The organism is Oxalicibacterium faecigallinarum (genome assembly GCF_014635705.1).
Classification (GTDB): Bacteria; Pseudomonadota; Gammaproteobacteria; order Burkholderiales; family Burkholderiaceae_D; genus Oxalicibacterium; species Oxalicibacterium faecigallinarum.
The window spans coordinates 346,030-401,450 of record NZ_BMDI01000001.1 but is presented as its reverse complement, the minus strand read 5'-3'; the positions used below and the strand labels follow the sequence as shown (position 1 = coordinate 401,450).

General features: G+C 55.3%; 63 protein-coding genes and 1 tRNA gene (2 of these 64 only partly in view). 45 read left to right on the top strand and 19 right to left on the bottom strand.

The window, feature by feature from the left end:
- Nucleotides 1-279, bottom strand: the 5' portion of a protein-coding gene (locus tag IEV29_RS01960; RefSeq protein ID WP_229726164.1) for a hypothetical protein. It extends 9 nt beyond the left edge of the window; only the first 279 of its 288 coding nucleotides appear in the window; it begins with the start codon at nucleotides 277-279; its stop codon lies beyond the left edge, outside the window.
- A gap of 22 nt (nucleotides 280-301) precedes the next feature.
- Between IEV29_RS01960 and IEV29_RS01955 the strand changes: the two genes are divergently transcribed.
- The 9 genes from IEV29_RS01955 (at nucleotide 302) to IEV29_RS01915 (ending at nucleotide 3,828) form a co-directional block, all read left to right on the top strand.
- On the top strand, nucleotides 302-712 hold the full coding sequence (locus IEV29_RS01955) for a helix-turn-helix domain-containing protein (protein ID WP_188379588.1): 411 nt from the start codon (nucleotides 302-304) through the stop codon (nucleotides 710-712).
- 279 nt (nucleotides 713-991) lie between these two features.
- Nucleotides 992-1,363 carry a hypothetical protein gene (locus IEV29_RS01950; RefSeq protein WP_188379587.1) on the top strand — a complete coding sequence of 124 codons (372 nt, stop codon included), beginning with the start codon at nucleotides 992-994 and terminating at the stop codon, nucleotides 1,361-1,363.
- A gap of 155 nt (nucleotides 1,364-1,518) precedes the next feature.
- Entirely contained in the window at nucleotides 1,519-1,848 is a 330-nt protein-coding gene (locus tag IEV29_RS01945) for a hypothetical protein (protein ID WP_188379586.1), read from the top strand.
- Nucleotides 1,848-1,997 (top strand): hypothetical protein, encoded by a 150-nt coding sequence (locus tag IEV29_RS01940; protein WP_188379585.1) that lies wholly within the window; start codon nucleotides 1,848-1,850, stop codon nucleotides 1,995-1,997. Before IEV29_RS01945 ends, IEV29_RS01940 begins: the two co-directional genes overlap by 1 nt.
- Nucleotides 1,994-2,152, top strand: a complete 159-nt coding sequence (locus IEV29_RS01935; RefSeq protein WP_188379584.1) for a hypothetical protein — start codon at nucleotides 1,994-1,996, stop codon at nucleotides 2,150-2,152. The genes IEV29_RS01940 and IEV29_RS01935 overlap by 4 nt, the downstream gene beginning before the upstream one ends.
- A 169-nt stretch (nucleotides 2,153-2,321) precedes the next feature.
- Nucleotides 2,322-2,759, top strand: a complete 438-nt coding sequence (locus IEV29_RS01930) for a hypothetical protein (RefSeq protein ID WP_188379583.1) — start codon at nucleotides 2,322-2,324, stop codon at nucleotides 2,757-2,759.
- Nucleotides 2,756-3,055 carry a hypothetical protein gene (locus IEV29_RS01925; RefSeq protein WP_188379582.1) on the top strand — a complete coding sequence of 100 codons (300 nt, stop codon included), beginning with the start codon at nucleotides 2,756-2,758 and terminating at the stop codon, nucleotides 3,053-3,055. Before IEV29_RS01930 ends, IEV29_RS01925 begins: the two co-directional genes overlap by 4 nt.
- Nucleotides 3,049-3,330, top strand: coding sequence for a hypothetical protein (locus IEV29_RS01920; protein WP_188379581.1), 282 nt, complete (start codon nucleotides 3,049-3,051; stop codon nucleotides 3,328-3,330). Before IEV29_RS01925 ends, IEV29_RS01920 begins: the two co-directional genes overlap by 7 nt.
- A 9-nt stretch (nucleotides 3,331-3,339) precedes the next feature.
- Nucleotides 3,340-3,828, top strand: coding sequence for a hypothetical protein (locus tag IEV29_RS01915; RefSeq protein ID WP_188379580.1), 489 nt, complete (start codon nucleotides 3,340-3,342; stop codon nucleotides 3,826-3,828).
- Here the strand turns inward: IEV29_RS01915 and IEV29_RS01910 are convergent.
- Nucleotides 3,804-4,454 carry a hypothetical protein gene (locus IEV29_RS01910; RefSeq protein WP_188379579.1) on the bottom strand — a complete coding sequence of 217 codons (651 nt, stop codon included), beginning with the start codon at nucleotides 4,452-4,454 and terminating at the stop codon, nucleotides 3,804-3,806. The genes IEV29_RS01915 and IEV29_RS01910 overlap by 25 nt on opposite strands.
- Nucleotides 4,455-4,492: 38 nt before the next feature.
- Here IEV29_RS01910 and IEV29_RS01905 point away from each other — a divergent pair, with 38 nt between their 5' ends.
- Nucleotides 4,493-6,391: a ParB/RepB/Spo0J family partition protein gene (locus tag IEV29_RS01905; RefSeq protein ID WP_188379578.1), complete on the top strand. Its 1,899-nt coding sequence runs from the start codon at nucleotides 4,493-4,495 to the stop codon at nucleotides 6,389-6,391.
- 220 nt (nucleotides 6,392-6,611) lie between these two features.
- Nucleotides 6,612-7,790, top strand: a complete 1,179-nt coding sequence (locus IEV29_RS01900) for a tyrosine-type recombinase/integrase (protein ID WP_188379577.1) — start codon at nucleotides 6,612-6,614, stop codon at nucleotides 7,788-7,790.
- Between the two features lie 39 nt (nucleotides 7,791-7,829).
- Here the strand turns inward: IEV29_RS01900 and IEV29_RS01895 are convergent.
- Nucleotides 7,830-7,906: transfer RNA gene (locus IEV29_RS01895), tRNA-Arg, on the bottom strand.
- Nucleotides 7,907-8,060: 154 nt separating this feature from the next.
- Between IEV29_RS01895 and IEV29_RS01890 the strand changes: the two genes are divergently transcribed.
- From IEV29_RS01890 to IEV29_RS01840, 11 genes are all read left to right on the top strand, one after another.
- Complete coding sequence (locus IEV29_RS01890) at nucleotides 8,061-9,557, top strand: PAS domain-containing sensor histidine kinase (RefSeq protein WP_188379576.1); 1,497 nt, start codon at nucleotides 8,061-8,063, stop codon at nucleotides 9,555-9,557.
- Between the two features lie 120 nt (nucleotides 9,558-9,677).
- Nucleotides 9,678-10,325: a response regulator gene (locus IEV29_RS01885; protein ID WP_188379575.1), complete on the top strand. Its 648-nt coding sequence runs from the start codon at nucleotides 9,678-9,680 to the stop codon at nucleotides 10,323-10,325.
- A gap of 157 nt (nucleotides 10,326-10,482) precedes the next feature.
- The gene (locus tag IEV29_RS01880) at nucleotides 10,483-12,042 is read left to right on the top strand and encodes a GGDEF domain-containing protein (RefSeq protein ID WP_188379574.1); all 1,560 of its coding nucleotides are present in this window, start codon (nucleotides 10,483-10,485) and stop codon (nucleotides 12,040-12,042) included.
- A gap of 505 nt (nucleotides 12,043-12,547) precedes the next feature.
- Nucleotides 12,548-13,735: a flagellin gene (locus IEV29_RS01875; protein ID WP_188379573.1), complete on the top strand. Its 1,188-nt coding sequence runs from the start codon at nucleotides 12,548-12,550 to the stop codon at nucleotides 13,733-13,735.
- 78 nt (nucleotides 13,736-13,813) lie between these two features.
- A complete protein-coding gene (locus IEV29_RS01870; protein WP_188379572.1) occupies nucleotides 13,814-14,188 on the top strand; it encodes a flagellar protein FlaG in 375 nt (124 codons plus the stop codon).
- Nucleotides 14,189-14,287: 99 nt separating this feature from the next.
- On the top strand, nucleotides 14,288-16,306 hold the full coding sequence (fliD, locus tag IEV29_RS01865; RefSeq protein WP_229726160.1) for a flagellar filament capping protein FliD: 2,019 nt from the start codon (nucleotides 14,288-14,290) through the stop codon (nucleotides 16,304-16,306).
- 25 nt (nucleotides 16,307-16,331) lie between these two features.
- The gene (gene fliS / locus IEV29_RS01860; RefSeq protein WP_188379571.1) at nucleotides 16,332-16,820 is read left to right on the top strand and encodes a flagellar export chaperone FliS; all 489 of its coding nucleotides are present in this window, start codon (nucleotides 16,332-16,334) and stop codon (nucleotides 16,818-16,820) included.
- A 3-nt stretch (nucleotides 16,821-16,823) separates the two neighbouring features.
- Nucleotides 16,824-17,162 (top strand): flagellar protein FliT, encoded by a 339-nt coding sequence (locus tag IEV29_RS01855; RefSeq protein ID WP_373464210.1) that lies wholly within the window; start codon nucleotides 16,824-16,826, stop codon nucleotides 17,160-17,162.
- Nucleotides 17,163-17,167: 5 nt separating this feature from the next.
- Entirely contained in the window at nucleotides 17,168-18,340 is a 1,173-nt protein-coding gene (gene fliK, locus IEV29_RS01850; RefSeq protein WP_188379570.1) for a flagellar hook-length control protein FliK, read from the top strand.
- A 2-nt stretch (nucleotides 18,341-18,342) separates the two neighbouring features.
- A complete protein-coding gene (locus IEV29_RS01845) occupies nucleotides 18,343-18,627 on the top strand; it encodes an EscU/YscU/HrcU family type III secretion system export apparatus switch protein (protein ID WP_188379569.1) in 285 nt (94 codons plus the stop codon).
- A gap of 51 nt (nucleotides 18,628-18,678) precedes the next feature.
- Nucleotides 18,679-19,434 (top strand): flagellar brake protein, encoded by a 756-nt coding sequence (locus IEV29_RS01840; protein ID WP_188379568.1) that lies wholly within the window; start codon nucleotides 18,679-18,681, stop codon nucleotides 19,432-19,434.
- A gap of 80 nt (nucleotides 19,435-19,514) precedes the next feature.
- Here the strand turns inward: IEV29_RS01840 and fliE are convergent, their stop codons facing one another.
- On the bottom strand, nucleotides 19,515-19,874 hold the full coding sequence (gene fliE / locus IEV29_RS01835; RefSeq protein WP_188379567.1) for a flagellar hook-basal body complex protein FliE: 360 nt from the start codon (nucleotides 19,872-19,874) through the stop codon (nucleotides 19,515-19,517).
- Between the two features lie 287 nt (nucleotides 19,875-20,161).
- Between fliE and fliF the strand changes: the two genes are divergently transcribed.
- From fliF to fliR, 13 genes are all read left to right on the top strand, one after another.
- A complete protein-coding gene (gene fliF, locus IEV29_RS01830; protein ID WP_188379566.1) occupies nucleotides 20,162-21,940 on the top strand; it encodes a flagellar basal-body MS-ring/collar protein FliF in 1,779 nt (592 codons plus the stop codon).
- Nucleotides 21,933-22,925: a flagellar motor switch protein FliG gene (fliG, locus tag IEV29_RS01825; RefSeq protein WP_188379565.1), complete on the top strand. Its 993-nt coding sequence runs from the start codon at nucleotides 21,933-21,935 to the stop codon at nucleotides 22,923-22,925. The genes fliF and fliG overlap by 8 nt, the downstream gene beginning before the upstream one ends.
- The gene (locus IEV29_RS01820) at nucleotides 22,918-23,607 is read left to right on the top strand and encodes a flagellar assembly protein FliH (protein WP_188379564.1); all 690 of its coding nucleotides are present in this window, start codon (nucleotides 22,918-22,920) and stop codon (nucleotides 23,605-23,607) included. The genes fliG and IEV29_RS01820 overlap by 8 nt, the downstream gene beginning before the upstream one ends.
- Complete coding sequence (fliI, locus tag IEV29_RS01815; protein ID WP_188379563.1) at nucleotides 23,604-25,034, top strand: flagellar protein export ATPase FliI; 1,431 nt, start codon at nucleotides 23,604-23,606, stop codon at nucleotides 25,032-25,034. The genes IEV29_RS01820 and fliI overlap by 4 nt, the downstream gene beginning before the upstream one ends.
- Before the next feature lie 34 nt (nucleotides 25,035-25,068).
- Nucleotides 25,069-25,509, top strand: coding sequence for a flagellar export protein FliJ (fliJ, locus tag IEV29_RS01810; protein WP_188379562.1), 441 nt, complete (start codon nucleotides 25,069-25,071; stop codon nucleotides 25,507-25,509).
- A gap of 19 nt (nucleotides 25,510-25,528) precedes the next feature.
- On the top strand, nucleotides 25,529-26,707 hold the full coding sequence (locus IEV29_RS01805; RefSeq protein WP_188379561.1) for a flagellar hook-length control protein FliK: 1,179 nt from the start codon (nucleotides 25,529-25,531) through the stop codon (nucleotides 26,705-26,707).
- 345 nt (nucleotides 26,708-27,052) lie between these two features.
- Nucleotides 27,053-27,559 (top strand): flagellar basal body-associated protein FliL, encoded by a 507-nt coding sequence (fliL, locus tag IEV29_RS01800; RefSeq protein ID WP_188379560.1) that lies wholly within the window; start codon nucleotides 27,053-27,055, stop codon nucleotides 27,557-27,559.
- A 7-nt stretch (nucleotides 27,560-27,566) separates the two neighbouring features.
- Nucleotides 27,567-28,568, top strand: a complete 1,002-nt coding sequence (fliM, locus tag IEV29_RS01795) for a flagellar motor switch protein FliM (RefSeq protein WP_188379559.1) — start codon at nucleotides 27,567-27,569, stop codon at nucleotides 28,566-28,568.
- Nucleotides 28,558-28,971 (top strand): flagellar motor switch protein FliN, encoded by a 414-nt coding sequence (gene fliN, locus IEV29_RS01790; protein WP_188379558.1) that lies wholly within the window; start codon nucleotides 28,558-28,560, stop codon nucleotides 28,969-28,971. Before fliM ends, fliN begins: the two co-directional genes overlap by 11 nt.
- Nucleotides 28,971-29,411 carry a flagellar biosynthetic protein FliO gene (gene fliO / locus IEV29_RS01785; protein ID WP_188379557.1) on the top strand — a complete coding sequence of 147 codons (441 nt, stop codon included), beginning with the start codon at nucleotides 28,971-28,973 and terminating at the stop codon, nucleotides 29,409-29,411. The genes fliN and fliO overlap by 1 nt, the downstream gene beginning before the upstream one ends.
- The gene (fliP, locus tag IEV29_RS01780) at nucleotides 29,404-30,153 is read left to right on the top strand and encodes a flagellar type III secretion system pore protein FliP (protein ID WP_188379556.1); all 750 of its coding nucleotides are present in this window, start codon (nucleotides 29,404-29,406) and stop codon (nucleotides 30,151-30,153) included. The genes fliO and fliP overlap by 8 nt, the downstream gene beginning before the upstream one ends.
- 10 nt (nucleotides 30,154-30,163) lie before the next feature.
- On the top strand, nucleotides 30,164-30,433 hold the full coding sequence (fliQ, locus tag IEV29_RS01775) for a flagellar biosynthesis protein FliQ (RefSeq protein ID WP_188379555.1): 270 nt from the start codon (nucleotides 30,164-30,166) through the stop codon (nucleotides 30,431-30,433).
- Between the two features lie 31 nt (nucleotides 30,434-30,464).
- Entirely contained in the window at nucleotides 30,465-31,256 is a 792-nt protein-coding gene (fliR, locus tag IEV29_RS01770) for a flagellar biosynthetic protein FliR (protein ID WP_188379554.1), read from the top strand.
- A gap of 77 nt (nucleotides 31,257-31,333) precedes the next feature.
- On the opposite strand, the gene flgL is transcribed toward fliR, so the two are convergent.
- The 11 genes from flgL to flgB form a co-directional block, all read right to left on the bottom strand.
- On the bottom strand, nucleotides 31,334-32,545 hold the full coding sequence (gene flgL, locus IEV29_RS01765) for a flagellar hook-associated protein FlgL (RefSeq protein ID WP_188379553.1): 1,212 nt from the start codon (nucleotides 32,543-32,545) through the stop codon (nucleotides 31,334-31,336).
- Between the two features lie 12 nt (nucleotides 32,546-32,557).
- Nucleotides 32,558-34,495, bottom strand: coding sequence for a flagellar hook-associated protein FlgK (gene flgK / locus IEV29_RS01760; RefSeq protein ID WP_188379552.1), 1,938 nt, complete (start codon nucleotides 34,493-34,495; stop codon nucleotides 32,558-32,560).
- Nucleotides 34,496-34,565: 70 nt separating this feature from the next.
- Nucleotides 34,566-35,492, bottom strand: a complete 927-nt coding sequence (gene flgJ, locus IEV29_RS01755) for a flagellar assembly peptidoglycan hydrolase FlgJ (protein WP_188379551.1) — start codon at nucleotides 35,490-35,492, stop codon at nucleotides 34,566-34,568.
- Between the two features lie 19 nt (nucleotides 35,493-35,511).
- Complete coding sequence (locus IEV29_RS01750) at nucleotides 35,512-36,642, bottom strand: flagellar basal body P-ring protein FlgI (RefSeq protein ID WP_229726157.1); 1,131 nt, start codon at nucleotides 36,640-36,642, stop codon at nucleotides 35,512-35,514.
- A gap of 25 nt (nucleotides 36,643-36,667) precedes the next feature.
- Nucleotides 36,668-37,339, bottom strand: coding sequence for a flagellar basal body L-ring protein FlgH (locus IEV29_RS01745; RefSeq protein WP_188379550.1), 672 nt, complete (start codon nucleotides 37,337-37,339; stop codon nucleotides 36,668-36,670).
- A 27-nt stretch (nucleotides 37,340-37,366) separates the two neighbouring features.
- Nucleotides 37,367-38,149 carry a flagellar basal-body rod protein FlgG gene (flgG, locus tag IEV29_RS01740; RefSeq protein WP_188379549.1) on the bottom strand — a complete coding sequence of 261 codons (783 nt, stop codon included), beginning with the start codon at nucleotides 38,147-38,149 and terminating at the stop codon, nucleotides 37,367-37,369.
- Nucleotides 38,150-38,215: 66 nt separating this feature from the next.
- Nucleotides 38,216-38,956 carry a flagellar basal-body rod protein FlgF gene (flgF, locus tag IEV29_RS01735; RefSeq protein ID WP_188379548.1) on the bottom strand — a complete coding sequence of 247 codons (741 nt, stop codon included), beginning with the start codon at nucleotides 38,954-38,956 and terminating at the stop codon, nucleotides 38,216-38,218.
- Nucleotides 38,957-39,036: 80 nt separating this feature from the next.
- On the bottom strand, nucleotides 39,037-40,266 hold the full coding sequence (flgE, locus tag IEV29_RS01730; protein WP_188379547.1) for a flagellar hook protein FlgE: 1,230 nt from the start codon (nucleotides 40,264-40,266) through the stop codon (nucleotides 39,037-39,039).
- Nucleotides 40,267-40,294: 28 nt separating this feature from the next.
- On the bottom strand, nucleotides 40,295-40,966 hold the full coding sequence (locus IEV29_RS01725; protein WP_188379546.1) for a flagellar hook assembly protein FlgD: 672 nt from the start codon (nucleotides 40,964-40,966) through the stop codon (nucleotides 40,295-40,297).
- 14 nt (nucleotides 40,967-40,980) lie between these two features.
- Entirely contained in the window at nucleotides 40,981-41,385 is a 405-nt protein-coding gene (gene flgC, locus IEV29_RS01720; protein WP_188379545.1) for a flagellar basal body rod protein FlgC, read from the bottom strand.
- Nucleotides 41,386-41,387: 2 nt separating this feature from the next.
- Nucleotides 41,388-41,852, bottom strand: a complete 465-nt coding sequence (flgB, locus tag IEV29_RS01715) for a flagellar basal body rod protein FlgB (RefSeq protein ID WP_188379544.1) — start codon at nucleotides 41,850-41,852, stop codon at nucleotides 41,388-41,390.
- Nucleotides 41,853-42,030: 178 nt separating this feature from the next.
- Here flgB and flgA point away from each other — a divergent pair, with 178 nt between their 5' ends.
- From flgA to IEV29_RS01700, 3 genes are all read left to right on the top strand, one after another.
- Complete coding sequence (gene flgA / locus IEV29_RS01710; RefSeq protein WP_188379543.1) at nucleotides 42,031-42,732, top strand: flagellar basal body P-ring formation chaperone FlgA; 702 nt, start codon at nucleotides 42,031-42,033, stop codon at nucleotides 42,730-42,732.
- Between the two features lie 118 nt (nucleotides 42,733-42,850).
- On the top strand, nucleotides 42,851-43,150 hold the full coding sequence (gene flgM, locus IEV29_RS01705) for a flagellar biosynthesis anti-sigma factor FlgM (RefSeq protein ID WP_188379542.1): 300 nt from the start codon (nucleotides 42,851-42,853) through the stop codon (nucleotides 43,148-43,150).
- Between the two features lie 2 nt (nucleotides 43,151-43,152).
- On the top strand, nucleotides 43,153-43,629 hold the full coding sequence (locus IEV29_RS01700; protein ID WP_188379541.1) for a flagella synthesis protein FlgN: 477 nt from the start codon (nucleotides 43,153-43,155) through the stop codon (nucleotides 43,627-43,629).
- Between the two features lie 101 nt (nucleotides 43,630-43,730).
- Here the strand turns inward: IEV29_RS01700 and IEV29_RS01695 are convergent, their stop codons facing one another.
- A complete protein-coding gene (locus IEV29_RS01695; RefSeq protein WP_229726155.1) occupies nucleotides 43,731-44,021 on the bottom strand; it encodes an OmpH/Skp family outer membrane protein in 291 nt (96 codons plus the stop codon).
- A gap of 164 nt (nucleotides 44,022-44,185) precedes the next feature.
- On the opposite strand from IEV29_RS01695, the gene ompR reads away from it, so the two are divergent.
- Both ompR and IEV29_RS01685 read left to right on the top strand, forming a co-directional pair.
- Entirely contained in the window at nucleotides 44,186-44,953 is a 768-nt protein-coding gene (gene ompR / locus IEV29_RS01690) for an osmolarity response regulator transcription factor OmpR (protein ID WP_229726153.1), read from the top strand.
- Between the two features lie 35 nt (nucleotides 44,954-44,988).
- Nucleotides 44,989-46,338, top strand: coding sequence for a sensor histidine kinase family protein (locus tag IEV29_RS01685; protein WP_188379539.1), 1,350 nt, complete (start codon nucleotides 44,989-44,991; stop codon nucleotides 46,336-46,338).
- A gap of 65 nt (nucleotides 46,339-46,403) precedes the next feature.
- On the opposite strand, the gene IEV29_RS01680 is transcribed toward IEV29_RS01685, so the two are convergent.
- The 3 genes from IEV29_RS01680 to ispD form a co-directional block, all read right to left on the bottom strand.
- Complete coding sequence (locus IEV29_RS01680; RefSeq protein WP_188379538.1) at nucleotides 46,404-46,715, bottom strand: hypothetical protein; 312 nt, start codon at nucleotides 46,713-46,715, stop codon at nucleotides 46,404-46,406.
- Nucleotides 46,716-46,973: 258 nt separating this feature from the next.
- Complete coding sequence (gene ispF, locus IEV29_RS01675) at nucleotides 46,974-47,471, bottom strand: 2-C-methyl-D-erythritol 2,4-cyclodiphosphate synthase (RefSeq protein ID WP_188379537.1); 498 nt, start codon at nucleotides 47,469-47,471, stop codon at nucleotides 46,974-46,976.
- Complete coding sequence (gene ispD, locus IEV29_RS01670; protein WP_188379536.1) at nucleotides 47,468-48,169, bottom strand: 2-C-methyl-D-erythritol 4-phosphate cytidylyltransferase; 702 nt, start codon at nucleotides 48,167-48,169, stop codon at nucleotides 47,468-47,470. Before ispD ends, ispF begins: the two co-directional genes overlap by 4 nt.
- Before the next feature lie 238 nt (nucleotides 48,170-48,407).
- Here ispD and mfd point away from each other — a divergent pair, with 238 nt between their 5' ends.
- From mfd to IEV29_RS01645, 5 genes are all read left to right on the top strand, one after another.
- Nucleotides 48,408-51,854: a transcription-repair coupling factor gene (mfd, locus tag IEV29_RS01665; RefSeq protein ID WP_188379535.1), complete on the top strand. Its 3,447-nt coding sequence runs from the start codon at nucleotides 48,408-48,410 to the stop codon at nucleotides 51,852-51,854.
- Between the two features lie 25 nt (nucleotides 51,855-51,879).
- The gene (serB, locus tag IEV29_RS01660) at nucleotides 51,880-52,725 is read left to right on the top strand and encodes a phosphoserine phosphatase SerB (RefSeq protein WP_188379534.1); all 846 of its coding nucleotides are present in this window, start codon (nucleotides 51,880-51,882) and stop codon (nucleotides 52,723-52,725) included.
- A 270-nt stretch (nucleotides 52,726-52,995) separates the two neighbouring features.
- Nucleotides 52,996-53,754, top strand: a complete 759-nt coding sequence (locus tag IEV29_RS01655) for a hypothetical protein (RefSeq protein ID WP_188379533.1) — start codon at nucleotides 52,996-52,998, stop codon at nucleotides 53,752-53,754.
- 87 nt (nucleotides 53,755-53,841) lie between these two features.
- Nucleotides 53,842-54,201: a DUF4870 family protein gene (locus IEV29_RS01650; RefSeq protein WP_188379532.1), complete on the top strand. Its 360-nt coding sequence runs from the start codon at nucleotides 53,842-53,844 to the stop codon at nucleotides 54,199-54,201.
- Nucleotides 54,202-54,488: 287 nt separating this feature from the next.
- Nucleotides 54,489-55,421, top strand: the 5' portion of a protein-coding gene (locus IEV29_RS01645; RefSeq protein ID WP_188379531.1) for a hydantoinase/oxoprolinase family protein. 744 nt of this gene lie beyond the right edge of the window; the window shows 933 of its 1,677 coding nt (coding positions 1-933); it begins with the start codon at nucleotides 54,489-54,491; the stop codon falls past the right edge of the window.

The window sequence follows — 55,421 nt, the reverse complement described above, 5'->3', positions numbered from 1 at the left end:
CGCATCGTCTGTCTGAGAATGGTCATCGTCGGGAGCTTCGCCAGACGGCTGCTCGATGCCGAGCAAACTCGGCGACAAATGCTGGCGAGCAATCGCCGCCTGGACGCGATCAGTCAATCGACGATTCAGCACATCCGGCCATTGCGAATAAGCCTGCGGCCTGATTCCGATTGCTTCGGCTGCTGCTGTTGGCGTGCCACCGAGAAGAGAAGTTGCGACTGTTTTTTTCATGCCTCGGATTAAAGCATGCTTTAAATCAATAATCAACCATACTTTCATTGAATGTAAGTATTCTTTAATCATGGATACGCAATTCAGCACCCGCCTTGAGCAAGCTCTCAAGCACAGCGGTAAAGAACGACAAGAACTAGCCGCGGCTCTAGGTATCAGCGTGCAGGCTTTAAGCCATGTTTTCATTGGAAAGACGAAGGCACTTACTGCCGAGAACACAGCGAAAGCAGGACGCTTTCTTGGCGTGGATTTGTATTGGCTAGCCACAGGTGAAGGCAAACCAGATGGCAGTCAGCCTGTACCGCAAGTTAGCCAACGAACTGAGCCGTACAACGCGACAGCGACTACCGATGAGATCATCGAACTGATTGCCTTGTACCAGCAGGCCTCAGAACGTGGCCGCTCCAACATCCTTGACTTAGCCCGTAGCGCCGTCAAGCAGAACACGCTGCGCTGGCGCAGGGTTGCTAACGAGAGTTAGATGCACCCTCCGCGGCGTGTTCGACTTCGCTCGCAAGGCGGCGAACTCCAGCAGAATCATGCGATCCTCTGGATGCATACGTCTAAAAAGACCTACCAACTCCTCTTCTTGTCGCTGATGCATACAACTCCCCTTTGTTTAAACAAAGGGCGCGACCGGGCTGCTGACCGACGGTACTAAGGAGGAAGAAAGCGAGCGATCCCATGTATATGGGATGTTGAGTACAAGGTAGCCCTGATACAGTCCGAACCACTTATCAAACAAGGAATGTAAAACATCGTGAAACGCCGCGCGCTCATAGCCATCGTTGCAATCTCGCTACTTACCGGATGCACAGTTCCCGCCATGAACAAGGCAAAACTCAAGGAAGAACCCACATCCAGTTTTGTCAAAGACCGTAATTACAAAGTCCTCGCCAAGTATTGGGACGACAACGCCACCAAACAAACGATTGATTTCAAAGGCGCTAGCTTCATGACGATTTGGGAAAGTGATCAGATTGCTGAAATCACCATTGGAAATGGGCCTTACTACGGCATGATCGAATTGCGAGCCTTATCAGACACAAGCACGAAAGTGACGACATTCGAACGCGGCACACTTTCATCACGCATTCAGGAATGGGCCGACCTGATCAAGAACGCCCCATAAAACCAATCATATTCAAGAAAAAACCGCCCTCTGTGGCGGTTTTTTGTTGCCTGTTCGCACAATTTTAATTAAAGCATACTTGATTATATGGATTAAAGTATGCTTTAATCCGCTCCATCGCCAGCCCGATCTGGCTTAAACGATGGGAGCAGAACATGCCAACACCAGCAGAAAACTACGCCGACAAGCCGGTCGTGATCTACGGGCCAGCGGGTTGCGGTAAGACCACCCACAGTCGCGCCATTGCCGAAACGCTGGGCAAAGCCGGCATCATCGAAGATTGGAAGCGCGGCGATCGCCTGCACAACAACGCCATCCATCTGACCAGCGATGAGCGTTTGGCGCACACCGTCAGCCTGTACGAACTGGGCACCCATGTCCTGACCGCCCGCGTTTTCAAATTCCACGAGGCAATCCGTCTTGTGCAGACGTCTGCACTGGCAAAAGACACCCTGCCCGCCATCCTGAAGTACCAGGCGCACTGATGTTTGCCTTTACCGTCACCGTGCTAACGACGCAAGGCACATACCACTACGACGCGATCGCGCCAACCAGCTTCGACGCATGGGGCAACGCGTTTGATGTACACGAGCAGGTGCAAGGCATCCGCGTAACGACGCGAGGTGCTGCATGAGGCTTACTCCGCCGGTACTGCTCGCCCTCATGGGCGCCTGCGTCATTCCCGCGATCTTGCTTCTCTTGATCGTATTCCCCGAAACAACCATCAGCCGCGTCATCCTGACGCTGTGGCTTGTTCTGGCTGATGACATTCCAGGAGCAACGCAATGACTCGCTGTGATGATCAGCTTAAAAACAAGCGGCTACTGCACGACTTCGATGACGATGCTGTTTGCACTCGTTGTGGCTTTGATGGCGCTGAGTGGCACTACTGGAAGCACCATACATACGAAGGCAAAGCAAGTACGGAGCGCCAACCAGAATGCACGAGAGGTGCCAAATGAACGCAGCACTCAACTGGTTGCGTTGCCTGCTCACCGGCCACCGCTACGACAACCCAGTCATAGGCTGCCAGCATTCACGCTCGTACTGCGACTGCTGCGGCCGCGAACTCTTCAACCGCGCACCTTTGCCAGCCGAAATCGCGCCTACCCCTTCGGATAGTCATTTTACTGGGGGGGAGGGGCAAGCCAAGGAGGGGTGGGAGGGCGAAAACCAACAGCCGATGGACGCGGCTGACGCCGCGCACATCGTAAAGGCAATCAACAGTGGTCGCATGGCGACCACTACAAGCGCCGCTATCGCGTCGCAACGCAACAGCCTTGATTGTGCAGACGCATGTGGCCAGTACACCTTTGTCACTGGCTCCAAGGACTTTCTATCGAAGGACGTCGGCGATCGCCGCTTCTGGATTGTTCCCAAAGGAGCCGGCGCATGAGACACCACGTCCAACATATCCCATCAAAGCTGGCCATCCACGAATTGTCCGCGCTGGTCTGCCGGCAGAACCTGATGGCCGTCGACCCTGCGCACCGTGTGCCGGACCTGCTTCCGGACACCACAGAGGATCTGGCAGCAACGCTGCAAGAGATGCGCAACAACGGCTACATCGTTGGCGAAGTGATGCGTCACACACCATCGCGCAAGATCTCGCATATCGAATGGCACGTGCCAGTGGCCAAAGGTGGCTGGTCCGGCGTACTGGCCTTTTTCGTCGAGGTGCAAGCATGCTGAAGCGCCGCACCGTCACCGTAAATCTGTCCATCGTCACCTTGCGTGATCGACTGCTGCAGATCCTGATCGCCATCACCGGCGCCCTGGCCATCATGCTCATCACCAGCCCGCATGCCGACGTCGTACGTGTTGGCTTCATCATCGGCCTGCTTGGCCAGCCCTGCTGGCTCTACTGCACGTTCAAGGCTCGCCAGTGGGGCATGTTCGGCCTGACGCTGGTCTTTACCTATTCCTACCTGCGCGGGCTGTTCCCTGCCCTGCCTGGTCTTTTCTGAAAGCACATCATGGCATCCAAGAAACGAACCAAACGCTATACGCCACGCCGCGCGCACACGACTGGCAATGCCAACCGTATCTTCCAGCTGCTCGGCCGCGTTGAGGATCAGAAGCTGCTCGATCCGATGGACATGACAGATCTTGGCATCGCGTACTGGGCAGCGTTCCACCAGATGCTGCACGGCCAGGCGCGTGAGGAGGACTGGACGATGGTCACGGTCGCACTCAACACCGCCTTGATTCTGTGCGAGCAAGGCTTTGGCGCTGACTGGGTAGACACGATCAACGTGGCGCTCGAAGGCGCGTGGCGCTCGAAACTACGCGCCGACGGACTGGGTGTGTGGCGCTACGACGGCAACGCGATCTGCGCCATCCGTGAAGCGCTGGAGATGCACGATCTACAGGTCGAGCATGCCAACAAAGGCGAGATCCGCGCAGCGTTTGATGAAGTCAGACGCCGTGCGGTTGCTGGTCATGTGTTTGCGGAGGCAGCGTGATCATCCTCCAAAAAAACATATTTCTCCATCGCATCATCGAAAGATTGTTTGATATCCGCCAGGTCTTTGGCGCACGTCAACAACCATTCTTGATCCTCTCTAAGCGAATCACGAATGGTCCCAGTATCTTCCGTATTCTTGACGCGCTGAGAATGTATTTCCAATTCTCTAGCGAAACTGCGAACGCCGCTATAAAACCGAATGATCTGCACGCGGATTTCATCGTTGGGAATCGACAATACCACCTCATGAACGGCGTCAAAGACGTACACATTATGGTGCTCGTTATAGACCGTCAGCTTGTTACTTGCATATTGGCTTGCAATGTCCGCTGCAATGTTTTTCACACCTTCAAAAGCCAACGTCATTTCAGAACGCAAGCCTTTCAGTACTCGATCTTGGTGAATTCTAATTTCATCAATGCGCTGTTGACGCAAATCCTTGCGTTGCTTATCAGCAATAAAAATCGCAACTCCAATCGCAGCTATCGAGCCAAGCGCCTGCACCCATGCGGGCGCTTCCGCTCTGGTAACGCCAAACGCAAGACCAAGCATGTAGATGATCCAGAGAATGCAAAGCGAACCAACGATCCATCGCATCGCAAGAGTAAAGCTGTCGTTTCTCATTCTGTTTTATCCCCCATTTTTCGCGAAGGAATCCTAGCATGAACGCTATTGTAGAACCCGCATTCGGCGTTGTTGACCTGTCACTCGTCCGAGAGTCCCATACCAACCCCCGGCAACGTTTTGACCCTATCAAGCTGCAGGAGCTGTCAGACAGCATCAAGACAAAAGGACTCTGCCAGCCGATCCTGGTGCGCCCACATCCAGATCCAGAAAACCATCCGCAGTGCGTCGAGATCATCTCCGGCGCTCGACGCTACCGAGCATCGCAGATGGCTGGCCTGCAGTCGATCTATGTGATGGTCAAAGACATGGGCGACGAGGACGTGATCGAGCTGCAGCTGATCGAGAACATCCAGCGCGAGGACGTGCATCCGATCGAGGAGGCCGAAGGCTATGACCGCCTGATGAAGCAGTTCCACCACACTGCCGACCAGATCGCCAAGAGCGTCAGCAAGAGCCGCACGTACATCTACAACACAATCAAGCTGCTCGCGCTGCCACAGGCGGCACGTGAAGCCTGTCTCGATGGCAAGCTGGATGTATCGACTGCACAGCTGATCGCCCGCATGCCGATCGCGGCACTGCAGATCCAGGCAATGGAAGAGATCATGGACGGTGACGATGGAAAGCCGATGTCGTACCGTGAAGCCAAATCATGGCTCAAGAATCGCTACACGCTGGACTTGAGCGGTGTCGTTTTTCCTTTGATGGATGCCACCTTGGTACCAAGCGCAGGTAGCTGCTCGGAGTGTGTTAAGTGCACGTCTAATCAACCAGAACTGTACGCCGACATGGCCGGTGCAGACATCTGCACAGATCCGGACTGCCTTGATTCAAAAACGCGGACTTATCATCTTCGCACCTTGGAGGAGGCTGAAGAGAAAGGCCTGCCGGTGATGGAACCACGCGAACTGGACAAGGAACAGTTTGCAACGCGCAATACACCTTTCCAGAACTTTTCACGCAGTAACGGCAAATGGGGACCGATTGGTGAGCAGATCGCAGCAGAGAATCTGCCCGAACCTGTAGGCTACCTGCGCGTGGACGATCGCGCAGTGCCTTACTACGAGAAAACAGCCGTCCAACTGGCGCTTGAGAAAGCCGGCCTGTGCGACTCCATCGAGAAACACAACGCGCAGATCCAGGACAAACTTAAGAATCCAGTGCGACCACCAACCGAATCTCAACTTAGAGGTGCTAAGCAGAGCGAACTGAAGGAAGCTGCAGCTAATCTGGAATCGAGAATCCGCGTTGCTGCATATCGCAAGGTACGCGAAGAATGCATCCAGGAAGAAGGCCTTTCGATATCGATGCTGCGTGCGCTAGTAAAGCACATGCATCGCGGTGACTACTACCTACCAACAAGCGATCTGCCTGATGTGTATCCGTTTGCCGATAAATTCGGCACCAGCTTTCTGGAGGCATTCGAAAGCTTTGTAGATGAAGCCTCTGCAGCAGAGATTGAAGCGATCCTAATGGACATGCTCGTAGACGCCAGTAACTATCTGGTCGTCATACCAGAAGACATTAACAACGATCTTGAACTAATGGCTGAAGATGAAGACTGCAAGAATGCAGCCTTATTCAATGAACTGATCAGTGCCGCACGCGTCGATGTCAATCAGATCCGCGCCGACTTTACCGAGCCGGACGTCCAAGAAGATTCCGAACCACCTGCGGCAGATTCTGCTCCACCAGGTGAAGTCGAGCCATCAGCACCACAGACCGCCACAACCGGCAAAGCCACTTATCACCACCCAGACGACACCACCCTCACCTGGTCAGGCAAAGGCCGTCAACCGAAGTGGCTGAAAGTGTTTCTCGACAGCGGCAAAACGATCGAGGATCTGGTCAAGGTGGAATCTGCCGTCGCCACAGCAGATACGACCAAACTGAAACCAGTGCCTGGCTGGCCATTCCCAAGAGCCAAGGATTGAGTATGGTCACGCCCCGCTGCTACAACACTGCCGAGGCCTTGCAGTACCTCGGCGTCAAACGCCGGTTCTTTGAAACACAGCTGCAGCCGCGACTGAGCGGCAAAGGCATCAAGTGTGGCACCAGTATTGTTTATGAAATCAAGGATCTCGACGCCGCATGGGAATCGTATAAGATTGCCGCTGGTGGCGAACGTCCTGAAGTAGAAGAAGGAGCAAGTTCATGGGACGAACCAAAACGGCCGGCATCCAAAGCACGGAAACCGGCTATGACGTTGACAAGATCCACAAAACTGTACGACTTCGCCAGCGCGGCTTCGAAAGTTTTGAAGCAGCCGAAAGCTGGCTAGTCAATGAAATGGATCGGATCAATCGAGAGAAGACGATTGGTCAACGTATCAGACGCACATTTGAAGAGGCGGCGGTGCACTACCTGCAGAAGTTTGCAGGCAAGGCATCGTTAGCGTCCGAGGTGTACCACCTCAAGGCAGTGATTCCGTATATCGGTGATCTGTTTATTGATCAGGTACACAACGAAACGCTTGAGCCATTCATCAAGGCGCGGCAGAAAGCTGGTCGCAAGAACAAGACCATCAATCTCTCACTGAGCATTGTTCGTCGGATATTGAATTTGGCCGCACGTGACTGGCGCGACAGCAACGGCTATACCTGGCTGACGACTGCCCCGCTGATCACCATGCTGCCATTGACCGATGCACGTCCACCAAGGCCGATCATGTGGCCGGAGCAGCGCAGGCTGTTGCCCGCCCTGCCCGATCATCTGGCCGAGATGGCGTTATTCGATCTCAATACCGGCGCGCGTGATGAGGTGATCTGCAATCTGCAATGGGACTGGGAGGTTCCGATAGCAGAACTCGGCATATCAGTCTTTGTGGTGCCGAGAAAGCACGTAAAAGGCGAGGAAGGTAAGAAGACCGATCGCGTCCTGGTCTGCAATACCGTGGCGCAATCGATTGTTGAGCGGCAACGTGGCAAGCACAAGACCCATGTCTTTGTGTACCGCAGGGAACGCACCAAGAATCACCATCAGCAACCGGCCATGCCGTATCGGCCGATCGAGGCAATGAATAACACTGCCTGGCAGAACGGTCGGACAAAGGCTGGCCTAGGTGATTTGCACGTGCATGACCTGCGTCACACGGTGGGATTGCGCTTGCGAGAAGCAGGCGTGGCCGAATCGACGATCTCTTCCATCTTTTGGCATAGCAACAAGACGGTGACGGCGCATTACAGCATGGCCCAAATCGTCGAAATCTTCGAGGCATTAGAGAAGATCAAGGATGAAACAAACCGCTGGAACATCAGTCTGGCCAGCTTGATCAGCCAGGCAGCGGAAAAACGAGTCACCCAAAAGTCACCCACACAAAGAAAAACGGGTTAGCACTTGTGGCGCTAACCCGTTGATCTTACTACTATGTTTTGGTGCGGCTGGCAGGAATCGAACCCACGACCCCTTGGTTCGTAGCCAAGTACTCTATCCAGCTGAGCTACAGCCGCGAAAAACAAAATTATAGCACCAGAGAAAATGATTTGGGAAGCCTATTTCCATTCTTTTTATCAATTAACTTAAAAATATCCCTATGACACTCAACATTCGTTTCACCAAGAGGCTTGGGAGGCAAAAGGCACTGTGCTAAAGTCAAAGCCATCGATGACGCACAGCCAGCGGCAATCATTAAGTTACACGGAAGGACGCATCATTAATCAGATACATGCCGAATGGCTGCCCACCATCCTCAACGGTTCACTTAGCGAAATCTATGTCGTCAATTGCGACACCTTGCGGTTTGAATACATTAATCCGGCAGCCATCAACAATCTGCAGTACGACATCACGGAACTCCAGACGATGTCGCCGACATGTATCGCTCCGACCACCGATCCTGCCGTTTACCAGACATGGCTTGAAGCTTTGCGTGAAGGACGTGCCGCGCCTTTGCTGATAAAACAATTACACACACGAAAGGACGGCTCCAGCTATCCGATTGAATGTCAGTTGTTTTATCTGTCGTCCAGTTCTGGCCCGGTCGTGATCGCGATTGGTGAAGATGTGAGTCTGCGCGATCAGTCCGGCAAGGCGCTGCGCGAAAGCGAATCCCGGCTGAATGCCATGGTATCGAACATGCCGGGCTTGGTTTATCAATGCCGGCTGGATGACAGCGGGTATTTTTCCTTCCCTTATCTCAGCGAAGGCTGTGAAGCACTACTTGGCATGAGCCCCGAAGTTTTGCATGCCACGCCGCATTTGTTTCTCAATCTGATTCTGGCTGAGGATCGTCAATCCTATCTGGACACGATGCAGGCATCGTTTACCACCCTGACGACGTGGAACTGGGAAGGCCGCATCTGGATTCAGGAATGGAATGACATCAAGTGGATCAATCTGCGCGCCACACCACGCGCATTGGACAACGGCGCGGTGCAATGGGAAGGCTTGATGACCAACATCACCACCAGCCGACTGGAGCAGGAAGAAATTACCCGCTCGCGCGCGCAATTGGCAGAACTGTCTGATCACATCACCAACGTCAAGGAAAAGGAGCGCACACGCATCTCGCGCGAAATCCATGATGATCTTGGCGGCAACCTGACAGCCATCAAGATGGCACTGACATTATTGACACGTCGCCTGCCACCGGACGAGAAATCGCTGATGGAAAAAGCCGACTACGTTGATCAGCTTGTCGACCGCACCATTGAAACCGTACACCGGATCGCCGGTGATCTGCGCCCGGGCGTGCTGGATTTCGGTCTCATTGCGGCAATCGAATGGCAATCCAAGGAGTTTGAAAAGCAATCCGGCCTGCCCTGCCTGTTCAGCTCCAACATAACGGATATTGATCTGGAGATCGACCACGCAACCGCACTCTTCCGCATCTTTCAGGAGGCGCTGACCAATATCGCCAAACACGCCAGAGCCAGCCGAGTGGAAGTCGAACTGACGCACACCGAAGCCTATGTGCGTCTGGTCATTACTGACAATGGCCGTGGCATCCAGACCATTGATCAAGAAAAATCAAAATCGTTTGGCATACGCGGCATGGTCGAGCGTTCCATTGCGCTCGGCGGGAGTCTGTCGGTCAGTACGGCGCCCAAAGGAGGCACGATCGTTGCGATCAATGTACCGTTACGCGTCACGGCAAGCTGATTGGCCCATTGTTTTCATTGCCATAAAATCACCTGATCCGTTACTCTTGTCCTATTCAAACTGCGGTTATCCGTCACAATCCATCGTACGCATCGCGACCATCGTCTTTACAGCAAGCCAATGACCAGCAAGAACACCATCCGCGTCCTGATTGCCGATGATCATGCGATCGTGCGAGAGGGATTGAAGCAAATTCTCGCCGATACCAAGGATATTGTCGTTGCAGGACACGCCGAGAATGGCAATGAAGCCATTCGTCTGTCACGCGATGACATCTGCGATGTCTTGCTACTCGATATTTCCATGCCGGATCGCAGCGGAATTGATGTCCTCAAGCAGGTTCGCAAGGAGTCGCCCAAGCTTGCCGTTCTCATGTTGTCCATGCATCGCGAAGACCAATACGCGATCCGCTCACTCAAGGCTGGCGCAGCTGGCTACCTGAATAAGCAAAGCGCGCCGGCAGAACTGGTGAACGCCATTCGGCAGGTTGCTGGCGGTCGCAAATACGTCAGTGCAGCACTGGCGCAGGAACTGGCGAATCAGGTTGGCGATGACTACGACGTTCCGCTGCACGAAACGTTGTCCGACCGCGAATACCAGACATTGGTGATGATCGCCTCCGGCAAGACCGTTAGCGACATCGCTACGGAGCTGGTGCTGTCGGTGAAGACCATCAGCATGTACCGCTCGCGCTTGTTGCAAAAAATGAAACTTCGCCACAATGCCGAACTGACGCATTACGCGATCAAGAATCACCTGGTCGACTGAGCTTCACGAGCGACAGCACAACGCTCCCTCCGACAGCATACATGCGGCAAATTGACAACATTTTGCCCGTCTGATTTCCACATAGCATGTCTTTGATTGGCATATGATGGCGTCACAAGCCGTGCATCGGTGATCCCATCCAAGCGTGCGTGCAGTCATGCCAGACAAATCAGACCTTTCCAACCAGAATCCCGTCGACATTGCGCGGGAAGCATTTCGCCAGCTGGCCATCCGCAAAATTGCACCAACGCCGGACGCCTATAAAAATGTCTACGATGAAATTGCCGGTTATGTTCAGGAACCAACGCCTGAACAGGTCCTCGGCGAATTTGCACGCAGCCTGCTCAATGCGCCAGACGGCACGGCCACCATTGGCGCGGCCTTACAGCAAGCCGCTGCCGCGCCTTACTGGCCGGATTACGGCAAGGCACTGACACAGCTGGTTGACCATTTACGTGCACAAAGCGCACGCAACTCTGCCACGCCATCCGCAACGTCCTTGCTTGACGATGATCCGCAGTCGTTACTGCTGCGCGATCTGCTCACGCGCACACTCACACTCGCCGTCGCTTCGCTCTTGCAAGGCGTGCCGGCGCTGGCACAGGAAGCAGATACGCTTGGCCGCTCCATCAAGGATGCGCATAGCGAACAGGCGCTCAACGAGGTATCGGCCCAGCTCAAGCAATTGTGCTTCAAGATCGAGCTGAAAAGCGGCGATATGGCCGAGCAGCACGAAATGCTGATGCGTCTTTTCAAACTGCTGCTGGAAAACGTCACCGAATTGCTTGATGACGACTCCTGGATGCGTGGACAGATTGCCGCCGTGCAGTCTTTGCTGGATGGCCCGATCGACGACATCGCACTGCGTGAAATCATGCGCAGCCTGAAGGATGTCATCTACAAGCAAAGCGCACTCAAGGAAAGCCTGACCGAGGCCAAGGACTCCGTCAAACAGATGATGGAAGCCTTTATCGGCAGTCTGGGTGACATTGCCAGCACCACGGACAACTATCAGAAGAAGATCGATCAATACGCACGCCAGCTTGAAACTACGGCCGATCCGGGAGCCGTCAGCAAGATTCTCGACGAGGTGATGAAAGAAACACGCATCACGCATACGGAAGCCTTGCGCTCACGCGCCACGATTCTCGCTGCGCGCAAGAGTGTGGAAGAGGCAGAAGCCCGCATCCATGCCATGGAAAACAAACTGCAACAGATGAGCGAACTCGTACGAGAAGATCAACTGACAGGCAGCCTGAATCGACGTGGCCTGGAGGATGTCTTTGAGCGCGAGATTGCACGCGCCAATCGCAAAGGCATTCCGCTCTGCATCGCCATGCTGGATCTGGATGATTTCAAGAAAATCAATGACAAATACGGCCACTCGGCTGGCGATGAAGCCTTGATTCACCTAGTGCGCGTCATTAAACATACGCTGCGTACCATGGATGTGATCGCGCGATTCGGCGGTGAGGAATTCCTGATCGTCTTACCGGAAACCGAGCTGGATGAAGCCGTGCAAACCGTCACACGCGTGCAGCGCGAACTGACCAAGCAAATCTTTATGCACAACCACACACGTCTGCTGATGACCTTTAGTGCCGGCGTTGCGCAGCGGCGCGAGGACGAAGACCAGCAAAGCCTGGTAAAACGAGCCGACATTGCACTCTATGCTGCAAAAAAGGCAGGCAAAAACCGGGTCGTGCCTGCCGCCTAGACTGCAGCCCTTTACCCTACAAGATATTTGGCTGAGGCGATCGCCACGGACCTCGTTCCGTGGCTTTTTACATCGGCATCAGCCAATCCATATTTATTTATTCGCAACAAAACTTCTGCCTCGCCCTTTCGACCTGCCAACTTCGGTCCGAAGCTGGCTGTGATTTCGTAGAAATACAACACCGATACTCCCCCGCCTGCAATCAGCAAAAGCGATGCCCCAATCGACAGCTTTCAGGAAATATTTAGGGTGAATTGTGAAATTTATTGTGCAAAAACTGTACAGAATTTCTTAAAGATTTTCCGGGAGGCAACCGTCAAAGAACTTATCTGGCTGCAGTGATGCGAGCGAGACCTGAAAAAAATTAGTTTCACCCCGACGCTAAACTTTTTCAGGAACCGTCCGATAAAACTTTCAAAGGCGCTGTGATTGCAAGGTAATTAGGCACGCAGGCATCGGAAGACTCGGTCAGACCTCTAATCGGACTACTCACAGGAGAAACACCATGGCATCAGTCATCAACACCAACATGCCGTCGCTGAATGCACAACGCAACCTCACGACGTCCCAGAATTCGCTCGCTACGTCGTTGCAACGTCTGTCTTCCGGTCTGCGTATCAACAGCGCAAAAGATGACGCAGCAGGCCTGGCAATTTCCGAACGCTTCACGACCCAGATCCGTGGTCTGAACCAAGCTGTTCGTAACGCAAACGACGGTATCTCGCTGGCACAAACGGCAGAAGGCGCGATGTCCGAAATCGGTAACAACCTGCAACGTATCCGTGAACTGGCGGTTCAGTCGGCCAACGCGACCAACTCGCAATCCGACCGTGACGCATTGAATGCTGAAGTTAAACAGCTGACAGCAGAAATCGACCGTGTTGCAAGCAACACCAACTTCAACGGCACCAAACTGCTCGACGGTTCGTTTGCTGGCGCATTGTTCCAGGTGGGTGCAGATGCAGGCCAAACAATTTCGGTCGACACCATCGCCAATACACAAACTAGCGCAATCGGTAAAGCTTTCTTTGCTGAAACGCAAGAGTCTACGGCGGCCATTGCAACAGGCACTGCGACTGCATCAGGTTCGTATGCTGATATGGAAATCAATGGCACCACGATCGATTCAATCGATATTGAAGTTGGCGATACTGGAACTGACGTTGCTAAGAAACTCGTCGGCGCTATCAATTCAAAGCTTGATCAAACCGGAGTGTATGCTTCGATTGACGATACGGGCAAACTGAAACTGGAATCCGTTAAAGCAGATAAGAATTTCGAGTTCACTGCAGGCGCAATTGACGGTGGTACTGGCATTACTTTTGCAGAAGCTGGCATCTCCACCACGGAAGTCGAAGCAACTGCCAGCGATGCAACATTCTTGTCTAGTGTTGACATCACTTCAGTCGCCGGTTCGCAGAAAGCACTGGAAATTATCGATAAAGCATTGACCACTGTCAGCACCTCGCGTGCAGACATGGGTGCGATCCAGAACCGTTTTGCTTCGGTGGTGACCAACCTGCAAACCAGCTCGGAAAACCTGACCGCATCGCGTAGCCGCATTCAGGATACCGACTTTGCTGCAGAAACGGCTAACCTGACCCGTGGTCAGATCCTGCAACAAGCAGGTACCGCCATGCTGGCACAAGCGAACTCGCTGCCAAACGGCGTCCTCGCTCTGCTGCAAGGCTAATCACGGTAAGTCAGTGATCTGAAGTAATCCCCGACGGCAGAAAATGGCGTCGGGGATTTGTCACAACAGGGGAATATCATGGATATTGGTCAAATCGGTTCGGCAGCCAGAGCAGCCAGCTGGGCAGACACACAGAGTGTTGCTCACGTCGGCACACCCAAAGCCGCAGCAAAAGCCGTCTCGCCAGTCATTACAGAAACCGCTGTTCAGGAACCGGATGCGACAGCAGCACAAATGCCTGTCGGTGAAGCGCTGCAAAGCATCAACAACGCCTTGCAATCCATGTCTTCCAACCTGCAGTTTTCGGTCGATCAGGAAAGCCAGCGCACGATCGTCAAGGTTGTCGATCAGGAAACGAAAGAAGTGATCCGGCAGATGCCAACCGAAGAAGCGCTTGAGATTTCCAAGGCATTGGATAAATTGCAAGGGCTGCTGATCAAATCGCAAGCCTGACAAGTCAAAAAATAAAGAGGTAAATCCCCCTCTTACCTTCGTCTCGCCTTGAACGGCACTCCTTTATATTGTGTGCAGTACTCATAGCAGGAGAAGCACGTGGCCTCCATTACATCATCAACCGGCCTTGGCTCGGGCCTAGAGATTGATAGCATCATCAGCCAACTCATGGCGGTCGAGCAAAAGCCGCTGGCTGCGCTCGCAAAGAAGGAAGCATCCTACCAGGCCAAGCTGTCTGCCTATGGCACACTCAACAGTGCTGTCAGCAGTTTTCAATCCGCCATGGCGACGCTGGGCAAGGCGTCTACATTTGAAGCATTAAAGACCAGTGTGGCCGATCCGTTGATCTACACGGCAAAATCGGCAACCAACGCCATTCCTGGTACGTATCAGGTCAATGTCACCCAACTCGCGCAAGCCCAGACGCTGGCAACCTCCGGTCAAACCAGCAAGACTGCCTCGATTGGCAGCGGTACCGCCACGACCATCTCGTTCCAGTTCGGCTCCATTACCGGTGGCACGTTGACCAATGGTGTGTATTCGGGAGCGACGTTTACGCAAGATGCTGAACAGGCCACCGGGTCCATCACGATCAATAGCTCCAATAATTCGCTGCAAGGTATTCGTGACGCTATCAATGCCGCCAATATGGGCGTCACCGCGACACTGGTCTCTGACGGTAGTGCGACACCAGATCGCCTCGTACTGACCTCGACCAAGACGGGCGAAAGTTCAAGCATGAAGATCACCGTCGAAGGTGATTCTGCCTTGCAGAATCTGCTTGAATACGATCCAACCGGCACGCAAAATCTGACGCAGCAAAGTGCAGCACAGGACACCAAGCTGACCGTCAATGGACTGGAAATCAGCAGCAAGACCAACAGCGTATCGGAAGCCATTCAAGGCGTCACACTGGATGTGCTGAAAGTTGGCAGCAGCAGCATGAATATCACGAGAGACACCTCGGCTGTTGAAACCGGCGTCAACAATTTCGTCAAGGCGTACAACGAACTCAACACCGTTTTGTCTGGCTTGATGGGCTATAACGCGACCACGCAGACGGCGGGCGCACTGAATGGCGATTCGACCGCACGTTCCATCCAGGAGCAAGTCCGCAAAATGCTGACCAGCTCGCTGGATGGTTTGAGCAACACGTCGATGTCACTCTCGAAAATCGGCGTCGCATTCCAGAAAGATGGTTCGCTCGCCGTGGATTCGGGCAAGCTCAACAAAGCCATGACCGACAATTACGGCGATATTGCCAGCCTGTTTGCGACCGTTGGCAAGGCGACCGACAGTCTGGTCAATTTTACGAATTCCAGCAATGCAACCAAGGCTGGCAGCTACGCAATCAATGTCACCAGAATGGCGACGCAGGCATCGCTGACCGGCACCGTCAACCTGAACGCTGGCAATACGACCATTACGCCGAACACGGCAATCAGCGTGATGCTCGATGGCGTCACGTCCAAAGTCTATTTGACTGAAGGCTCGTACAACGCCAAGCAACTGGCAGCCATGGTGCAATCGGCCATCAACGGAACGGCAGCCTTCAAGACCGCCGATGCCAAAGTCACTGCGACGATCGATGACAACGGCAATCTGAAGCTCGTATCGGACCGCTATGGTTCCGCCTCCAAAATCACTGTAAACAACTCTGGCGGTACCTCGGTTGCCTCGTTCCTTGGCACCTCCCGGACGGGCACCGAAGGCGTCGATGTTGCGGGCACGATCGGTGGCCTGTCAGCGACCGGTTCCGGTCAATTCCTGACCGGTGTATCGGGCGACGTCGGTGGACTGAAACTGGAAATCGTTGGTGGCACCACTGGCTCACGGGGCACCATCGACTTCTCGCAAGGTTTTGCGGACCGGCTCAACAAACTGGCCAGCAGTTTCATTGGAACAGACGGCAAGATATCGGCCCTGCGCGATGGATTGAATGCGTCCATCAAGGACCTGACCAAGCGCTATGACGCGATGGAAGCTCGTCTTACCGATATTGAGGCGCGCTATCGCAAACAGTTCTCGGCACTGGATGTCATGATCGCCAGTATGCAATCGACCGGTGATTTTTTAACGCAGCAACTCGAACAAATCAAAGCGAACAGCAAAAGCTAACGCTTAGGATCTTAGGAGAAGTCCGATGTTTGGAACCATGAAAAGCGGTGCCAATGCCTATGCCAAGATCGGCATGGAAACCGGTGTCATTGCTGCCAATCCGCACAAACTGATTGTCATGCTGTTTGAAGGCGCCCAAGTCGCGCTGAACAACGCTTTGCAGCACATGCAAGCAGGCAATATCCCTGAAAAGGGTAAAGCCATTACCAAGGCCATCATGATCATCGATAACGGCTTGCGCGCCAGTCTCGACAAATCCGTCGGAGGACAGATCGCAACCAATCTTGATGCCTTGTACGAATACATGAGCAACCGTTTGCTGGTCGCCAATCTGAATAACCAAGCAGAGACTATTCAGGAAGTCCTTGCCCTGCTCAATGACATCAAGAGCGCGTGGGATGAAATTGCGCCACAGCCGGATGCGCAAACGCCTGTTCCTGCTGCACCTCAACATTCGGCCGCGTCGTCCTACGATGCACTTGCCCCTCACATGCCACGCCTAATGAAAGCCTGATTGATGATGAACGAACAAGAAGTCATTTATCTGTATGAAAACGTCGCCAGCATCACGACCGAGATGCTCGCTGCTGCACGCGAGGGAGACTGGGATCGGCTGGTCGCGCTGGAAACACGCTGTTCGGATCAGGTCAGCATGCTCAAAACCGGCGAGCCACCATTGGCACTGACAGGCGCCTCGCGCGAACGCAAGGTAGAGATCATCAAGAAAATTCTGGCAGACGACCGGGAAATCCGGAACATCACGCAGCCATGGATGGAAAAGCTGTCGCTCTTGATCAACAGCACCGGTGCCGAACGCAAGCTCAATCACGCTTACGGCATCAGTCACTCAGGCTGAGCTAAATGCTTCCCCGGGCCGACATTACAGGAACCCGGCCCGTTGTCCTGATCGAGGCCAGCGTACCGGCCTCGACCATTGGGCAGCCGCGACAGGAGACACTGGAGCGGTTGCTGCAACTGACGCTTGGCAAAGAATATCAGGCGCAAGTGCTGGCGCGTCTGACGGACGGCAATTTTCTGGTCAAGGTCGACACTGCTGCCGCCAGCATGAAACTGCCGCCCGGCATCAAGACCGGTGATACGCTTGATCTCACGCTACTGGCAACGGAACCGCGCCCGACTTTTTTGCTGGGAAAATCCGAACCTGGCGCGATGACCTCGCTTAGCACGGCAGGACGTCTGATCGACACCATGCTGCAAATGGCCCGACAGGACGGCAATAATCCTGCCGTCATGGCACGTAGTCCGCTCCTGCCGGCGGCGACGGCCGCCACACTCCCCACCACGCCACAAATTGCGACGCAAATTGCAGGTGCCATGCAGCAGGCCGTGGCCTCAAGCGGCTTGTTTTACGAATCGCACGTCGCCCAATGGGCTGCGGGCAATCGCCCCCTCAGCGAGCTGTCACGCGAACCCGCGATCAAACGCACTTCCAGCGTCACCTCCGGCATGGCTGTTGCCATCACAACCGCCGCACCTGAAGAGATGCCAGACAACGAATTGCAGCGTCTTGTCAGCAACGTCAGGGAATGGGTTGGCGGCGAACGCCAGCTCAGCGATGTACTGCGCCACGCGCCACTGCGGCACATGACAACCCAGGATGCCATCGAGCCGCTGATGGCGCGCGCCGGGCAAACGCACGAGAGCACAATCGTCGAGCATGCACGCTTGCTCAATCAACAGCTCGACACGCTGGAACAACGGCGCTTCCTTTGGCAAGGCGAACTCTTTCCCGGACAAGCCATGGAATGGGAAATTGCCGATGACACGCCGAAAGGCAAGCCGGACGAGCCTGCCGAGCAACCTGTCTGGAATAGCACCGTGCGCTTTTCCATGCCAAGCCTCGGCGCGATTTCCGCCACGATCCGGCTGACGGGTGATCATGTACAGTTACATATCACGGCAGCCGATGACGAGACGGCACAAACGCTACGCGAACATGGCCCGCAACTTGCCTCTGCACTGGATGCAGCAGGTACAAAGCTCGATACGCTTCTGGTCAAGAAGGAGCACTGAGCGTGGATCAGCCCAAACCGCCAGCCAGTGCCGTCGCCCTTGCCTATCAAACCGGCGATACAGCACCACGTGTCGTGGCACAGGGACGTGGCCTGATTGCAGAGGAAATCATTGCGCGTGCCAAGGAGCATGGCGTCGCAATTCATGAATCCAAGGAGCTGGTCGCCCTGCTGATGCAGGTCGATCTGGATGATCACATTCCGCCGGCGTTGTATCGCGCTGTTGCCGAGCTTTTGGCGTGGTTGTATCGCGTCGAAGCCGCCAAACAGGGCAACAGCCATGTATGATGGCGGATTGGATGGGCGTTTTTCCCCGCTCCATCAGTTAAGTACAGAACAATGACTGCAGCCAGTAATTACGAAGACGAAGATCTAGACCAGTTTCGGGTGACCTCGCGCCGCGAGATTATTGCCCTGTTGCGTAACATCGGGGAACGCAATCAACTGGTGCGCATGGTTCTCAACCATGGTGCCGACACAATCGTCACCTCCATCCTCGAAGTCGATGACGATCACGGCACCATGCTGCTCGATTGCGCACCAACCGAATTCATGAACCAGCGCGTCCTCGAAAGCAAAAAGCTGTCTTTCGAAACCATGCTGGATAGCATTCGTATCCTGTTTGCCTCGTCAGAGGCAGAAAGCTGCATTCACGAAGGCTTGCCCGCATTCATCGTACCGCTACCTGATTACATGATCCGTCTGCAGCGTCGCGAGTATTACCGTGTGCCGACGCCTGTCACCAATCCTGTTTTATGCACGATTCCGGTCAAAACCGAATCCGAACCCATGCCGGTTGTGACAACACTGCACAATATCAGCGGTGGCGGGATTGCCATCATGGATGAGAAGAAACTGATCGACACCACCTTTGGCCGCATTTACGACAACTGTCGCATCGACCTGCCATCCGGCCCGATCACGATGACTTTGCAGGTTCGCAATATGCTGGAGCTGTCTCTGCCTAATGGACGCAGCACCAACCGGATTGGTTGTCAGTTCATCAATCCTTCCAACGCGGCACTGGGAGCAATCCAAAAGTACATCACCAAGCTGGAGCGAGACCGTAATGCTCGCGCCACCGGTCTGGGATAAAAAAACGGCATCGAAAGATGCCGTTTTTGTTTTTATCGGGTTGCAGGCGTCTGTTCCATGCAACACCAGATTGATACGCCTTATACCTGCATATTCATCATTTCCTGATACGCCGAGACCACTTTATTACGGACTTGCAACGTTGCCTGGAACGAGATACTCGCTTTCTGCATCGAAATCATCACGTCGGACAGATTCACACTGTCATCACCCATCGTAAAGCGCTGCCCCAAGGCATCGGCACTGGATTGCGCACTCGCAACGTTATCCAGTGACGCCTTCAGCGCCTTGGAAAAATCCACCTTTGTCGCAGCTTGCCCCGCAGCAGACGTCGCACTGGCCACGCCTGCGCCGGCGGCTGGCTGAGCGCGCGCTGCGGCAGCCTTCAACTGGGCAACCATGGCATCTATTGCACTGGAATCAATTCCACTGACTTTCATCATTTCTCTCCAACGTGTTTCAGGCGCACTATAATCGGCTTCAAATCGTCACTTCGACCCGCCCGTTTCGCCTGTAGCAGACGCCTCTGCGGCATTCCTGAGTACACCGATACGTTATCACCTGCCCGAATTTGAAACGGTCGGATAAGCCACCAAAACCATGCTCTATTCCAACGATTGAAATTTGCAGGAAGACTGACAATCACGCTACGGAAAAAAGTTTACATAGCGGGATTCCAGATGAATATTCGATGCATAGTTGAAGATCGCCGTACAGGAGCACAATCATGGCTGTAGTCGTAGCAGGAGAAGGCACACTGACACCCGGTACAACAGAGCCGGCCGCCACCAGTGCCAGAAACTCCTTTATGGACATGACCCGTTCGCCGAACGGTCGTCGCATCATGCTGATGGTCGGTGCCGCAGCAGTCATCGCCGTCATGGCAGGACTCGTCATGTGGAGCCAGAAACCTGACTACCGCGTCCTGTTCTCCAATTTCTCGGATCGGGATGGCGGTGCCATCGTGGCGTCGCTGCAGCAAGCCAATGTGCCCTACAAGTTTGCAGAAGGCGGCAGCGCGATTCTGGTTCCCGCGGACCGCGTACATGATCTGCGCCTGAAACTGGCTGCCGAAGGCCTGCCCAAAGGTGGCAATGTCGGCTTCGAACTGATGGAAAACCAGAAGCTCGGCATTTCCCAATTTCTTGAGCAGGTCAATTTCCAGCGCGCGCTGGAAGGTGAGTTGGCACGTTCAATCCAGGCGGTCGGCTCCGTGCAATCGGCACGTATCCATCTGGCCATGCCAAAACAAACCGTGTTTGTGCGTGACCAGCAAAAGCCAACCGCTTCTGTCCTGTTGACACTCTATCCTGGCCGTTCGCTGGACCAGCAACAGGTCAGCGCGATCGTCCATCTGGTCGCCAGCAGCGTGCCGGACATGCCGCCGAAGAATGTCACCATTGTTGATCAGGCCGGCAACTTGCTGTCCGAAAACAACAGCAAGCCTGCTGGAGCCAACACGCTCGATCCATCGCAATTGAAGTATGTGCAGGAACTGCAACAAAGCATTGCACGTCGGGTGGAGTCCATCATCACACCGATCGTTGGCGCCAATAACGTCCGTGCCGAAGCAACAGCAGACGTTGACTTCTCGACCAGCGAACAAGCTGCGGAAATCTATAAACCCAACCAGTTGCCCAATAGCGCCACCGTACGCAGCATGCAAAGCAGCGAGTCGAACAATGGCGCCGGCGCGAATGCAACCGGCGTGCCCGGCGCACTGACCAATCAGCCGGCAGCCAATGCAACCGCACCACTCAATACCACACCGCAGGCGCCAGCGCTCAATCCGGATGGCACGCCCAATCCTGCCGCAACGGGCGCGCAAACAGCAACGGCCGGCGCTGGCGGAGCAGCCGGTGCGACAGCTGCGGGATCGACGCCTACACAACGCGATGTCACGACCAACTATGAAGTCGACAAGACCGTCCGTTATGTACAACAGCCGATGGGCGGTCTGAAGCGTCTGTCCGTGGCCGTCGTCGTCAATTACAAACGAAGTGTGGACAAGGATGGCAAAACCACCTTCGTACCGCTGTCCGACGTCGAAAAGAACCAGATCAACGATCTGGTCAAGGAAGCCATGGGTTACAACCGTGATCGCGGCGATACACTCAATGTGGTCAACAGCCCGTTTGCCGGCATGAACAATCCGGAAGCTGAACCGCTGCCACTGTGGGAACGTCCTGAAATCATCGATATGGCTATCCAGGCCGCCAAGTATCTGGCTCTCGCGATCGTTCTGTTCATCATGTATCGCAAAATCCTGAGCCCGATGCTGCAAAAGCTGTCACCTGAACAGCCATTGGCTCTGACGAACGAAGCCGGCGTGCCCATCACCGGTGGTAGCCATGCCAACGACGTACAGGATCTTGAAACGGAAGTCAGGCCGATGGGTGTGTCACAACATACTTATCAGCAGAATCTGGAAGCCGCCAAGGAACTGGCCCGCAAGGACCCGAAGGTCGTCGCCAATATTGTGAAAGCGTGGGTGGGAAATGAGTGACGGCGTACAAAAAGGAGCCATTCTGATGCTGGCTCTCGGTGCCGACGAAGCCGCAGAAGTCATGCGCTACCTTGGCCCGCGTGAAGTGCAGAAGCTGGGTGCCGCCATGTCGACCATGAAGGCGATCCAGAGCGAAGAGCTGGTTTCCGTGCTGGGAGAATTTCGTGCAGAAACGGAAAAAAATACCTCGCTCGGTCTGGATTCCGACGACTATATTCGCGACGTGCTGACCAAAGCCCTGGGGGACGACAAGGCAGCGTCTCTGCTCAATCGCATTCTGGGTGCACGTGACTCCAGCGGTATCGAAAGCCTCAAATGGATGGATGGCCAGTCCGTCGCGGATCTGGTGCGTAACGAACATCCACAGATCATCGCCACGGTTCTGGTTCACCTGGAACGCGATCATGCCAGCGAAGTGCTCGATCATTTCACCGAGCGTCTGCGTAACGATGTCGTGTTGCGCATTGCCACACTCGATGGCGTGCAGCCAGCAGCATTGCGCGAACTGAACGAAGTCCTGACCAAGCTGCTGACAGGTAACGAAAACCTGAAGAAAAAGCCGATGGGCGGCATTCGCGCTGCGGCCGAGATTCTCAACTTCTTCAGCGGCGAAAACGAGCTGTCGGTGATGAACAATCTCAAAAGCTACGATGCCGACATGGCACAACGCATCATGGATGAGATGTTTGTCTTCGATAACATCATGGATATCGAAGATCGCGGCATCCAGCTGCTGCTGCGCGAAGTGCAGTCCGAATCGCTGATCGTTGCATTGAAAGGTGCGACGCCTGAATTGCGTGAGAAGTTCTTCAAGAACATGTCGCAACGCGCGAGTGAAATGATGCGCGAAGATCTGGAATCGAAAGGCCCGGTCCGTCTTTCCGAAGTAGAGGCAAATCAGAAAGAAATTCTGCAGATCATTCGCCGCCTGGCAGATGAAGGTCAGCTGACACTCGGCGGAAACGCACAAGATGCTTATGTCTAACGTCATCCCAAAAGAGCAGCAATCGGCGTATCAGCGCTGGGAGATGGAGTCGTTCGGCGAAGACCGACGCGCCGCTTCTGAAAGTACCGCCGCCGCTGCCAGCAAAGCCAGCCAGCTGGCGTTGCAAAAGCAAATCGATCAGGCACGGGCACAAGCACATGCAGAAGGTCTGGCCGCGGGATTGAAGGAAGGACGTCAGACGGGCCTGGAAGAGGGCCGTCTTGCCGGTTTTGCTGAAGGTCGTGCCGCAGCAGAGGCCGAATGTCAGCAATTGAAGCAAATCGCCGAAGCATTCGGTACGGAAGTGGCGCAAGCCAACGAACTGATCGCAGCCGACATGCTGTCGCTCTCGCTCGATATTGCCAAAGCCATGCTGAAAACGGCGTTGCCCGTCAAGCCGGAGCTGATTGTGCCCGTCGTCCGCGAAGCCATTCACTATCTGCCGACCTTGCAGCAACCTGCACTGCTGCATGTCCATCCCGAAGATGCGGCCGTGCTGGCCAAGCACATGGGAGACGAACTGACCGCCGCCGGCTGGCGCGTCGTCGAAGACATGCATCAGGACCGCGGCGGCTGCCGTGTCGAGACCGCAACCAATCAAGTCGATGCCACCACATCGATGCGCTGGCAACGCATTGCCGCAGCCCTGGGCAAGGAACTGGACTGGCTGGATCGCGCATGAACACGCCTGCCCTTCCCGACTCGGACCAAGGCAACGTCCCGCATAGCGGACGCTGGCAAGCCTACCTGAACGATTGCCGCGCTCTGCTCGACATTGCAGAGCCGATGCAAGTCTCCGGCCGCATCACGCGCGTTGCCGGTCTGGTGATGGAAGCCGTGGGGATCAAACTCGCAGTCGGCAGCGCCTGTACGATTCCATTGCCGAATGGTTCGCGGATTGAAGCGGAAGTGGTCGGCTTTGCCGACGACAAACTGTTTCTCATGCCGCAAAGCGATGTGGAAGGCATTGTCCCCGGTGCGCGCGTCTATCCGGTTGAAATCATGCAGTCTCTGCCACGCCCGGGTGCCGTCACGCATCCACGCCGCCGTCCAAGCGATCGTGGTCGTCATTTGCCGGTTGGCGCAGAGTTGCTTGGGCGCGTACTGGATGGCGCAGGTCGCCCGCTCGATAGTCTGGGACCGCTCAATGCCGTCCACTCCTCCCCGCTCAATGTTCGTGCCGCCAATCCGCTCGGTCGCGCGCCCATCACCGATGTCCTTGATGTCGGTGTCCGCGCCATCAACAGCATGCTTACCGTTGGTCGGGGCCAGCGCATGGGCCTGTTTGCAGGTTCCGGTGTGGGTAAAAGTGTGCTGCTTGGCATGATGGCACGTTACACCACGGCGGATGTCATCGTCGTCGGCCTGATCGGTGAACGGGGGCGCGAGGTCAAGGAATTCATCGAACAGATTCTGGGACCGGAAGGTCTGGCACGCTCGGTCGTCGTCGCCGCACCGGCAGATACGCCGCCGTTGATGCGTCTGCAGGGCGCCGCGTATGCGACCACGATTGCCGAGCATTTCCGCGATGAAGGCAAGGATGTCTTGCTGATCATGGATTCGCTAACCCGTTACGCAATGGCACAACGTGAAATTGCACTGGCAATCGGCGAGCCACCAGCAACCAAGGGGTATCCGCCATCGGTTTTTGCCAAGCTGCCGGCACTGGTCGAGCGCGCCGGCAATGGCAAGGAAGGCGGCGGGTCGATCACCGCGTTTTACACTGTGCTGACTGAAGGTGACGACCAGCAAGATCCGATTGCCGATTCCGCACGCGCCATTCTGGATGGTCATATCGTTCTCAATCGCTCACTGGCAGAAGCCGGCCATTATCCAGCGATCGATATCGAACAATCGATCAGCCGTGCCATGCACAACATCACCTCCCCAGAACATCAGAAACAGACGCGAAAACTGAAACAACTGACGTCCCGCTATCAACGTAACCGTGATCTGATCAGCGTTGGCGCCTATAGTGCTGGTACCGACCCGGTACTGGATGAAGCCATCAAACTCAATCCAAAGATCGAGTCATTTTTGCAACAGGACATCACCGAACGCGCAGGCGTAAGCGAGAGTTTGGGGCAATTAACCGCTCTGTTCTCCTGATTGAATCGGGCTTGAAAAAATATAATCGGACGATATGGCTACTTCCTCCGCTCTCGGCACGCTGATTGAGCTGGCTACCAAGGAAACTGACGACGCTGCCAAACGGCTGGGTGTCGCGATGAAAGGTGTTGAGGATGCCGAACAGAAACTGGCTTTACTGAATCAGTACCGCGACGATTACATGGTGCGCTTTCAGAACAATCTGAGCGCCGGCCTGAGCGCCATGGCGTACGCGAACTACCAGCAGTTCATCGGCAAGCTCGATCAGGCGATTCAAAGCCAGCAACTGGTGGTACGCGATGCAAAGATCCGTGTGGATCGCGAAAAGGAACACTGGCAGTCCTGCGAACGCAAACGCATGTCATACGGCACCTTGGCCGATCGGGCAGAGAAAGTGCAGTTGGCAAAAGAAAACAAGCGCGACCAGAAACAGATGGATGAACACGCAGCAAGACGCTTGCTGTACAAACGATAATCGACCAGACAGGTATCTCATGAACACCCAAGCGATCAGTAACGTTTTCAGCGTCTTGCCCAATCAGGCCAGTACCGCCAAACCAGACAGCAATGCAACCGAAGCAGGCTCTTTCGGTCAGGTCTTGTCGCGCGAAATGAAGGATCAAGGCGCACCGACATCGACGAACGCCGCCAGAAAGGACAATCAGGGAAGCACTGGCGACAAGGCGAAAAGCGACAGCACGGATACGCCACAGGCATCCGGCAAGGACACCACCGCCGTCAGCGACGAAGATAAAACAACGGCGACGACAAGCGAACCCAAAGTGGATGAGTCCGAAGTTGATCCAGCTGCAGCCGCCGAACTGGCAGCCTTCATGGCTGCATTGACGCAAGCCAATCCGGCCCCTGCCGCTGCCAACAATGCCGCAGGCGCCGCAGACATCGCGGTCGACATCGGCAAGCAACTTGCCACCGATACAACCGACGATACCGCGCTTGAGCTCAAAACCGAGAGCACCATGCCCGGCGCAACCAACACCACGACGAAAGAAGCTGCGGGAAAACCTGAAGACTTTGTTGCGGCATTGGATAAAGCCGGAAAAAACATGGAGGCAGGTGCCAAAGCGGCTGTCTCGCCAGTCAAGGCTGACATCGAGAAAGCCATTGTCCAAACCGCCAAGGCGATTGACATGCCGGCAGCGCCGACACCGCAGAACATTTCGGCCGCCAGTGCTGCGGCAACCTTGCAGCAACTCAACGATCTGCAGAACCAGCAAGCCAGCAACCGCCTGACCCCGCATGTCGGCACGCAAGGCTGGGATCAGGCACTGGGGCAAAAAGTCGTGTGGATGGTCCAGGGCTTGCAGCAGACCGCTACATTGACGCTCAATCCGCCGGATTTGGGGCCAATGCAAGTGACCGTGAACGTGCATAACAATCAGGCAACCGCCAACTTCACCGCGCCACAGCCTGAAGTACGACACGCACTGGAAGCTGCCATGCCACGCTTGCGCGAGATGTTGAACGATGCAGGTATTCAGTTGAGCGAATCCAGCGTCAGTGCCGGTTCGTCCAACCAGCAAAGCAATGCCTTTGCCGACTCACAGCAAAACGGTCGCGGCAGCCGCGCATCGTCGCAGGTGGAAGCGGCCCCGATCGTCAGCCAGGCCACCGTTACAACCAGTGGTACCGGCATGGTCGACACCTTCGCCTGACCCCGCACTTTCCCCTCCCTTACTCTCTCGCCTGCGCCTGTATTGCTGGATAGCCGGCGGCAGGTTGCATGAGAGAGAAAAAATCGTGTTGTTTTCCCATAAGGCGGGTGTCGTGCGCTGCTAATAATGGTTTAATAGCAACCTGAGTAGCGCACTCGTCATCGCCTTGCCGGCAGATCAGTGCAGCCAAACTCGAGCGACCTCAGGATGCCATCCTTGTGAATACGCCGAACTGGTCCATGTTCGCCTCTCTTTTCAGCGCATCCTGCGTGTCGTTTTTTTTTAATAATGGCATGGTGTTGATTGCAGTCTTGTATTGCACCGTGACGTACTTGAGGAAAACAGATGGCAACATCGGGCAAAGGCGCTCCCAAAAAAGCTGAGGATTCGGAAAGCAAGCCGAAGAAATCCAAACTCATGCTCATCATCCTGATTCTGGTCGTCGTACTGGGTGCAGGTGGTGCAGCAGCTTGGTACTTTCTGGTCTTTAACAAGGCGCCTGCCGAACATCAAGAAGCCAAGGCGCAAGCACCCAAGCCACCCGTCTTCCTGCCGATGGATGTCTTTACCGTCAATCTGCAATCCGAAGAGGGAGAGCGCTTCCTGCAAACCGGCCTGACCTTGCAACTTGCCGGACAGGAGCAGGTCGATCTGATCAAGCTGTATATGCCGCATGTCCGCAGCCGCCTGCTTCTTTTGCTGTCCAGCAAAAAGGCATCGGACATCCTGTCGGCAGAAGGCAAGAACAAGCTGGCACAGGAAATCATCGATTCGCTGGGTCAGCCATTTTCGCCCGGCGGTCCGAGTGTGAAGGTGATGAGTGTGTTGTTTACTTCATTCGTCGTGCAATAAGTAAATCATGGCCGATAATTTTCTTTCCCAGGAAGAAGTCGATGCACTCCTGAAAGGCGTCAATGGCGATCAGGATGACAACGGCAAGCAAGAAGATACGTCCGGCGTTCGCCCCTACAATCTGGCGACGCAGGAACGTATCGTACGCGGCCGCATGCCGACCCTGGAAATCATCAACGAGCGTTTCTCGCGTCTGTTGCGTATCGGCCTGTTCAATTTTCTGCATCGCAGCGCCGAAGTCTCGATTGGTCCGGTCCGCGTTTCCAAGTACAGCGAGTTCATCCGCAATCTGGTCGTGCCGACCAATCTGAATCTGGTCCACATGAAACCGCTGCGCGGCACCGGATTGATTGTGCTCGATCCGAATCTGGTTTTTCTGCTGGTTGACAACCTGTTTGGCGGGGATGGCCGTTTTCATACGCGGGTTGAAGGTCGCGACTTTACGCAAACCGAGCAGCGCATCATCCAGCGTATTCTCGCGATTATTTTCGATACCTATGCCAAGTCATGGGAGCCTGTGTATCCGGTCGAGTTCGAATACATTCGTTCCGAGATGAATACCCAGTTTGCCAACATCGCCACGCCGAACGAGGTGGTGGTCTCGACCACTTTTACCATCGAACTGGGTCCGGTCAGCGGCGACATGCACTTCTGCGTGCCCTACTCGATGATCGAACCGATCCGTGATCTGCTGACCAGCAGCATGCAGGGTGAAACGCTGGAAATGGATAAACGCTGGATTCGTCTGATGACGCAGCAGATCCAGACAGCCGAGGTGGAGATTTTGGCCAACATGGGTTCAGCCAATGTCACGCTTGGCGACATTCTGAATATGAAGGCAGGCGACGTTATTCCCATCACCGTTCCGGAACGCGTCACAGCCGAAGTCGATGGTGTACCGGTGATGGAATGTTCCTACGGCAAACTCAACGGACAATATGCATTGCGCGTGGAAAAACTGATCTATAGCGCAAACGACTCAACGCAAGGAGAAGAACATGGCGGATGAAAATCAAACAGCAGCAGAAGATGACTGGGGTGCCGCAATGGCCGAGCAGGAGCAGGCAGAAACCGCCGCGCTCCAGGGAAAACCGGCGACTGCCACGGTGTTCAAGGATTTCTCCGGCGGCGACCTGAAAACCGGAACGCACAACGATATCGACTTCATCCTCGATATTCCGGTGCAGCTGACGGTTGAACTGGGACGCACCAAGATTGCGATCAAGAATCTGCTGCAACTGGCACAAGGTTCCGTCGTGGAGCTCGATGGTCTGGCCGGTGAGCCGATGGATGTCCTGGTCAACGGCTGTCTGATCGCTCAGGGTGAGGTGGTTGTCGTTAATGACAAGTTCGGTATTCGCCTGACAGACATCATTTCGCCCTCCGAACGCATTCGCAAGCTGAATCGCTGATGCGCCGCCGCTTGCTCACCGTACTGGCAGCCTCCGCGCTGCCATTGTTGTCGCTGGATGCCGCCGCCGCTGTCACCGCCAAGGCACCGTCCGCCCTTCCTTCTGCCTCTTCAGCCGGCAATCTGCTGCAGGTACTGTTTGGCCTGATTGTTGTGCTCGCCCTGATGGCCCTGCTGGCTTGGGTATTGCGCCGCTTCAATGCCAGCAAGGTTTTGGGTAACTCGGACATTCGCATCGTCGGTGGTGTCAGTGTCGGTACGAGGGAACGCGTCGTAGTCGTCGAGATTGCCGATCAATGGATCGTGGTCGGCGTGGCGCCGGGCCGCGTGAACGCACTGGCAACCATGACCAAGCAGGAAACCAGCATCGCGACGGATGCGGAACCTGCCAAAAACTTCTCCAACTGGCTTGCCAAGACAATGGATAAACGCAATGGCTAATCACGCTTTTCTGCGCCGTGCCTTTGCATTTCTGCTGCTGGCGATGCCTGTTGCCGCTCTGGCGCAACAAGGCTTGCCTGCGTTGACCAGCACACCGGCACCAGGCGGCGGACAAACTTACTCGCTGAGTCTGCAAACGCTGATTCTGCTGACCAGTCTTTCCTTCCTGCCAGCAGTATTGCTGATGATGACGAGCTTTACGCGTATCGTCATTGTGTTGTCGCTGCTGCGTCAGGCGCTCGGCACGCAAAGTGCACCACCGAATCAGGTCATCATCGGCCTGGCCTTGTTTCTGACGCTGTTTGTCATGAGTCCGGTGCTTGATCGGATTTATACCGATGCCTATCAGCCATTTTCGGAAAACAAGATCCAGATTCAGGAAGCCATGGAGCGCGGTGCGGGCCCGCTGAAGGAATTCATGGTCAAGCAGACACGCGAAACTGATCTGGCACTGTATGTGAAATTGTCGAACAGTCCTGAACTGCAGGGGCCGGAAGATATTCCCCTTCGTGTACTGGTTCCTGCATTTATCACCAGTGAATTGAAAACGGCTTTTCAGATCAGTTTTGCGATCTTCATCCCGTTTCTGATTATCGATATGGTGGTGGCCAGCGTGCTGATGTCGATGGGTATGATGATGGTGTCGCCCGCGATTGTGGCACTCCCCTTCAAGCTGATGCTGTTTGTACTGGTCGATGGCTGGCAGTTGCTGATCGGTTCGCTGGCACAGAGTTTTTATTAGGGATGCCGGCATGACCCCCGAAAGCGTATTGACCATGGGCCGTCAGGCCATCGAAGTCCTGTTGATGGTTGCTGCACCGATGTTGCTGATCGCACTGGCAATCGGTCTGGTCGTCAGTATTTTCCAGGCCGCGACACAGATCAATGAACAGACGCTGTCTTTCATTCCCAAACTGGTTGGCATCTTGATTGCCCTGATCATCGCCGGTCCGTGGATGCTGTCGATCATGCTGGATTACATGCGTCAGATGTTCACCAATATTCCGCTGTTCGTCAGTTGAGACAGCAACGGTATCGTCACCCGGTCACGGCATGATTTCCGTCTCCAGCGCCGACCTTTACACCTGGATTTCCGGCTTTATCTGGCCCTTGACGCGCATCATGGGTGTCATTGCCGTGGCCCCCTTGTTCGGTAACGTCAGCGTTCCGGCTCGCGTCAAGATTGCACTGGGCGTCTTGTTGGCAATGATTATTGCACCAACCGTGCCAGCCGTGCCGGCGCTCGATCCGATGTCGCTGCAGGGGGTGCTGATTCTGATGCAGCAACTCGTGATCGGTCTGGCCATCGGCTTCGCCATGCGTATTGTATTTGCCGGCGTCGAGATGGCCGGCGAGATTATCGGTATGACGATGGGCCTCGGTTTTGCGAGTTTTTTTGATCCGCAGACCCGTGCCCGCTCATCCGCGATCAGTCAATTCCTGGCATTGCTGACCTTGATGATTTATCTGGCGACCAATCTGCATCTGGTTTTGCTCTCTACCCTGGCCCAAAGCTTTGATCTGCTGCCGATTTCAGAGAAATTCGTATCGAATGCCGGGATATTTCAACTTGCCAGCTGGGGCGGACGGATTTTCAGCGCGGGCGTGCAATTATCCTTGCCTATCGTCGCCGCATTGCTGATCACCAATACGGCGCTCGGTATCTTGACGCGAACTGCACCGCAACTGAATATTTTCGGTATCGGCTTTCCAATCACGATCAGTGTCGGTTTCCTGATGATCGTTGCCGTGCTGCCTTATCTGATGAATCCAATCATCAACTTGCTTCAGGAAGGAATTGAAGCAATGAACCGCATCACCATTGCACTTGCCCCGATCAATTGATGCATCAGGACAAATCTCACACCATAAAAAAAAGCCGCTTGATCAGCGGCTTTTTTATTGATGACTATACGCGTTCATCAGATGTAATTGAACAGCGACAGCCCGGTGAGCTTGATGTAAGACTGTTGCGCAGCCTGCAAAGTGTACTGTTGCTGGGTAAAGAGCGAATAGGCTTCGACCAGATCGATATCCTGCAGATCGGACAGGGTCTGCGTGTACTGCAGTTTCAAATCAGTACCGGTATTGTCGAGATTCTCGATTTCATTCAGACGAGAACCGATCGAGCTGCGGGTCGACGAAATCGTGTCCAGTGTGCGATCAATATGATTATTCGCGACCGACAGCGCATTGGCGAGCGCAGCCTGATTAATCTCGCCCGTGCCTGGTGAATTGATCGCGGTGATCAAATCCTTGATCGTCGTGAAAATACTTTGGCTCTTGCTCGGTTCAACGGTAAAGGTATCACCAGCAGCCGGATTTCCCTTGATCGTGAACTGCATGCCATTGATCTTGATTGGCTGCTCGCTGACATAAGCTTGCGGTGCGGAGGTGGTACCTGCCGGCATTTCCGTCACGGTGTAAGTCACTTCTTCGGTCAATGGATCGACATCGAAGTTCAGCGTGTATTGGCCGCCATTGAGCAAGGTATTGTCATAAACCGAGCCAATATCGATGACGCCACTGCCCGTGTTCGCAGCGGATGCCGCAGTCGTAAAACGGCCGTTACCTGTCAGCGTGCTTTCAAAGATCTGGGTGCCAGAATTACTGGTCGAGAGCTGGCGCGATGCGCCAACCTGCATCATGCGTTCGCCCTGATCGCCATTGTAGGTGGCACCCGTATCTGTTTTGGTGAAAGGCGCGGTGCTGGTGCTGTAGCCGGAAAAGACGTAATCGCCCTTGGCATCGCGCGTGTTGGCGAGACCGAGCAATTCATCATAGTTGCTGTTGAGTTGCGCCAGATAGAGTTTGCGCTGCTCGTCGCTCATCGAGGCATTACCGGCACCAACCACGGCATCCTTGACCGATTGCAGCAACGACGCGACGCTGTTAAGAATACTTTCCTGCTCGGACAAGGTGCTCGTGGCGTTCTTGCGATTGACCGCAAACTGATCGTTCATCGAAATAGCCTGCCCCAGATTGATGGCAGACGCCGCTGCAATCGGATCATCCGCAGGTGTGAGCACGCGTTTGTTGGTTGAAATCTGCTGTTGCGTGCGCATCAATTGCGACTGCAGATCGGACAAACGACTGGAGCCCGACTCAAAAATCATGCTGGTGCTGATACGCATTGCCTACTCTCCTTAACGACCGCCCAGCGCGATCAGGACATCAAACATGTCGCTGACGGCCTGCATGACCTTGCCTGCCGCCTGGTAGGCTTGCTGATAACGCAGCAAATTGGTCGCCTCTTCATCAAGATTGACGCCGGATTCCGATTGCTGCGCGTCCTGCAATTGCTTGAGCAATGCGCCATCCGCCTCGCTGTTGACCTGCACTTCGCGCGTCTTGTTACCAACCAGACTGACGAGCTGAGCATAAGCACTGTTATAGCTTGCCGTGCCGCCCTGCAGAACATTCTTTGTCTGCAATTCACCTAACGCCAGCATATTGCGATTGTCACCACTGCCGTTGACGTTCTGGCCAATCGTGAAAGTATCGCCATCGGCTGGTGTTCCCGAAATCTGTACTTGCGCACCGCCGAAGGCGATGGTCGCCCCTGCCGTATAGGGGACAGGCGTGCCAGCGGCATAAGTCGTCGGCGTACCGTTAACGGTCACCGTCACATCCATGCCGGCGGGGAACCCACTGAATGTGCCGGTTGCCGCGTCATAGCTCAGCGTCACTGTCGGCGACAGATTGCTTTGCGCAAAACCCGCAGCGACCGAACCTGCACTGATCGTCGCATTGCCGGAATTGGTCGTCGTGGCACCAGTCACAATCGGTGCTGCCGCGGCAATCATTGCCGTGTCCTTGATCAACACCTTGAAGTCCGCTGCACCCGTCGCCGTCGGACGAATCATGAATTCGTCGCCTGCAGCCATGCTGGTCAGGGACAGCGAGACACCAGGAATGAAATTCGCAGGGAACGTTGTGCCGGCATAACTGACAACGTTGTCCGGCAAGGTGGTGATGCGGTAGTTACTGCCATCGTACGACAGACGATAGTCATTGGTCGTCAATGCACCAACATTGGAGAACGTAGCGGTCACACCGGAACCGGCCGAGTTGCTGCCGCCGGCGGCGACATCCGGCGTCCCGACATAAAACATGTCGGTCCCCATATTGCCGTTCTGATCCTGCCCGAGTTTGTGCTGATCGTTAAAGGTCGTTGCCAGACCGATCGCGATACGGCCCAAGGAGTTTTGAACCTGATCCAGCGTTTTCGAGCGATATTCAAACAGGCCGCCCAGATTGCCGCCCGTGATTGCCGTTTCAGGAATCGCGACAACGGTACCGTTGACCGAATAACCAACCTGCAGACGTCCGGCATCTGTCGTCGACGACATGATGCTCAGCTCCTGTGCGTCCTTGCCGATGACCAGTGGCTGACCATTACCAATGAAGACGCCGTAACCGGTTTCCTGCTTGACGACGGTGACCTTGGTCTCTTTTGCCAGCAACGACACGATGTAATCGCGTTGATCGAGCAAATCGTTAGGTTGTTGACCTGTGCCGCTTTGTGCCTTGGCAATCGCCTCGTTCAACTGGGCAATCTGCTTGGCGTAGGAATTGATATTGGTGACAGAAGCCGTGATTTCGGTATTTACGCCGTCACGCATGCCCTGGATCTGCGCACTCAGGCTTTGGAAACGTGCCGCCAGCGATTCTGCACTGGACAGCATGGCCTGACGCGATGCCGGCAAACCCGGATTGTTGACGAGGTCCTGCACACCGGCAAAAAAGCTTTGCAGAACAGGCGACAACCCGGCGCTGGAATCGGCGACCATGTTGTTGAGTTTATTGATCTGCGCGTAGTACGAAGTCTGTTGGCTGGCGGACGACTGCGCTGCAATCGTCTGTGTGGCGAGAAAGGAGTTGTAAACCCGCTGGATGCCCTGCACCGAGGTACCGATGCCGGAGTAGCCACCACCCTCGGTCATATCGCTCAACGCTGTCTGAATGACTTGCTGACGGTTGTATCCAGGTGTTGCCTGATTCGCAATATTGTGTGCCGTCGTCGCCATCCCGATCTGGGCGGCGGCAAGTCCTGTCTTGGCGATACTGAGGATATTGGCCATGATCTGTCTTTTAAGTCGTTACCTGTATGTACGGCAGGTTCTCAAGAAACTTGAGCGCCGTGACATTTGCTCAAGACGAAAAGTTCGTCTTGATGATGTTCGTCAGTTTAGCTGCGTAGTTCGGATCGGTTGCATAGCCGGCTCGCTGCAGTCCCTTCGCAAATCCTTCTACATCGCTGGCATTGGCGATCACTTTTTCATAACGCGGATTATTGCGCAGCAGATTGGCGTAATCCCGGAAAGAATCGGCATAAGAGTCATACGCCCGGAATTTTTCCACCCGTTTCTGCGGCACGCCATCCACATATTCGGTTGTTACCGCGTCGACAGTCTTGCCTTTCCAGCTGGCCGTTGCCTTGATGCCAAACAGGTTATGACTGTTGGTGCCATCGGTCGTGCGGATCATCCGCTTGCCCCAGCCACTTTCCAGTGCTGCCTGCCCCAGCATGAATTCAGCCGGAATGCCGGTCGTACGGCTTGCCTCTTCGGCATGGGACGTCAGTTTTTCCTGAAACGCCTTGACGTGGGCAGGTCGGGACGAGGAGCTCGACGTAATCGCAGCGCCCGCTTCTTCTGCCGTACGCGGCGAAGGCTTCACGGTGCGCGGTGCCATCGACTGCAGCAGATCGGTTCTCACCATATCGCTCAGGCCGGTCTGTACGCCACCACTACCATTGGTGCCGTCATCACTACCCTGATTGATCGACAACTGACGGATCAGCACATCCGCCAGTCCGATGCCTCGGCTAGCCATGTTCTGGCCCAGCTGCTGGTCCAGCATGGACTGATACATCTTGGTTTGTTGATTGTCGAACAGGCCTTCTTGGGGCGTCGCGTCACGCATGCTCTTCAACATCATGTTGACGAACAGGGCTTCAAACTGCTGTGCCGCCGCCTTCAGCGATTCCGGGGAATTCTGCTTGGCTGACTGCTTGAGCGACTCGATACTCTTGGTATCGATCGCCAGGCTGGCAGTGGAATCGGTCGGCGTGATCATGAACGAATATCCGCAGGGATCAGATGATTTCCAGCTCGGCGCGCAAGGAGCCCGATGCCTTCATCGCCTGCAGAATCGCCAGCAAGTCCTGTGGCGTGGCGCCAATGGAGTTCAGCGCTTTGACCACGTCGGCGAGTGATGCCGAATTCTTCAACAGAATGACTTTGCCCGGATCCTTGTTGATTTCAATCTGTGATTGTTGAGCAACAACCGTCTGACCACCGGAGAACGGCGCTGGCTGGCTGATCACGGGTTGCGTATTGATCACGACCGACAGGTTGCCGTGCGATACGGCGCAGGTATCCAGCGTGACGGCCTGATTCATGACGACCGATCCGGTCCGCGCATTCATGATGACCTTGGCGGGAACCTGGGCCGGCGTGACATTGATGCTTTCCAGCGCGCCCAGAAACGCGACGCGCGAATCGTTGGCTTGTGGTGCCTGCACACGAATCACGCGACCATCCTGTGCCGAAGCCGTACCCGGACCAAAGCGGGCATTGACTGCTTCCACCACACGACTTGCATTTGAAAAACTGCTTTCCTTCAATTCCAGAAAAATCGAGCCATCCTGCCCCAGCATGGTCGGTACAGCACGCTCGACGGTCGCACCAGCAGAGATGCGGCCAACGCCGAGGTGGTTGATCTGTGCCTTGCTGCCGTTGGCTGCCGCACCGGCACCGCCCACCACGACATTACCTTGCGCCATACCGTAAATCTGTCCGTCCGCACCTTTCAGCGGCGTCATTAGCAAGGTACCGCCGCGCAGACTCTTGGCATTACCCATCGACGACACGGTGATGTCGAGTGTCTGTCCAGGCTGGGCAAATGCGGGCAGCGAGGTCGTCACCATGACAGCCGCGACGTTCTTCAACTGCATATTGGTGCCGGCAGGCATGTTGATGCCCATTTGCTTGAGCATGCTGACCACGCTTTGCACCGTAAATGGCGTCTGGGTTGTCTGGTCACCACTACCGTCCAGACCAACAACCAGACCGTAACCGATCAATTGGTTTTCACGAACGCCCTGCACGCTGGCCATATCGAGCAAACGTTGCGCGGCCTGTGCCGGCTGCACTGACAAAGCCAGTGTTGCTGCACAAGTCAGCGTAAGGAGCGACTTTGCGATGAGTAAACGGGAGAGTTTCATGATCATCCTTATTGCATCCACGCGATCAAAGCGGGACGACGCTGAAGAAAAAGCGCGACAGCATGTTCATCACGGCCGCAGCATCGATACGGCTGTTGGTACGGTATTCAATACGCGCATCGGCGACGCTGGTCGACGAAACCATGTTGTTGCCAGAAACCGTGCTCGGATCAACCACGCCGGAAAAACGGATAAATTCCGCGCCTTTGTCGAGCGAGACCTGTTTTTCGCCTGCCACAACCAGATTACCGTTGGACAGCACATCGATCACGGTGACCGTCAGCGTGCTGGCGAAGTTGTTGCTCGACGTCACAGCGCCCTTGTCTTCAAACTTCGAGGATGTCGATGCACTGGCATCCAGTGCGCCGGTGATGCCTGGCAGCAGGCCGAAAATATTCGGTGCAGCCGCAGCAACCGTGCCGGTCTTGCTGCCGGAGCTGCCCGCCAGTTTGCCTGCACTGCTACGTTCATTGATGACGATCGTGATCGTATCGCCGATCAGACGTGCACGGCGATCTTCAAAAATCGGACGATAGCTGGCTGTCTGGAAAATCGCGCCATTGGTCGGCGGCGTCATGGTCGCCGCGGTTTGCGGGCGTGTGGTCAGCGGCCCTTGCACCACCGTTTCCGGCAGGGTGCTGCAACCAGCAAGGAGCGAACCTGCAGTCACGATGACTGCCAGCAGAGAAAATTTCATCGCAGTTCCTTTATCAATCAGATGCCATCAGATCTGGGTCAGACGCTGCAACATCTGATCCGATGTCGTGATGGCCTTGCTATTGATTTCGTAAGCACGTTGCGTCTGAATCATGCTGACGAGTTCTTCGACGACGTTCACGTTGGACGTCTCGACATAATTCTGTTGCAACAGACCGGCACCATTGGAGCCCGGCACGTTGGTAATGGGGGTACCCGATGCCGTGGTTTCCACATACAGGTTTTCACCCTTGCTTTCCAGACCACCCGGATTGATGAAGGTCGCCAACTGAATGGCGCCAATCTCGAGATTGGCCGGATTGTCTGCGGTCGTCACACTGACAATACCATCACGCGAAATGGTCAGACTGGTGGCATTTTCAGGTACTACAATCGCCGGCTCGATTGGAAAGCCGCTCGAGGTGGTCAACTGTCCCTGATTGTTGGTCTTGAACGAACCGTCGCGCGTGTAAGCCAGCGTGCCATCCGGCATGGAAACCTGGAAGAAGCCGTCGCCGCGAATCGCGACATCACGCGCATCATCGGTTTTTTGCAGATTGCCTTGCGTATGCACACGTTCGGTTGCCACCAGTTGCACACCGGTACCGAGTTGCAAACCGGTTGGCAACTGCGTCTGTTGCGACGACGCCGCACCCGGCTGGCGCATGGTCTGATAGAGCAAGTCTTCAAATACGGCGCGCGATTTCTTGAAACCGGTCGTGCTGACGTTTGCCAGGTTGTTCGAGATCACGTCCATCTGCGTTTGTTGCGCATCCAGACCTGTCTTGGAAATCCATAGTGAGCGAATCATTTCATTCTCCGTTTCGGCAAACCTTCAAACGACCTTTTACCCATCGTCATTTTGCCTGTGGTCGCATTAATTCAAAGCGAGGAACTCAGTGGCTTTTGCCGCGTTACTTTCAGCGTGTTTGAGCAAATTCATGTGGACCTCGAACTGTCTTGACAGACTGATCATGTTCACCATGGCATCCACAACGTTGACATTACTGCCTTCAATTGCACCGCCCACGACACTGACATTGGCGTCCGGCTCTACTGCATCGCCGTTCCGCATGACAAACAAGCCATCCGTACCACGTACCAGTTCCTCTTCCGGCGGATTCACCAGTTTCAGACGAGCGAGCTGAATCGTGGCGCCCGGTACAGAACCAGCCTGCACCGTCGAAATCGTGCCATCCTTGCCAATCGTGAAATGCGTATCGGGTGGAATCGTGATCGGGCCGCCGTCACCGACCACATTCTGGCCGCTCTGTGTCTGCAATACGCCGTTTTCGTTGATCTTCAGACTACCTGAACGCGTATAGCCTTCCGTACCATCTGCGCGTTCGACCGCAAACCAGCCCTTGCCCTTGATGGCGACGTCGAGATCGCGTCCCGTATGCTGAATCGCGCCGGAGCGGAAGTCGGTACCTACCGTCGAATCCACAACGTAGGAACGCGTCGGCAAATCGGCACCCACCACAGGAACCGCACGGAACGTATCAAGCTGCGCACGAAAACCATTGGTCGACACATTGGCCAGATTGTTCGACGTCGTTGCCTGCTGTTCCAGAATCTGCTTGGCACCGGTCATCGCGGTATATATCAGACGATCCATCTCATCTCTCCCGACACACGCGTTCGTTTCCTACAATGAAAACGAACGCGGTCATCCATACAACTCGATTAAAACGACGTTTAACGCAGGTTGACCAGCGTCTGCAGGATCTGATCCTGCGTCTTGATGGTCTGAGCGTTCGCCTGGTAGTAACGTTGTGCAGTGATCATGTTGACCAGTTCAGCAGTCAGATCGACGTTGGACTCTTCCACACGTGACGATTGCACAGCACCCAAACCGCTGCTGCCTGGGGTACTGACCATTGGCACGCCTGATTCCGAAGTCTCGACCCACTGATTGTCACCACGGTTTTGCAAACCATTCGGATTGGCAAAGTTCGCCAGAATGACCTGCCCCAGCAAATTGGTCTGCCCATTCGAGTAACGACCAACGATTTCACCATTGGAGGACACGCTGAAATCCACCAGCGTACCGGCAGCAAAACCGTTCGGCAGTTGACGGCTTACACCGAAGTCCTGTGCAAACTGTTGCGTACCAGCTTGATCAATCGTGATGGTGTAAGGCGTAGCCGCACCGGTTGTCACCACCATAGGCACATCCATGGTCGACACACTGGTCAAAACACCGCCATTATTGAAGGTCATGTTACCGATCAAGCCTTCTGGCGTTGAACCGGTAGGAACTGGCACACCGTCATTTGTCGCATACACATCCCAGGTACCTGCGCCGGTTTTGACGTAGAAAGTACGCAAGGTATGTACGTTACCCAAGCTGTCATAGACTGGTGCAGAGGTTGAATCACTGAACGTAGCAGGATCATCCGGGTTAAAGTCGGCACTGACCAGATTGCCCTTACGCGAATCCAGTGTGAGCTTGAGTTCATACTCGGTACTGGCTTCTGGCGACAGATCGGCCTTATTGATGACAAGCTCGCCTGGCGCACCAATCGCAATCACGCCATTCGCATCAGCCATGTAACCGGTCAGACGCGCACCGGCCGCATTTTCGATATAGCCTTCCTTGCTCAGAGTGAACTGACCGTTACGTGTGTACGTAATGGCACCGCCTGTGCTCATACGGAAGAAACCGTTACCGCTAATCGCCATATCCAGTGGATTATCAGATTTGCTGATATTGCCCTGGCTGAACAACTGCGCGACACGCGATACCTGAGTACCGATACCGATCTGGTTGCCACCCGATCCGATCAAGGTGCCTGCATAGATATCGGCAAACTGAATCTGCGACTGTTTGAAACCGATCGTGTTCGCATTGGCGACGTTGTGACCGATGGCTTCGAGACTTTGTGAAGCGGCACTTAAACCGCTCAAACCTTGCTGAAAACTCATTGCATTTCTCCTGGGTTAAGTGTCGCTGTTAAAGAACTTGACGAATCTTGGATACATCGAGCGCGCCGAGGCCAGGCACGCTGACCTTGGCTCCGTCGCTATTAGTAGTCACCGCCGTCACCACACCAAACTGCAATGGCGTGGTCGCCACCGCGCTACCGGCCAAGGTGGCTTTGACTTCAAAGGTATAAGTGCCATCGGCAGCTTTCTCGCCCGACGAGGTGGTGCCATCCCACAGCAATGGAATCGGACCAGCTTCCTGCGCGCCGAGATCAACGGTATGTACCACGTTGCCCGATGCATCCTTGATGATGACTTGTGCAGCGTCTACCGGGCCGGAGAATTCCACGCCCATGATGCCCTTCTCATCTGCCAGCGAAATCTGGTTACCTGAGCTCAGCACACCACGACCAATCAGGTTGGCTGCCTGTAGCGAATTGTTGGCTGCCGAACTGCTGATCAGCGACTCCAGTGTCGAGTTGAGCTTGTCAATCCCGGTCACCGTGGATAGCTGCGCCATCTGACTTGTTACCTCGGCGTTATCCATCGGATTCAGCGGATCCTGATTCTGCATCTGCGTGACGAGCAACTTGAGGAAGCGATCCTGCGCCTCTTCCGTCGATGTCTTGCTGGTCGTTGTGCCGGTGCCGTTCATGGCATCCAGAACGGATTGCGGCAAGGTGTTGGAAACGGTTGTCATGAGAGATCCTTACGTTACTGACCAAGCGTCAGCGTTTTGAGAAGCATTGTCTTGGCCGTATTCATGGTCTCGACGTTGGTTTGATAGGAACGGGAAGCGGAAATCATGTTGACCATTTCTTCCACCACATTGACGTTCGGCATGGACACATGGCCGGTCGCATCCGCATTGGGATGCTTGGGATCGAATACGACCTTCAATGGAGAAGTGTCTTCGACTACACGCGTCACGCGCACGCCGGTCGCCGAAGCATCCTTGCCCGGCGTCGCCATGAACTCGACCTGCTTGGCACGATAGGTCTTGCCATCGGCGCTGGTCGTGCTTTCAGCGTTGGCGATATTGCTGGTAACGACATTCAGACGCTGACTCTGGGCACTCATGGCCGAGCCAGCCACATTGAAGATGTTAAATAGCGACATGATTATTGCCCCTGAATTGCGCTCATCAGTCCCTTGATCTTGGACGAAGCCATGGTCAAGCTGACTTCGTAACGCATGGCGTTATCGGTGAACTGATTGCGTTGCACATCCATATCAACGGTATTGCCGTCAATATTCCCTTGCTGCTCCGTCATATACTTGATGGCTGCACCACCAATGGCACCCCGCCCGCTGGTCGAAACCATGTGTGCGGTCGAGGTTCGCAGGACCTCATGAGCGCTCACGCCACTTGCTGTGCTTGCCGCCACCGGGCCCGCCGTACTGGCCGCGATCGTTCCGCCCGCTTTGGAAATGGCACCTTGCAACGCCGCGTTGAAGTCGATATCGCGCGCCTTGAAATTCGGTGTGTCGGCATTGGCAATATTCGAAGCCAGCAACTGTTGGCGCTGTGCGCGCAAACTCAGTGCCGTCTCGTGAAACCGCATCATGTCGTCAATTTTTCCCATCGCAGCCTCCACAGAACATGCCGGACGGATGACCGGTCATGGATTTCTATAGCGTGGATCATACGGAGCAGAAAAGCACTTTCATCAAACGATAAGAGGACAAAAATCTGCCTTATTCATCGCTTTGCGCGAGACCGTAATCGGTACCATGATCGAGGTCTAAAACCATGGAACCGCCATGAATGCTTATCTCGGAATCGTGATTGCCGCCCTGGGCTTGTTTGCCCAGACAGCCATTGCCCAGACGGCGGAGCCACCGCGCCAGGATATTGGCGTGATCAAGCAGACCGTGGAACGTTTTCTGACAACACAGGCTGTTGGTCTGCCCGGAGAAATCAAGGTCGTTGTGGGCGCGATCGATCCACGCCTCAAAATGCCGGCATGTCCTGCACCACAAGGCTTTCTGTCGCCTGCCAACAAGGCCTGGGGAAAAACAACGGTCGGTGTTCGCTGCAGCGCACCAAACTGGACAATTTATGTACAGGCGACCGTCCATGTAACCGGTGACTATGTGGTGGCAGCCGTACCGCTGGCGCAAGGTCAGACCATCATGGAAAGCGATCTGGCCAAGGTCAAAGGCGATCTGACAATGTTGCCTGCAGGAATTATTGTCGATGCATCGCAAGCCGTGGGCCGCACCGTGACCTCGTCCGTGCGGCTTGGCGCGCCGGTTCGGCAAGATGCCTTGCGTAACCAGCAAGCCATCCATCAGGGACAATCCGTGCGCGTGGTCTATAACGGTGCCGGCTTTAGTGTAAGCAGCGAAGCACGCGCCCTGAACAATGCCAATGAAGGCCAAATGACCCAGGTACGGACCCAAAGCGGACAAGTACTGACAGGCATTGCCAAGCTCGGCGGCATTGTCGATATGACATATTAAGAAGGACGCGCATCACGTACCATTTACGTACCCTCCATTTAGGTCTAAAGTTTATCCAGAACACGCCGATAGACCATGCAGAGATAGGCGTTTTGCCGCATACACTTGGAGTAGTACCGTGAAAATTGATGACGCTAGCAAGAAAATTGCAGGAATAGGCGTTGGAACGACGCAAACCCGCGCTGGCAAAGGTGCAGAAAAGACCGATGCCACCGGCAAAACGTCGACCGACAATGTGACGTTATCGACACAAGCCAAAGCATTGACCAGCCAGTCTGGTAGTGCAGGCGTGTTCGATGCGAAAAAAGTCGATGAGATCAAGGCAGCGATTGCTGGCGGTCAGTTCAAGGTCAATGCGGAAAGCGTTGCTGACGGATTGATGGACACGGTTAAGGACTTGATCTCCACACGGAGATAAACATGAGCGCGTTCGGCACCAGCCCGGCAGTAACCTTGATTGACGAGCAAGAAGCCATGCTCGCCCTCACCAGTCTGCTGGAACAGGAACAGAAACTGTTGATCGCTGCCGATATCGAGCGCATTGCTGCGCTGACCGAGCCCAAGGCATTAGCCGCCGCAAAAATGGCCGAACTGGCATCACAACGCCACGATGCACTCGCCGCTGCCGGTCACGACGCCTCCGAAATCGGCATGCAGGCATGGCTGGCAACGACTGCCGCGCCCGCTGGCGCCAGCGAAGCCTGGAAAAAGCTGATTACCATCGCCGAAGAAGCCAAGGAAATCAATCGCATCAACGGCACTCTGATCAACAAACAGATGGCCCGCAATCAGGCCGTGCTCAATGTACTCCAGCACGGCAACGAGCAAGGCGGCTCGACCTACGGCCCCAAAGGACAATCAGGCAGTAAATCGATTGGCCGTCATATCGTGGCCTGAGACAGAGCCCAGTACCGATTCAAAATGAAAACGGCGGACTTTCCAGTCCGCCGTTTTCTTTATGCGCTCTCGCAGCTACGAGCGCTGCCACGGTTTCCCGATCAGCGACGTCGATAAATATCGCGCCCCGCTTCATCAATCTGCTGACGCAAGGCGCGGCGCTCGTCCGGCGACATACGATCATTACGACGCTGCGACTGCTCCTCACGCATACGATCTGCGTTTTGTCGCTGATCCGCACCACGACCGCGTGGATCCCCGCGTGAATCGCGCTGCTGTGCACCGTAGTTGCTGTCAAAATAACGTGATTGCGCAGAAACTGCGCCCGTTGCACTCAACGCCGCAACCAGCAACAGCATCCATCCCGTTTTTTTCACTGTACTATTCATCATGATTTTGCGTGCCGGACAAACTGGCCAGACACCTAACCTCCATGGCTAAAGTGTAGGCCGCTTATCCTCTGCGCCGAAGCGCTTTTCCGTAAAGGTTGTAACACTTTGTAATGCCTTGCGCTGCAAGCGTTACCCTTAATGAGTTCTGAAGTTACCATATCGACATGACTACGACAAATGCGATCATGAACGACACAACCCACATCACCAATGCCCATCAGACCAAAGTGCTGGTGGTTGATGACGATCTGCGCCTGCGCGACCTGCTGCGACGCTATCTTGCGGAGCAAGGTTTCCAGGTCGTCGTCGCTGAAAACGCGCAAGCCATGAATAAACTCTGGTTGCGTGAACGCTACGATTTGCTGGTTCTCGACCTGATGTTGCCGGGCGAAGACGGCCTGTCGATCTGCCGTCGCCTGCGCGGTGCGGGAGATAAGACACCGATCATCATGCTGACCGCTAAAGGCGAAGACGTCGACCGCATCGTTGGCCTCGAGATGGGTGCCGACGACTATCTGCCCAAACCCTTCAATCCGCGCGAGCTCGTCGCACGTATCAATGCCGTACTGCGTCGTGTTGGGCCGGATGAGATTCCGGGTGCACCGTCCGAAACGCCACAATCCTTCACGTTTGGCGACTTCGAACTTGATCTTGGTACGCGCACGCTCAAGAAGAATGGCGAAACCGTGCCACTGACCACCGGCGAATTTTCGGTGCTTAAGGTCTTCGCACGTCACGCTCGTCAGCCACTGTCGCGCGAAAAGCTGATGGAACTGGCACGCGGCCGCGAGTATGAAGTCTTCGACCGCAGCCTGGATGTACAAATCTCGCGACTGCGCAAACTGATCGAACCTGATCCATCCACGCCGCTTTACATCCAGACCGTATGGGGCCTTGGCTATGTGTTTATTCCGGAAGGCAAGCCACGCTGATTCTGCTCTCTGCCTTTCAAGATTGAACCACCTGCATGCGTCCTCCCTCACCTCGCCTGTCATGGATCAGTAGCGGCCTGTTCTGGCGCACGTTCATTCTGCTCGCCTCGCTGATTGCGATCAGCATGGCGGCATGGGTTGCCAGTTTCCGCATCATCGAACAAACGCCGCGCGCCAATCAGATTGGTGCGCAGATCATTTCGATTGTCACCATCACACGTGCTGCACTGACGCACTCTGCGCCAGATTTGAGGCGCGAACTGCTGTTTGATCTGGCCAGTAACGAAGGTGTACGCATCTATCCGCTGGAAGAAAACGATCAGGTCGAACCGCCGACCAACAGCAGCATGATGCAGGCGATTCAGGAATACGTCCGTGCGGGACTGGGCGCTGAAACGCGCTTCGCCCGTAACGTCAACGACGTCGCCGGTTTCTGGGTCAGCTTCGCCATTTCGGATGATGAATACTGGCTGATGCTGGACAGGGACCGTATCGAAGGCACATCCGGCATCCAGTGGGTCAGCTGGGGCGCGGTAACCCTGCTGTTGTCGCTGCTGGGCGCGATGCTGATTTCGGGCCTGATCAACCAGCCACTGGCGCGCATCGCCGCCGCCGCCAAGGCAGTGGCCAATGGTCGTCACACCACTCCCTTGCCGGAAAAGGGACCTGCCGAAATTCGCGAAACCAACCGCAGCTTCAACCACATGGTTGAAGATCTGGAGCGTGTGGAATCAGACCGCGCTCTGGTGCTGGCCGGTATTTCGCACGATCTGCGTACGCCACTGGCTCGCATGCAGCTGGAAGTCGAACTGGCCGGCCTGCCGGACGATGCACGTAAAGGCATGCAATCCGATCTGGAGCAGATGGATGCCATCATCGGACAGTTCCTCGATTACGCCAAACCCACGGACAACAAAACATTTGAGGCAATCGATCTGTCTGCCCTCTTGCAGCAAAGCGTGATGGAAGTGGAACGGCTGGCCGATGTCGATATCACGGCAACGATTGCCGACAACCTGACGATCGCCGGAAACCCGATCGAAATCAAACGCGTACTTAACAACCTCGTCGAGAATGCACGCCGCTACGGCAAGAAAGATCCGTCGCAGTCAGTAAAAATAGACCTGCTCTGCCACGCCGATGGTGACAAGGTCATGCTGGAATTCGGTGATCACGGCAACGGCGTACCGGATGAGGAAATCGCGCGCCTGCTACGCCCCTTCACACGCATGGATCAGGCGCGCGGTCAGGCGAATGGCGCAGGGCTCGGCCTCGCCATCGTTGACCGCATCATCAAGCGCCATGGCGGTCGCCTGCTGCTCTCCAACCGCGACACCGGCGGATTGATCGTCCGCATCGCCCTGCCTCCGCCCAAGATCAAATAGGCTTTTCCGGCCGACGAAAAAAAAGCACATCAGACGATGTGCTTTTTTTCCAGATCCTGATCGGCTTAACGTCGTACGTCATCCTTGACTTCGGTGATGACGCCTTCAATGATCTCGCCCTGGCCCGGCGCATGTTGATAACGCTGGGCGGATGCCGCCTGACGCATTTTTTCCATGACACGGCGCTTTTTGTACAGCAGCACCGGAATCAGCAGCCAGCTCAACAGCAGAACCGTCACGACGACCAGCAAACCAACCATCATCAGCACGCCGAGCATCAGCCAGGCGAACAAACGCGAAAAGAAACCGCCAGACTGACTGCGGCGAAACATTTGCTGCCAGCTATTGGCTTGCTGACTGAAGAAAAATGATGTCATGAGATCGATTACTCCTGTTTCCGTTTTGCCAACCGCCTGTTAGAAATCGACAGCCCGCTGACGTACTATGCGGCAAGTCCGCGTATGGTGCAATAAATTGTGGCGATTCGCTTAAATTCAATACCGTTTCCATGCATTTATGCAAACGACTGTGTCGCATTGCGTGCATGCATTCATGAAATCTGCATGCAGGACATGCAGCGGGATCAAAACCACTCTTTGATGGACAGCGGAAAACGCAATAAATTGCAGATTTTTTCAACCCAGACGATAGAGCAAGGCGATGGCTTCCGCGGCAATGCCTTCTTCGCGCCCCAGATAACCCAGCTTCTCATTCGTCTTGGCCTTGATGTTGATCTGATTGGCAACCAGACCCAGATCCGCAGCCAGATTCAGCACCATCGCCGGAATATGTGGCGCCATTTTCGGCTTCTGCGCAATGATGGTTGCATCGATGTTGCCGATCGCATAACCGGCAGCCAGCACCCGTTTCGCCGCTTCGCGCAGCAACACGCGGGAATCTGCGCCCTTGAATTCTTCTGCCGTATCCGGAAAGTGGCGACCGATATCGCCCAATCCTGCCGCACCGAACAATGCATCTGTAATCGCATGCAGCAAGACATCTGCATCCGAATGGCCAAGCAATCCGGTCGGATGCGGAATCGTGACGCCGCCAATGATCAGCTTGCGGCCTTCCACAAGCGCGTGACAGTCGTATCCCTGACCGATGCGATACGGAATTGCAGTGTGGCTCATGCCTGACCTCTCAGATAGATTTCGGCCAGCGCCACATCGTGCGGCAAAGTGACCTTGAAGTTGCGTGTATTGCCTTCCACCAATTTCGGCTTCAGACCAAGAGATTCGACAGCGCTCGCCTCGTCCGTGACATTGATGTCCTGTTCCAGCGCGCGTCGCAACAACCCATAGCGGAACATCTGCGGCGTTTGCGCCGCCCATAATTGCTCACGGGGAACGGTCTGCTCGGCACGATGATGCGCGTCCGCACGCTTGAGCGTATCCACCACCGGCACGGCCAGCAAGCCGCCCACCTCGTCATCGTTGATCGCGGCAATCAGATGCCTGATCAGACTGCTCTGAAGGCCGGGACGCGCCGCATCATGCACCAGTATCCAGTCATCGTCGTTGACCTGCGCGCGCATCGTGCGCAAACCATGCAACACCGAATCGTGTCGCGTTGCACCGCCCACACGCAGCACCGACAAACCCGCGTGGTCCTGCATACCAGCCGTTGCCAGCGTACCGTCGATATAACCGTCTTCAGGACTGACCACGACAAACGTGTGGGCAATCAATGGTGTCTGCGTAAAGGTTTCCAGCACGTGCATCAGCATCGGTTTGCCGGCTAGTTCCGCGTACTGCTTGGGAATGGCTGCCCCCATACGCGCGCCAATACCAGCGGCGGGAATCAAACCGAAATAGCGTGCAGAAGTCATACGGGATACTGACAAGAAGGGAATGCGCTTGTTATTCGAGTTGCTGGCGAAGGCAATCGGCGATCACCATTCAGCGGTTGCCATACTGGCTGCAGCGCATGCGCCCAACCGAAAAAGGGGCTTGGTTTATAATCGCACCATAATTTTTCACTGTCAAATCAGGCGCAACCCTCCGTGTGAAATTCGATTTTCATTGCGCCCTTGGCTCACCCGATGACATGTGCAATGTCGCAATTTGATGTCCTTCAATCTTAAAAAGACGCTCCCCAAAGCCGGTACCCGTTTTGTTCTGCCATCGCTGCATGGTTCGGCGGATGCTTTTGTGCTGGCGCAAGCCGCCATCGAACTGAAATCACAGCAACGCATGCTGACGCTGGTTGTCGCCAATCCGGGCGATGCACAACGGCTGCTGGCAGAAATTCCTTGGTTTGGTAACGATGCGCAAGAAACCCTGCGCTGTCATCTGCTGCCTGACTGGGAAACCCTGCCCTACGATGCCTTCTCACCACACGAAGATCTGGTATCGGAACGGCTCGCAACCCTGTACGAAGTGCTCAACGGCCAGTGCGATGTGTTGATCGTGCCGGCCACGACGGCGCTGGTGCGCATGGCACCGCCCGCTTTCCTCGCGTCCTATACCTTCTACTTCAAGCAAGGCGAAACACTCGATGAAACGCGCCTGAAGACGCAATTGCAGCTCGCTGGTTACACGCCGGTCAAGCAAGTCATGTCGCCGGGCGAATATTCGGTGCGCGGCGGGCTGATCGATCTGTTCCCGATGGGATCGGTCCTGCCGTACCGCATCGACCTGTTTGGTGACACGATCGATACGATCCGCACCTTCGATGCCGATTCGCAACGTTCGCTTTACCCGGTCAAGGAAGTACGCCTGCTGCCTGCGCGTGAATTTCCGATGGACGAAGAAGCGCGCACTGCCTTCCGCGGCCGCTGGCGCGAAGTGTTCGAAGGTGATCCGTCGCGTTCCGTCATCTACAAGGACATCGGCAACGGTATCGCGTCTGCCGGCATCGAATACTACTTGCCGCTGTTCTTCGACGAAACCAATACGCTGTTCGACTATCTGCCGGCAGAAACCACGTTTGCCATGATTGGCGAAATCGATTCGGCGATCCAGCGCTTCTGGTCCGACACGCAATCGCGCTATCGCTTCCTCAAGTCCGATCGCGAACGCCCGGTACTCGCGCCGGAACAGATTTTTCTGTCGGAAGAACAGTTTTTCACGCTGGCCAAACCATTCGGTCGCTGGGTAGTGCAATCACAGGCGGTTGCATCCGAGCTCGCTGCACCGCTACCCAACGTCGCCGTCAATCGTCGCGCCGATGACCCGCTGGTCAACCTGCGTGCGTACCTGCTGCAGACTGACAAGCGCATCCTGATCTGTGCCGAGAGCGCCGGCCGCCGCGAGACCTTGCAGCAGTACTTCAACGAATACGATCTGCCGCTCGTCATCGCGGAAAACTTCACCGACTTTGCGACCGCCAGCGCCAAACTCATGCTGGGCGTGGCGCCATTGCACGCCGGCTTTGAACTGGGCGACGCGCTCGGCAAGCTGGCGTTCGTGACCGAAGCAGAACTGTACGCCGGTTCCGGCCGTCGCATCGGCGGCAAAAAGCAGGAAGGCGCCACGCAAGTCGAATCGATGGTGCGTGACCTGTCGGAACTGAAGATTGGCGATCCGGTCGTCCACGTCAACCACGGCATCGGGCGCTACATGGGCCTGATCAGCATGGATCTGGGCGAAGGCGAAACCGAGTTTCTGCATCTCGAATATGCGAAGGAAAGCAAACTCTACGTACCGGTATCGCAACTGCATGTAATCTCGCGCTACTCCGGCGCCTCGCCCGAAGATGCGCCACTGCATGCACTTGGCTCCGGTCAGTGGGAAAAAGCCAAACGCCGTGCTGCCGAAAAAATCCGCGACACTGCTGCCGAACTGCTGAATCTGTACGCCCGCCGCGCCTTGCGCGAAGGCCACAGTTTCGAATATTCCGCACATGATTACGACGCCTTTGCGGAAAGCTTCGGTTTTGAAGAAACGCCGGATCAGCGCGAAGCCATCAACAATGTCATCAAGGACATGACCTCCGGCAAGCCGATGGATCGCCTGGTCTGCGGCGACGTCGGCTTCGGCAAGACAGAAGTCGCGTTGCGCGCCGCCTTCATCGCCGTCATGGGCGGCAAGCAGGTCGCGATTCTGGCACCGACCACGCTGCTCGCAGAACAGCATGCGCAAACCTTTGCCGATCGCTTTGCCGACTGGCCGGTGCGCATTGCCGAGCTGTCGCGCTTCCGTACCGGCAAGGAAATTACGCAAGCCATCAAGGGCATGACCGATGGCACGCTGGATATCATCATCGGTACGCACAAACTGCTGTCACCGGACGTCAAGTTCCAGCGTCTGGGTCTGGTCATCATCGATGAAGAACATCGCTTTGGCGTGCGCCAGAAAGAAGCGCTCAAGGCGTTGCGTGCCGAAGTCGATGTATTGACGCTGACCGCCACACCGATCCCGCGTACGCTCGGCATGGCGCTGGAAGGCTTGCGCGACTTTTCGATCATCGCCACCGCGCCGCAAAAACGGCTGGCGATCAAGACCTTCGTGCGTAGCGAAAACGGTTCCATCATCCGCGAAGCCTGCCTGCGCGAACTCAAGCGTGGCGGGCAGGTGTACTTCCTGCACAACGAAGTCGAAACCATCGAAAACCGCAAGGCGATGCTGGAAGAGCTGCTGCCCGAAGCACGCATCGGTGTCGCACACGGCCAGTTGCACGAACGCGATCTGGAAAAGGTCATGCGCGACTTTGTCGCACAGCGCTTCAACATCCTGCTCTGCACGACGATTATCGAAACCGGTATCGACGTACCCACTGCCAACACCATCATCATGCATCGCGCCGACAAGTTCGGTCTGGCGCAGTTGCACCAGTTGCGTGGGCGTGTCGGCCGCTCGCACCATCAGGCCTATGCCTACCTGCTCGTGAATGACGTGCAAGGCCTGAGCAAGCTCGCACAGCGTCGCCTTGATGCGATTCAACAGATGGAAGAACTCGGTAGCGGTTTCTACCTCGCGATGCACGATCTGGAAATCCGTGGCGCCGGCGAAGTGCTCGGCGAGAACCAGTCGGGTGAAATGACCGAAATCGGCTTCCAGCTCTATTCGGACATGCTCAACGAAGCCGTGCGCTCGCTCAAGAACGGCAAGGAGCCTGATCTGGCTGCGCCGCTTTCAACGACCACGGAAATCAATCTGCACACGCCCGCCCTGCTGCCGGAAACCTACTGCGGCGATGTGCACGAACGTCTGTCGATCTACAAACGTCTGGCCAATTGCAGCACGCACGATGCCGTCAATGACCTGCAGGAAGAACTGATCGACCGCTTCGGCAAGCTGCCGGATGCGGCACAGGCCCTGATCGAAACGCATCGTCTGCGCGTCGCCGCCAAGCCGGTCGGCATCATCAAGATCGATGCCCACACGGAATCCGCGACCCTGCAATTCGAGCCCAATCCGCCAATCGACGCCATGCGCATCATCGAACTGGTACAAAAGAACCGTCACATCAAACTGAATGGGCAGGACAAGCTGCGCATCACCGTCAGCATGCCCGATCTGGCCGCGCGCACGACGCAAATCAAAAACACCATTCGCGCCCTGCTATCATGACCATTCCCGTTCTCAACGCACGCCCATGAATCTGATCCTGCAAGGACAATCCGTTTCCCGCCATCTGGTCGAACAGCTTGCCGCACTGGCACGCCCACGCTCCATCGCTGCGATTGGCGAGCATGCCTATCGCTGTCAGGACGTGACCTATAACGACGAGGTCAAATCGCAGATCGATCTGGCTGCATGGTCGGCCAAACTGGATTACGCCTTTGTCGAACCCCGCGCATCGCTGAGTGACTTTGGTCTGGTTGCGATGGATATGGATTCCACGCTGATCACGATTGAATGCATTGACGAGATCGCCGACATGCAAGGGCTCAAGCCGCAAGTTGCCGAAATTACCGAAGCGGCCATGCGCGGCCAGATCGAATTCAAGGAAAGCCTGACCCGGCGTGTCGCCCTGCTGGCAGGCCTGGATGCCAGCGCCCTGCAACGTGTCTACGACGAACGGCTGCAGTTGTCACCCGGGGCAGAAACCATGCTCAAGGCAGTCCAGGCTGCCGGTCTCAAGACCCTGCTGGTTTCCGGCGGCTTTACCTTCTTCACCGACCGCATGAAGGAACGCCTGGGCCTGGACTACGCGCATTCCAACCAGTTGGAAATCATCGATGGCAAGCTGACCGGCCGTGTGATTGGCGACATCGTCGATGGCGAAGAAAAGAAGCGCACGGTCGAACGCGTTTGCGCAGAACTCGGCATTTCCCCTGAAAAAGCCATCGTCATGGGCGACGGCGCCAACGACCTCAAGATGATGGGCATTGCCGGCCTGTCGGTGGCCTTCCGCGCCAAGCCCATCGTGCGTGCGCAGGCCGATGTCGGCCTGAACTTCGTCGGCCTCGACGGCATTCTCCATCTGTTCAGCCACTGAATCGCAACCGGATCACCGTGTTCTGATCCGTCGCAGCCGCGGCAAATTCCCCACAACAGTCGAGCAAACAAGTCGGGTAAATACCGATTTGTTTGCTTTGCTACGTAGTTTTACTTATTCTTGACCCAGCTATGCGTAGAAACACGTAGCAGACGTACCGGGTTGAGATCTGCGATGTAACTGGGTTCCTTGTTGCTTCACTGACCAGCGCGGCTGCGCTCGGTATCGTTCAGTAACGGTCAGCAAGGTCAGTTAAAGGCAAACACGATCATGATGAATACTTTCGGCCCCCGTCCCGTCGAATCCTCCAGCTGGCAACGCTGGCTCAAGGAAGCCCTCCATCTTTCCGGCAAACACTTGGCCCTCAATGTCTGTCTCGTGCTCCTGACGGTCGGCCTGCTGGCACCGTTCTCGCCGATGCTGCTGCTGATCGTGTCACCTGCGCTGGTTGGCGTCTTTATCCTGGTCGCCCATAGTGCTGCCAGTTCGGAACCGGTGACGCAGACCCTGAAAACCGCACCAGCGGGCATTCTGCGTGTGCTGTTTTGTTCGACCGCAGCCGTGTCCATCATGGCAGTTGCCTTCTTCCTGATCCTGATGATCGTCAAAGGCACCGCAATAGGTGGCGCCGGCGCAACCTCGACCTATGTCCCGCCTGACTATCAGCTCAGCGATTTTCTGGTGGGATCGAAAGCGCTGTTTGCCATTGGATTGTGGCTGCTGGTGATCCTGCCTTGGTTTGCGATTCCACTGATGGTGTGCACCAATCTGCCCATGCTGCTGTGCCTTGATCACACCTTCAAGGGACTGAATCAGAACAAGTTCATTGTGTTCGTGGTGTTCTTTACCGCGCTGGCGATGATGGGCGGCGCCCTGTTCCACGGACTGACCGTGGTACCGCTATTTCCGATTCTCGGCAGCCTGATGTATGCCGCCTATCGCCACATTTTCATGGGCGCATCGCCGCTGGAAACTAGTGACGTCAAAGTCAAGAGCAGCGTGGTCGATCGCTTTTTGCAACCCAAATAAGGACGTGTTGCCACGCATCACTCTTGATGCGTGGAACTTCGTCACCAGATATAGTCTCGAAAAAGAAGACGAACTCTGGAGGCAAGCATGAATGATCAACTGGTTCTCGACCAACCGCTGCAATCCGCCAAGAATCTGGCGTGGTGGCTCTATATCGGCCACGGACTGAGTCTGGTCTTCTCGCTCGGCATGCTGTCCTTCGTGCCGCTGATCATCAACTACATCAAGCGCGACGACACCAGAGGCACGTTCGTCTACAGTCATCACGGCTGGCAGATCCGCTCGTTTTGGTGGTATATCGTCTGGCTGATCGTTGGCGGCGTGCTGTGGATCACCGTCATCGGCATTCCGGCGGCCTTACTGGTTTGGGCCGTGGCGTGGCTGTGGAAAGGCTATCGTCTGATCAAGGGTCTGATCGATCTGAACGAAAACAAGACGATGCCATAAGCGTGGCCTAAGCATTTCCTGAGCAGCCCTTACAGCGGTATTGCTATCGCAGATGTAAAAGCGCATATCACACCCACCTGCAATCGATTCACAGCAAGCCAGAGCATCACTGCTCTGGCTTTATAATGTCTGCTGTTTGCATTCATGGACACACCGTGATCACGCCACCTCGGCACCGAGCGCACTGTCCATCAATCAGGTTTCAATATCCGCGGCACACTTGCAACTGCCGCCGTATTGCCACTCCCATTACTGTCTGACTGATCCTTTGTTCTGGAAAGGAAGCAATGATTCTTGGTATCGACGTAGGCGGAACGCACACCGATTCTGTCCTCATGCAGAACGGAAAAATTCTCCGCAAATCGAAAGTGATGACCGACAAGAGCGATCTGCTCAAATCCGTCACGCAAGCTACTCACGCCGTCGCGCAGCCTGAAGACATCAAGCAGCTACGTCGCATCGTGCTCAGCACGACCATGACGACCAATGCGGTCGCGCAGCACCAACTCGATCAGGTCGGCCTGATCGTCATGAGCGGCCCGGGCGTGTCGCATCGCGATCTGCCGCTGAGCGACAAGACCACCTTCGTGCGCGGCTACATGAACCACCGCGGCCTCGAAGCCGAGCCGATCGACGAAGATGAAATCATCGAACTGCAAAAGGAATTCGCCAGGAAAGGCATCAAGCACTTCGGCGTCATCGGCAAGTTCTCCACGCGCAGCCCTGCGCATGAACAGATCATTCAAGCACTGCTGATCGACGATGCCAACCACGTCACCGTTGGGCATCGTCTGTCCGGTGAGCTGAGCTTCCCGCGCCGTATCTCGACCGCGTATCTGAACGAAGCGGTCTGGAGCCTGCACAGCACCATGGCCGATCAGTTGCAAACCTACCTGAAGCAGCTTGGCGTGGACGTGCCGCTCTACATTCTCAAAGCCGATGGTGGCACCATCGACGTGGAGCAATCGCGTCACTATCCGGTGCAGACGATTCTGTCCGGTCCTGCAGCCACCATCATGGGCGTACTGCCGTTCGTGCCGACCAATCGTGATTCCGTGTCCATCGACGTCGGCGGCACCACGACCGATATCGCGCTCTTCGCCGATGGCGCACCGCTGCTCGAACCAAAAGGCGTACAGATCGAAGAACACAAGACGCTGATCCGCGGCCTGCTCACGCATTCAATCGCGATTGGCGGCGACAGCCACGTACGTGTGATC

Bases quoted from the DNA above. Each gene is read 5' to 3' on its own strand.
- IEV29_RS01855 (WP_373464210.1), top strand. From the start codon at position 16,824: ATGATGAACGAACAAGAAGTCATTTATCTGTATGAAAACGTCGCCAGC.
- IEV29_RS01885 (WP_188379575.1), top strand. From the start codon at position 9,678: ATGACCAGCAAGAACACCATCCGCGTCCTGATTGCCGATGATCATGCG.
- IEV29_RS01880 (WP_188379574.1), top strand. From the start codon at position 10,483: ATGCCAGACAAATCAGACCTTTCCAACCAGAATCCCGTCGACATTGCG.
- IEV29_RS01650 (WP_188379532.1), top strand. From the start codon at position 53,842: ATGAATGATCAACTGGTTCTCGACCAACCGCTGCAATCCGCCAAGAAT.
- IEV29_RS01745 (WP_188379550.1), bottom strand. From the start codon at position 37,339: ATGAAATTTTCTCTGCTGGCAGTCATCGTGACTGCAGGTTCGCTCCTT.
- IEV29_RS01955 (WP_188379588.1), top strand. From the start codon at position 302: ATGGATACGCAATTCAGCACCCGCCTTGAGCAAGCTCTCAAGCACAGC.
- fliG (WP_188379565.1), top strand. From the start codon at position 21,933: ATGAGTGACGGCGTACAAAAAGGAGCCATTCTGATGCTGGCTCTCGGT.
- IEV29_RS01915 (WP_188379580.1), top strand. From the start codon at position 3,340: ATGGCATCCAAGAAACGAACCAAACGCTATACGCCACGCCGCGCGCAC.
- fliF (WP_188379566.1), top strand. From the start codon at position 20,162: ATGGCTGTAGTCGTAGCAGGAGAAGGCACACTGACACCCGGTACAACA.
- flgK (WP_188379552.1), bottom strand. From the start codon at position 34,495: ATGGCCAATATCCTCAGTATCGCCAAGACAGGACTTGCCGCCGCCCAG.
- IEV29_RS01870 (WP_188379572.1), top strand. From the start codon at position 13,814: ATGGATATTGGTCAAATCGGTTCGGCAGCCAGAGCAGCCAGCTGGGCA.
- fliS (WP_188379571.1), top strand. From the start codon at position 16,332: ATGTTTGGAACCATGAAAAGCGGTGCCAATGCCTATGCCAAGATCGGC.
- flgG (WP_188379549.1), bottom strand. From the start codon at position 38,149: ATGATTCGCTCACTATGGATTTCCAAGACAGGTCTGGATGCGCAACAA.
- fliI (WP_188379563.1), top strand. From the start codon at position 23,604: ATGAACACGCCTGCCCTTCCCGACTCGGACCAAGGCAACGTCCCGCAT.
- IEV29_RS01905 (WP_188379578.1), top strand. From the start codon at position 4,493: ATGAACGCTATTGTAGAACCCGCATTCGGCGTTGTTGACCTGTCACTC.
- fliP (WP_188379556.1), top strand. From the start codon at position 29,404: ATGGCTAATCACGCTTTTCTGCGCCGTGCCTTTGCATTTCTGCTGCTG.
- fliQ (WP_188379555.1), top strand. From the start codon at position 30,164: ATGACCCCCGAAAGCGTATTGACCATGGGCCGTCAGGCCATCGAAGTC.
- IEV29_RS01655 (WP_188379533.1), top strand. From the start codon at position 52,996: ATGATGAATACTTTCGGCCCCCGTCCCGTCGAATCCTCCAGCTGGCAA.
- fliE (WP_188379567.1), bottom strand. From the start codon at position 19,874: ATGAAAGTCAGTGGAATTGATTCCAGTGCAATAGATGCCATGGTTGCC.
- IEV29_RS01820 (WP_188379564.1), top strand. From the start codon at position 22,918: ATGTCTAACGTCATCCCAAAAGAGCAGCAATCGGCGTATCAGCGCTGG.
- IEV29_RS01875 (WP_188379573.1), top strand. From the start codon at position 12,548: ATGGCATCAGTCATCAACACCAACATGCCGTCGCTGAATGCACAACGC.
- IEV29_RS01935 (WP_188379584.1), top strand. From the start codon at position 1,994: ATGAGGCTTACTCCGCCGGTACTGCTCGCCCTCATGGGCGCCTGCGTC.
- flgJ (WP_188379551.1), bottom strand. From the start codon at position 35,492: ATGATCACGCCGACCGATTCCACTGCCAGCCTGGCGATCGATACCAAG.
- fliN (WP_188379558.1), top strand. From the start codon at position 28,558: ATGGCGGATGAAAATCAAACAGCAGCAGAAGATGACTGGGGTGCCGCA.
- flgA (WP_188379543.1), top strand. From the start codon at position 42,031: ATGAATGCTTATCTCGGAATCGTGATTGCCGCCCTGGGCTTGTTTGCC.
- ispD (WP_188379536.1), bottom strand. From the start codon at position 48,169: ATGACTTCTGCACGCTATTTCGGTTTGATTCCCGCCGCTGGTATTGGC.
- flgB (WP_188379544.1), bottom strand. From the start codon at position 41,852: ATGGGAAAAATTGACGACATGATGCGGTTTCACGAGACGGCACTGAGT.
- fliJ (WP_188379562.1), top strand. From the start codon at position 25,069: ATGGCTACTTCCTCCGCTCTCGGCACGCTGATTGAGCTGGCTACCAAG.
- IEV29_RS01945 (WP_188379586.1), top strand. From the start codon at position 1,519: ATGCCAACACCAGCAGAAAACTACGCCGACAAGCCGGTCGTGATCTAC.
- fliM (WP_188379559.1), top strand. From the start codon at position 27,567: ATGGCCGATAATTTTCTTTCCCAGGAAGAAGTCGATGCACTCCTGAAA.
- serB (WP_188379534.1), top strand. From the start codon at position 51,880: ATGAATCTGATCCTGCAAGGACAATCCGTTTCCCGCCATCTGGTCGAA.
- fliO (WP_188379557.1), top strand. From the start codon at position 28,971: ATGCGCCGCCGCTTGCTCACCGTACTGGCAGCCTCCGCGCTGCCATTG.
- IEV29_RS01930 (WP_188379583.1), top strand. From the start codon at position 2,322: ATGAACGCAGCACTCAACTGGTTGCGTTGCCTGCTCACCGGCCACCGC.
- IEV29_RS01700 (WP_188379541.1), top strand. From the start codon at position 43,153: ATGAGCGCGTTCGGCACCAGCCCGGCAGTAACCTTGATTGACGAGCAA.
- IEV29_RS01920 (WP_188379581.1), top strand. From the start codon at position 3,049: ATGCTGAAGCGCCGCACCGTCACCGTAAATCTGTCCATCGTCACCTTG.
- ompR (WP_229726153.1), top strand. From the start codon at position 44,186: ATGACTACGACAAATGCGATCATGAACGACACAACCCACATCACCAAT.
- ispF (WP_188379537.1), bottom strand. From the start codon at position 47,471: ATGAGCCACACTGCAATTCCGTATCGCATCGGTCAGGGATACGACTGT.
- fliK (WP_188379570.1), top strand. From the start codon at position 17,168: ATGCTTCCCCGGGCCGACATTACAGGAACCCGGCCCGTTGTCCTGATC.
- flgE (WP_188379547.1), bottom strand. From the start codon at position 40,266: ATGAGTTTTCAGCAAGGTTTGAGCGGTTTAAGTGCCGCTTCACAAAGT.
- IEV29_RS01805 (WP_188379561.1), top strand. From the start codon at position 25,529: ATGAACACCCAAGCGATCAGTAACGTTTTCAGCGTCTTGCCCAATCAG.
- fliL (WP_188379560.1), top strand. From the start codon at position 27,053: ATGGCAACATCGGGCAAAGGCGCTCCCAAAAAAGCTGAGGATTCGGAA.
- IEV29_RS01925 (WP_188379582.1), top strand. From the start codon at position 2,756: ATGAGACACCACGTCCAACATATCCCATCAAAGCTGGCCATCCACGAA.
- IEV29_RS01685 (WP_188379539.1), top strand. From the start codon at position 44,989: ATGCGTCCTCCCTCACCTCGCCTGTCATGGATCAGTAGCGGCCTGTTC.
- fliR (WP_188379554.1), top strand. From the start codon at position 30,465: ATGATTTCCGTCTCCAGCGCCGACCTTTACACCTGGATTTCCGGCTTT.
- flgL (WP_188379553.1), bottom strand. From the start codon at position 32,545: ATGCGTATCAGCACCAGCATGATTTTTGAGTCGGGCTCCAGTCGTTTG.
- IEV29_RS01940 (WP_188379585.1), top strand. From the start codon at position 1,848: ATGTTTGCCTTTACCGTCACCGTGCTAACGACGCAAGGCACATACCAC.
- IEV29_RS01910 (WP_188379579.1), bottom strand. From the start codon at position 4,454: ATGAGAAACGACAGCTTTACTCTTGCGATGCGATGGATCGTTGGTTCG.
- IEV29_RS01900 (WP_188379577.1), top strand. From the start codon at position 6,612: ATGGGACGAACCAAAACGGCCGGCATCCAAAGCACGGAAACCGGCTAT.
- IEV29_RS01750 (WP_229726157.1), bottom strand. From the start codon at position 36,642: ATGAAACTCTCCCGTTTACTCATCGCAAAGTCGCTCCTTACGCTGACT.
- IEV29_RS01695 (WP_229726155.1), bottom strand. From the start codon at position 44,021: ATGATGAATAGTACAGTGAAAAAAACGGGATGGATGCTGTTGCTGGTT.
- flgF (WP_188379548.1), bottom strand. From the start codon at position 38,956: ATGGATCGTCTGATATATACCGCGATGACCGGTGCCAAGCAGATTCTG.
- IEV29_RS01890 (WP_188379576.1), top strand. From the start codon at position 8,061: ATGACGCACAGCCAGCGGCAATCATTAAGTTACACGGAAGGACGCATC.
- mfd (WP_188379535.1), top strand. From the start codon at position 48,408: ATGTCCTTCAATCTTAAAAAGACGCTCCCCAAAGCCGGTACCCGTTTT.
- IEV29_RS01680 (WP_188379538.1), bottom strand. From the start codon at position 46,715: ATGACATCATTTTTCTTCAGTCAGCAAGCCAATAGCTGGCAGCAAATG.
- IEV29_RS01725 (WP_188379546.1), bottom strand. From the start codon at position 40,966: ATGACAACCGTTTCCAACACCTTGCCGCAATCCGTTCTGGATGCCATG.
- flgC (WP_188379545.1), bottom strand. From the start codon at position 41,385: ATGTCGCTATTTAACATCTTCAATGTGGCTGGCTCGGCCATGAGTGCC.
- IEV29_RS01840 (WP_188379568.1), top strand. From the start codon at position 18,679: ATGACTGCAGCCAGTAATTACGAAGACGAAGATCTAGACCAGTTTCGG.